Annotated in this window: 49 protein-coding genes, 2 pseudogenes and 1 riboswitch (1 of these 52 only partly in view); of the genes and pseudogenes, 21 read left to right on the top strand and 30 right to left on the bottom strand. The window is 73.0% G+C overall.

What is annotated here, in order from left to right; all coding sequences use genetic code 11:
• From whiA to BUB17_RS12400, 10 genes are all read right to left on the bottom strand, one after another.
• Window positions 1-854, bottom strand: the 5' portion of a protein-coding gene (gene whiA, locus BUB17_RS12445; RefSeq protein ID WP_072918527.1) for a DNA-binding protein WhiA. The gene continues 127 nt to the left of window position 1, outside the view; the window shows 854 of its 981 coding nt (coding positions 1-854); the start codon lies at window positions 852-854; its stop codon lies beyond the left edge, outside the window.
• Window positions 855-881: 27 nt separating this feature from the next.
• Entirely contained in the window at window positions 882-1919 is a 1038-nt protein-coding gene (locus BUB17_RS12440; protein ID WP_244277181.1) for a gluconeogenesis factor YvcK family protein, read from the bottom strand.
• Between the two features lie 62 nt (window positions 1920-1981).
• The gene (gene rapZ / locus BUB17_RS12435) at window positions 1982-2944 is read right to left on the bottom strand and encodes an RNase adapter RapZ (protein ID WP_083606304.1); all 963 of its coding nucleotides are present in this window, start codon (window positions 2942-2944) and stop codon (window positions 1982-1984) included.
• 100 nt (window positions 2945-3044) lie between these two features.
• Entirely contained in the window at window positions 3045-5330 is a 2286-nt protein-coding gene (gene uvrC, locus BUB17_RS12430) for an excinuclease ABC subunit UvrC (protein ID WP_244277180.1), read from the bottom strand.
• 69 nt (window positions 5331-5399) lie between these two features.
• Complete coding sequence (locus BUB17_RS12425; protein ID WP_072918389.1) at window positions 5400-6320, bottom strand: alpha/beta fold hydrolase; 921 nt, start codon at window positions 6318-6320, stop codon at window positions 5400-5402.
• 90 nt (window positions 6321-6410) lie between these two features.
• Window positions 6411-6710, bottom strand: coding sequence for a hypothetical protein (locus BUB17_RS12420; RefSeq protein ID WP_072918524.1), 300 nt, complete (start codon window positions 6708-6710; stop codon window positions 6411-6413).
• A gap of 110 nt (window positions 6711-6820) precedes the next feature.
• A complete protein-coding gene (locus BUB17_RS12415; RefSeq protein ID WP_072918387.1) occupies window positions 6821-8050 on the bottom strand; it encodes a saccharopine dehydrogenase family protein in 1230 nt (409 codons plus the stop codon).
• Window positions 8051-8103: 53 nt separating this feature from the next.
• A complete protein-coding gene (locus BUB17_RS12410) occupies window positions 8104-8940 on the bottom strand; it encodes a VOC family protein (RefSeq protein WP_072918385.1) in 837 nt (278 codons plus the stop codon).
• A 111-nt stretch (window positions 8941-9051) separates the two neighbouring features.
• The gene (gene uvrA / locus BUB17_RS12405) at window positions 9052-11943 is read right to left on the bottom strand and encodes an excinuclease ABC subunit UvrA (protein ID WP_072918383.1); all 2892 of its coding nucleotides are present in this window, start codon (window positions 11941-11943) and stop codon (window positions 9052-9054) included.
• 131 nt (window positions 11944-12074) lie between these two features.
• Complete coding sequence (locus BUB17_RS12400) at window positions 12075-13499, bottom strand: amidase (RefSeq protein WP_072918382.1); 1425 nt, start codon at window positions 13497-13499, stop codon at window positions 12075-12077.
• 49 nt (window positions 13500-13548) lie between these two features.
• On the opposite strand from BUB17_RS12400, the gene BUB17_RS12395 reads away from it, so the two are divergent.
• Window positions 13549-14214, top strand: a complete 666-nt coding sequence (locus BUB17_RS12395; RefSeq protein ID WP_072918380.1) for an MBL fold metallo-hydrolase — start codon at window positions 13549-13551, stop codon at window positions 14212-14214.
• A gap of 6 nt (window positions 14215-14220) precedes the next feature.
• On the opposite strand, the gene BUB17_RS12390 is transcribed toward BUB17_RS12395, so the two are convergent.
• Complete coding sequence (locus BUB17_RS12390; protein ID WP_141243007.1) at window positions 14221-14721, bottom strand: hypothetical protein; 501 nt, start codon at window positions 14719-14721, stop codon at window positions 14221-14223.
• A gap of 690 nt (window positions 14722-15411) precedes the next feature.
• On the opposite strand from BUB17_RS12390, the gene BUB17_RS12380 reads away from it, so the two are divergent.
• On the top strand, window positions 15412-15660 hold the full coding sequence (locus tag BUB17_RS12380) for a hypothetical protein (protein WP_072918375.1): 249 nt from the start codon (window positions 15412-15414) through the stop codon (window positions 15658-15660).
• Window positions 15657-16115 (top strand): hypothetical protein, encoded by a 459-nt coding sequence (locus BUB17_RS12375; RefSeq protein WP_072918373.1) that lies wholly within the window; start codon window positions 15657-15659, stop codon window positions 16113-16115. The genes BUB17_RS12380 and BUB17_RS12375 overlap by 4 nt, the downstream gene beginning before the upstream one ends.
• Window positions 16116-16129: 14 nt before the next feature.
• Here the strand turns inward: BUB17_RS12375 and BUB17_RS12370 are convergent, their stop codons facing one another.
• Window positions 16130-16888, bottom strand: coding sequence for a CPBP family intramembrane glutamic endopeptidase (locus BUB17_RS12370; RefSeq protein ID WP_141243006.1), 759 nt, complete (start codon window positions 16886-16888; stop codon window positions 16130-16132).
• On the bottom strand, window positions 16885-17826 hold the full coding sequence (locus BUB17_RS12365) for an NAD(P)H-binding protein (protein WP_072918371.1): 942 nt from the start codon (window positions 17824-17826) through the stop codon (window positions 16885-16887). The genes BUB17_RS12370 and BUB17_RS12365 overlap by 4 nt, the downstream gene beginning before the upstream one ends.
• Before the next feature lie 272 nt (window positions 17827-18098).
• Here BUB17_RS12365 and BUB17_RS12360 point away from each other — a divergent pair, with 272 nt between their 5' ends.
• Complete coding sequence (locus BUB17_RS12360; RefSeq protein WP_175561351.1) at window positions 18099-19346, top strand: YncE family protein; 1248 nt, start codon at window positions 18099-18101, stop codon at window positions 19344-19346.
• A 1-nt stretch (window position 19347) separates the two neighbouring features.
• Here the strand turns inward: BUB17_RS12360 and BUB17_RS12355 are convergent, their stop codons facing one another.
• From BUB17_RS12355 to uvrB, 8 genes are all read right to left on the bottom strand, one after another.
• On the bottom strand, window positions 19348-19626 hold the full coding sequence (locus BUB17_RS12355; RefSeq protein WP_072918367.1) for a hypothetical protein: 279 nt from the start codon (window positions 19624-19626) through the stop codon (window positions 19348-19350).
• Window positions 19627-19637: 11 nt separating this feature from the next.
• Window positions 19638-20213 carry an SDR family NAD(P)-dependent oxidoreductase gene (locus BUB17_RS12350; RefSeq protein WP_083606302.1) on the bottom strand — a complete coding sequence of 192 codons (576 nt, stop codon included), beginning with the start codon at window positions 20211-20213 and terminating at the stop codon, window positions 19638-19640.
• A 22-nt stretch (window positions 20214-20235) separates the two neighbouring features.
• The gene (locus BUB17_RS12345; protein ID WP_072918365.1) at window positions 20236-21249 is read right to left on the bottom strand and encodes an acetamidase/formamidase family protein; all 1014 of its coding nucleotides are present in this window, start codon (window positions 21247-21249) and stop codon (window positions 20236-20238) included.
• A gap of 8 nt (window positions 21250-21257) precedes the next feature.
• Window positions 21258-22508 (bottom strand): alpha-hydroxy acid oxidase, encoded by a 1251-nt coding sequence (locus tag BUB17_RS12340; protein WP_072918363.1) that lies wholly within the window; start codon window positions 22506-22508, stop codon window positions 21258-21260.
• 81 nt (window positions 22509-22589) lie between these two features.
• Window positions 22590-24599: a S9 family peptidase gene (locus BUB17_RS12335; RefSeq protein WP_072918361.1), complete on the bottom strand. Its 2010-nt coding sequence runs from the start codon at window positions 24597-24599 to the stop codon at window positions 22590-22592.
• 26 nt (window positions 24600-24625) lie between these two features.
• Window positions 24626-25738: a TerC family protein gene (locus BUB17_RS12330; protein WP_072918359.1), complete on the bottom strand. Its 1113-nt coding sequence runs from the start codon at window positions 25736-25738 to the stop codon at window positions 24626-24628.
• A gap of 418 nt (window positions 25739-26156) precedes the next feature.
• Window positions 26157-27320, bottom strand: coding sequence for a TerC family protein (locus BUB17_RS12325; protein WP_072918357.1), 1164 nt, complete (start codon window positions 27318-27320; stop codon window positions 26157-26159).
• A gap of 349 nt (window positions 27321-27669) precedes the next feature.
• A complete protein-coding gene (uvrB, locus tag BUB17_RS12320) occupies window positions 27670-29784 on the bottom strand; it encodes an excinuclease ABC subunit UvrB (RefSeq protein ID WP_141243005.1) in 2115 nt (704 codons plus the stop codon).
• A 450-nt stretch (window positions 29785-30234) separates the two neighbouring features.
• On the opposite strand from uvrB, the gene glgX reads away from it, so the two are divergent.
• The 5 genes from glgX (at window position 30235) to BUB17_RS12295 (ending at window position 38489) form a co-directional block, all read left to right on the top strand.
• Window positions 30235-32349, top strand: coding sequence for a glycogen debranching protein GlgX (glgX, locus tag BUB17_RS12315; protein WP_072918356.1), 2115 nt, complete (start codon window positions 30235-30237; stop codon window positions 32347-32349).
• A gap of 11 nt (window positions 32350-32360) precedes the next feature.
• Window positions 32361-34709 (top strand): malto-oligosyltrehalose synthase, encoded by a 2349-nt coding sequence (gene treY, locus BUB17_RS12310; protein WP_083606310.1) that lies wholly within the window; start codon window positions 32361-32363, stop codon window positions 34707-34709.
• Between the two features lie 263 nt (window positions 34710-34972).
• Window positions 34973-35140, top strand: a riboswitch (cyclic di-AMP (ydaO/yuaA leader).
• Between the two features lie 3 nt (window positions 35141-35143).
• Window positions 35144-35719, top strand: coding sequence for a transglycosylase family protein (locus BUB17_RS28235; protein WP_072918354.1), 576 nt, complete (start codon window positions 35144-35146; stop codon window positions 35717-35719).
• Between the two features lie 279 nt (window positions 35720-35998).
• Window positions 35999-37753, top strand: coding sequence for a malto-oligosyltrehalose trehalohydrolase (gene treZ / locus BUB17_RS12300; RefSeq protein WP_072918353.1), 1755 nt, complete (start codon window positions 35999-36001; stop codon window positions 37751-37753).
• Window position 37754: 1 nt separating this feature from the next.
• Window positions 37755-38489, top strand: a complete 735-nt coding sequence (locus tag BUB17_RS12295; protein ID WP_072918351.1) for a dihydrofolate reductase family protein — start codon at window positions 37755-37757, stop codon at window positions 38487-38489.
• Here BUB17_RS12295 and BUB17_RS12290 read toward each other — a convergent pair.
• The 3 genes from BUB17_RS12290 to BUB17_RS12280 are packed head-to-tail and all read right to left on the bottom strand — an operon-like array spanning window position 38464 to window position 39484.
• Entirely contained in the window at window positions 38464-38865 is a 402-nt protein-coding gene (locus tag BUB17_RS12290; RefSeq protein ID WP_141243004.1) for a DoxX family protein, read from the bottom strand. The genes BUB17_RS12295 and BUB17_RS12290 overlap by 26 nt on opposite strands.
• Before the next feature lie 2 nt (window positions 38866-38867).
• Window positions 38868-39254: a type II toxin-antitoxin system VapC family toxin gene (locus BUB17_RS12285; protein WP_072918348.1), complete on the bottom strand. Its 387-nt coding sequence runs from the start codon at window positions 39252-39254 to the stop codon at window positions 38868-38870.
• Entirely contained in the window at window positions 39251-39484 is a 234-nt protein-coding gene (locus BUB17_RS12280) for a type II toxin-antitoxin system Phd/YefM family antitoxin (protein WP_072918346.1), read from the bottom strand. Before BUB17_RS12280 ends, BUB17_RS12285 begins: the two co-directional genes overlap by 4 nt.
• A 112-nt stretch (window positions 39485-39596) precedes the next feature.
• On the opposite strand from BUB17_RS12280, the gene BUB17_RS12275 reads away from it, so the two are divergent.
• The 3 genes from BUB17_RS12275 (at window position 39597) to BUB17_RS12265 (ending at window position 43508) form a co-directional block, all read left to right on the top strand.
• Window positions 39597-40676 carry an ATP-dependent DNA ligase gene (locus tag BUB17_RS12275; protein ID WP_072918344.1) on the top strand — a complete coding sequence of 360 codons (1080 nt, stop codon included), beginning with the start codon at window positions 39597-39599 and terminating at the stop codon, window positions 40674-40676.
• Between the two features lie 118 nt (window positions 40677-40794).
• On the top strand, window positions 40795-42354 hold the full coding sequence (locus BUB17_RS12270) for an alpha/beta hydrolase (protein ID WP_072918343.1): 1560 nt from the start codon (window positions 40795-40797) through the stop codon (window positions 42352-42354).
• An 86-nt stretch (window positions 42355-42440) separates the two neighbouring features.
• Window positions 42441-43508, top strand: a complete 1068-nt coding sequence (locus tag BUB17_RS12265) for a DNA polymerase domain-containing protein (protein WP_072918517.1) — start codon at window positions 42441-42443, stop codon at window positions 43506-43508.
• Window positions 43509-44086: 578 nt separating this feature from the next.
• On the opposite strand, the gene BUB17_RS12260 is transcribed toward BUB17_RS12265, so the two are convergent.
• The gene (locus BUB17_RS12260; protein WP_244277179.1) at window positions 44087-44854 is read right to left on the bottom strand and encodes a TetR/AcrR family transcriptional regulator; all 768 of its coding nucleotides are present in this window, start codon (window positions 44852-44854) and stop codon (window positions 44087-44089) included.
• 106 nt (window positions 44855-44960) lie between these two features.
• On the opposite strand from BUB17_RS12260, the gene BUB17_RS12255 reads away from it, so the two are divergent.
• From BUB17_RS12255 to BUB17_RS12220, 8 genes and pseudogenes are all read left to right on the top strand, one after another.
• Window positions 44961-45764 carry a DUF4386 domain-containing protein gene (locus tag BUB17_RS12255; RefSeq protein WP_083606300.1) on the top strand — a complete coding sequence of 268 codons (804 nt, stop codon included), beginning with the start codon at window positions 44961-44963 and terminating at the stop codon, window positions 45762-45764.
• Window positions 45765-45769: 5 nt separating this feature from the next.
• Complete coding sequence (locus BUB17_RS12250) at window positions 45770-46366, top strand: hypothetical protein (protein ID WP_072918341.1); 597 nt, start codon at window positions 45770-45772, stop codon at window positions 46364-46366.
• A gap of 140 nt (window positions 46367-46506) precedes the next feature.
• Window positions 46507-47523 carry an NAD(P)-dependent alcohol dehydrogenase gene (locus BUB17_RS12245; RefSeq protein ID WP_072918340.1) on the top strand — a complete coding sequence of 339 codons (1017 nt, stop codon included), beginning with the start codon at window positions 46507-46509 and terminating at the stop codon, window positions 47521-47523.
• Window positions 47520-48281, top strand: coding sequence for a DUF4389 domain-containing protein (locus tag BUB17_RS12240; protein ID WP_072918338.1), 762 nt, complete (start codon window positions 47520-47522; stop codon window positions 48279-48281). The genes BUB17_RS12245 and BUB17_RS12240 overlap by 4 nt, the downstream gene beginning before the upstream one ends.
• Before the next feature lie 126 nt (window positions 48282-48407).
• The gene (locus BUB17_RS12235; RefSeq protein ID WP_072918336.1) at window positions 48408-49247 is read left to right on the top strand and encodes an SDR family oxidoreductase; all 840 of its coding nucleotides are present in this window, start codon (window positions 48408-48410) and stop codon (window positions 49245-49247) included.
• Window positions 49248-49352: 105 nt separating this feature from the next.
• Window positions 49353-49805, top strand: coding sequence for a hypothetical protein (locus BUB17_RS12230; protein ID WP_208983386.1), 453 nt, complete (start codon window positions 49353-49355; stop codon window positions 49803-49805).
• A 29-nt stretch (window positions 49806-49834) separates the two neighbouring features.
• On the top strand, window positions 49835-50992 hold the full coding sequence (locus BUB17_RS12225) for an AI-2E family transporter (RefSeq protein WP_244277178.1): 1158 nt from the start codon (window positions 49835-49837) through the stop codon (window positions 50990-50992).
• A gap of 174 nt (window positions 50993-51166) precedes the next feature.
• A pseudogene (locus BUB17_RS12220) lies at window positions 51167-51504 on the top strand (IS30 family transposase); the annotation flags it as partial.
• 57 nt (window positions 51505-51561) lie between these two features.
• Here the strand turns inward: BUB17_RS12220 and BUB17_RS12215 are convergent.
• A complete protein-coding gene (locus BUB17_RS12215) occupies window positions 51562-52197 on the bottom strand; it encodes a dihydrofolate reductase family protein (protein WP_244277190.1) in 636 nt (211 codons plus the stop codon).
• 633 nt (window positions 52198-52830) lie between these two features.
• On the opposite strand from BUB17_RS12215, the pseudogene BUB17_RS27425 reads away from it, so the two are divergent.
• A pseudogene (locus tag BUB17_RS27425) lies at window positions 52831-52992 on the top strand (type II toxin-antitoxin system RelE family toxin); the annotation flags it as partial.
• 402 nt (window positions 52993-53394) lie between these two features.
• On the opposite strand, the gene BUB17_RS12200 reads toward BUB17_RS27425, so the two are convergent.
• The 4 genes from BUB17_RS12200 to BUB17_RS26845 form a co-directional block, all read right to left on the bottom strand.
• Window positions 53395-54636: an IS701 family transposase gene (locus BUB17_RS12200; protein ID WP_072918333.1), complete on the bottom strand. Its 1242-nt coding sequence runs from the start codon at window positions 54634-54636 to the stop codon at window positions 53395-53397.
• 84 nt (window positions 54637-54720) lie between these two features.
• A complete protein-coding gene (locus tag BUB17_RS12195; RefSeq protein WP_141243002.1) occupies window positions 54721-56055 on the bottom strand; it encodes a hypothetical protein in 1335 nt (444 codons plus the stop codon).
• Window positions 56056-56567: 512 nt separating this feature from the next.
• The gene (locus BUB17_RS12190; protein WP_072918324.1) at window positions 56568-56921 is read right to left on the bottom strand and encodes a hypothetical protein; all 354 of its coding nucleotides are present in this window, start codon (window positions 56919-56921) and stop codon (window positions 56568-56570) included.
• Window positions 56918-57333 (bottom strand): hypothetical protein (locus BUB17_RS26845; protein WP_208983385.1); only part of this gene is annotated, 416 nt, incomplete at its 5' end. The genes BUB17_RS12190 and BUB17_RS26845, both read right to left, overlap by 4 nt.

Genomic DNA, 57333 nt, shown 5'->3' with positions numbered 1-57333 from the left:
GGATCGGCGCGCTGACCGAGCTCCTCCAGCGACGCCTGGCCGTGCTCCAGCCGCAGCCGACCGGCGACCAGCAGGTGCTCGGGAGCGTCGCCGTCGAGGATCTCCAGCGCCCGCTCCACGCGGGCGCTGGCGGCGACCGCCGCCCGGGCGGAGCGGCGCAGGTTGGCGTCGTCGAAGTTGGCCAGCCGGTTGGCGGTGGCCCGGACCTCGCGGCGCATCCGCCGCTCCTCCCAGGCCAGCACCGCGTCGTGGGCGCCCATGCGGGTCAGCAGCGCGCTGATCGCATCGCCGTCGCGGACGACGACCCGGTCGGCGCCGCGCACCTCGCGGGCCTTGGCGGCGATCCCGAGCCGGCGGGCCGCGCCCACCAGCGCCATCGCGGCCTCCGGGCCCGGGCAGGTGACCTCCAGGGAGGAGGAGCGCCCGGGCTCGGTCAGCGAGCCGTGCGCGAGGAAGGCCCCCCGCCAGGCGGCCTCGGCGTCGTTGAGGCCGCCGCTGACCACCGACGGCGGCAGCCCGCGGACCGGCCGGCCGCGCTGGTCGACCAGCCCGGTCTGCCGCGCCAGGCCCTCGCCGTGCTTGGCGATCCGGACCAGGTAGCGCACCCCACGGCGGATGTTGCCGCCCGCCAGCACGCTGACGCCGCTCGTGTAGCCGTAGACCTCGCTGATGTCACGGCGCAGCCGGCGTGCCACCGAGCCGGTGTCGAGCTCGGCCTCGATGACCACCCGGCCACCGACGATGTGCAGGCCGCCGCTGAAGCGCAGCAGTGCCGTGACCTCCGCCTTGCGCTCGGAGGTCTTCGTGCACTCCACACGCGACAGCTCGTCCTTGACCATGGCCGTCATCGCCATGCCGTCCACCCCCATGTTCCCCCGGGCTCACCAAGCCCCATGTGCGGCGTTCCCTTCGTCTCCCTCTCGTACCGGTCCCGGTACGAGAGGTTGCGGTACCCGCTCGCTTATTTCCATGCCCTGTCGCGCCGCGACCACGGACCGGAGCGCCTCGCGGAGAGCTCCGGCCAGGCGCACCGGGTCGTGTCGCGGCACGCCGCGGTCCTCGGCGACCGGGGCCAGCACGAGCTCGGCACCGCACTCACGTACCGCAGACAGGAGACCACAGCGGTCAACCACCGTTCCCTCATCGGCGATCACCGTGTGCAATGCCACTCCGCCGAGATGGCTCTGCAGCACGGTCAGGTGCTCCTCCGGTGAGAAGTCGTCGGTCTCCCCCGGCTGGGGTTCGAGGTTGAGGACGACGACCACCCGGGCGTGGCTCGCGGCGAGCGCGGCGCGCAGCCGCGGCACCAGCAGGTGCGGCAGCACCGACGTGTACCAGGACCCCGGGCCCAGCGAGACGACGTCGGCGGTGGCGATGGCGTCGAGCACGTCGGGGTGCACCGGCGGGTCGGCCGGCGACAGCCGGATCTCGCGCACCCGGCCCGGCGTCGTGGCGATCGCCACCTGACCGCGGATGGTGCGGGCCCGCGCCGGGTCGTCGGGGTCGGTGGTCTCCACCCGCGCGACCAGGTCCAGGGGGACGTCGGCCATCGGCAGCACCCGCCCGCAGGCGCCCAGCAGCCGGCACACGTCGTCCAGCGCCCGGACGGTGTCCCCGCCGTGCATCTCGACGAGCCCGGTCAGCACCAGGTTGCCCACGGGGTGGCCGGCGAGGACGCCGCTGCCGCCGAGCCGGTGCTGCAGGAGCGCCGCCATCTGCCGGGTGTCGGCGTCGTCGCCGGCCAGCGCGGTGAGCGCCATCCGCAGGTCGCCCGGCGGCAGGACCGGCATCTCCCGCCGGATCCGCCCGGAGGAGCCGCCGTCGTCGGCGACGGTGACGACCGCGGTCAGGTCCGGCGTGATCCGCCGCCAGGCGGCGAGCGCCGCCGCCAGCCCGTGACCGCCGCCGAAGGCGACCACGCGCGGCGGCCGGACCGCGGCCCCGTCCGGTCCGGCGGACGGGGTCTGCTCCGCGGCCCCCACTACTCGCGGCCCAGGTCGCGGTGCTGGACGGTGGCGTCGATGCCGTCGGCGCGCAGCCGGCGGGCGAACTCCTCGGCGATGGCGACGCTGCGGTGCTTCCCGCCGGTGCAGCCCACGGCGAGGGTCAGGTAGCGCTTGCCCTCGCGGCGGTAGCCGGGGATGAGCAGCCGCAGCACGTCGGTGTAACGGTCGAGGAAGGGCCGGGCGGCGTCCTGGCCGAGGACGTAGTCGCGGACGTCCGGGTCCTGACCGGTGTGCGGGCGCAGGTCGGGCAGCCAGTGCGGGTTGGGCAGGAAGCGGGCGTCGACGACCAGGTCGGCGTCCAGGGGCAGGCCGTACTTGAACCCGAAGCTGAGCACCGTCGCGGTCAGCGGCGGCGTCTTGCCCTCGCGGGCGAAGGCGTTCTCCAGCGTGGCGCGCAGCTGGTGGATGTTGAGGTCGCTGGTGTCGACCCAGAGGTCGGCCTCGCCTGCGATGCCGGTCAGCAGCGCCCGCTCCTCGGTGATGCCGTCGATGAGCGTGCCGGTGCCCTGCAGCGGGTGCTCCCGCCGGTTGGACTCGTAGCGGCGGACCAGCACCTCGTCCCGCGCGTGCACGTAGACCACCCGCGGGCGGTGGCCGGCCTCGGCGAGCACCCGGATCGCCTCCTGCAGGTCGCTGGAGAACGCCCGGCTGCGCACGTCCACGACGGCGGCGAAGCGGCGGACGTCGCCGCGGGCGCCGAGCTCGACCATGGGCAGCAGCAGCGCCGGCGGCAGGTTGTCGACGACGAACCAGCCGAGGTCCTCCAGCACCCGCCCGGCGCTGTTCTTGCCGGCGCCGGAGAGGCCGGTGACGACGACGACGTCCAGCGGCGGCGTCTCGGTGGAGGTGGGGTCCAGCGGTACGGGGACCTCGCTGTGCGGGTGCCCGGGGGCGCCGGGCGGCACCTCGAGGTGGGCGGTCCCGGCCTGCTCCGTCACGATGCTCCCCGTTCGATTCCGGCTCCCCGTTCGATCCCGGCTCCCCGTTCGATCCCGCCCGGCGGCGCCGGTTCGACCACCGGCGCGATCGCAGAGCCGCTCACGACGCCACCAGCCCGACCTCGGCGGTGGCGCCGGAGCCGCTGCGGGGGGTGCCGCGCTCGGCCGGGCCGGCCGGGGCGGTCGTCGTCTCGACGGTCTCCTCGGTGGGCGCGGCGTCGTCCGCCGGCCCGCTCTCCCCCGGCTCCGGTTGTGCTCCCGTCGCCTCCTCCACCTCCGGCTGTGCTCCCGTCGCCTCCTCCACCTCCGGCTGTGCTCCCGTCGCCTCCTCCACCTCCGGCTGTGCTCCCGTCGCCTCCTCCGCCTCCGGCTGTGCTCCCGTCGCCTCCTCCACCTCCGGCTGTGCTCCCGTCGCCTCCTCCACCTCCGGCTGTGCTCCCGTCGCCTCCTCCACCTCCGGCTGTGCTCCCGTCGCCTCCGGCTGCGCCACCGCCGCGAGCACGGCCTCCGCCGTCCGCCGGCCGATGCCGGGCACGGCCACCAGCTCCTCGACGGTGGCGGCCCGCAACCGCTTGAGTGATCCGAACTGCTTCATCAGCGCCTTCCGCCGCGTCTCCCCGAGGCCGGGGACGTCGTCCAGCAGGGAGACCAGCATGCTGGTGGACCGCTTCTGCCGGTGGTAGGTGATCGCGAAGCGGTGCGCCTCGTCGCGGACCCGCTGCAGCAGGTACAGCGCCTCGGAGGTGCGCGGCAGGATGACCGGGTCCGACTCCCCGGGCAGCCACACCTCCTCCATGCGCTTGGCCAGCCCGCAGACGGCGACGTCGACGATGCCCAGCTCGTCGAGGGACCGGGCGGCCGCGGCGACCTGCGGGGCGCCGCCGTCCACCACGAGCAGGTTCGGCGGATAGGCGAACCGGCGCGGCCGGCCCTCCTCCGCCGCGACCCCCTGCTCGTCGCGGCGATCCTGCTCCTCCTTGAGGTGGCGGGCGAACCGGCGGCGGACGACCTCGGCCATCGCCGCGGTGTCGTCGGTTCCGTGGGTGACGGAGAACCGCCGGTAGTCGGACTTCTTCGGCAGACCGTCCTCGAAGACGACCATGCTGGCCACCACGTTGGTCTGCTGGACGTGCGAGACGTCGATGCACTCGATGCGCAGCGGCGCGTCGGGCAGCTCCAGCGCCTCCTGCAGCTCCGACAGCGCCAGCGAGCGGGCGGTGAGGTCGCTGGACCGCTTGACCCGGTGCCGTGCGAAGGCTTCCTTGGCGTTGCGCTCCACCGTCTCCAGCAGGGCCCGCTTGTCGCCCCGCTGCGGCACCCGCAGGCTCACGCGGCTGCCGCGGAGCTCGCTGAGCAGCTCCTCGTAGACGTCGGCGTCGTCGGGCAGCTCGGGGACGAGCACCTCCCGGGGCACCGCCTCGCCCGCCTCCCCCACGCCGGTCGCCTCGTCGACGCCGCCGTAGACCTGCAGCACGAACTGCTCGACCAGCTCGCCGGTGGTGACCTCCTCGACCTTGTCGACGATCCACCCGCGCTGGCCGCGGACCCGCCCGCCGCGGACGTGGAAGACCTGCACGGAAGCCTCCAGCTCGTCCTGGGCGAAGGCGACCACGTCGGCGTCGGTGCCGTCCCCGAGGACGACGGCCTGCTTCTCCATCGCCCGCTTGAGGGCACCGAGGTCGTCGCGCAGCCGGGCGGCCTTCTCGTACTCCATCGCCTCGGCAGCCTCGGCCATCTCGCGCTCGAGGCGGCGGACCATCTGGTCGGTGCGGCCGGCCATGAAGTCGCAGAAGCCGTCGACGATCTCCCGGTGCTCCTCGGCGGAGACCCGCCCGACGCAGGGCGCGGCGCACTTGCCGATGTAGCCGAGCAGGCAGGGCCGGCCGATCTGGCCGGCGCGCTTGAAGACGCCGGTGGAGCAGGTGCGCGCCGGGAAGACCCGGGTCAGCGTGTCGAGCGTCTCGCGGATGGCCCAGGCGTGCGCGTACGGCCCGAAGTAGCGGACGCCCTTCTTCTTCGGGCCGCGCATCACCTGCAGCCGCGGGTACTCCTCGTTCAGCGTGACCGCCAGCGAGGGGTAGCTCTTGTCGTCGCGGTAGCGGACGTTGAACCGCGGGTCGAACTCCTTGATCCAGTTGTACTCGAGCTGGAGGGCCTCGACCTCGGTGCCGACGACGGTCCACTCGACGCTGGCCGCCGTGGTCACCATCTGCCGGGTGCGCGGGTGCAGGCCCGCCACGTCGGCGAAGTAGCTGTTCAGCCGCTGCCGGAGGCTCTTGGCCTTGCCGACGTAGACCACCCGGCCGTTGGGGTCGCGGAACTTGTAGACACCGGGCGACTCCGGGATGCTGCCGACCGCCGGTCGGTACGTGGACGGGTCGGGCATGCACCCCAGGTTAGGTGGGCCGGACGACGCTTCGCCGACCAGATGACACCGGTGTGGTTCGGACGCCGGTCAGCCGCCGAGCCGGGCCCCCAGCCAGGCCAGCAGGTCGGCGGTCACCTCGTCGCGGTTGGTCTCGTTGAAGACCTCGTGCCGGGCGTCGGGGTAGATCCGCAGCTCGACCGGCAGGCCGCGGTCGCGCAGCAGGTCGGCCAGGGCGGTGACCTGGGCGGCGTCCACCCCGCCGACCGGGTCGCGCTGACCGGCCAGCAGCAGCACCGGCAGCCCGTCGGGCAGGCCGGCCACGCCCCCGGGGGTCGCCGCCCGCGTCACGAGCTCGAACATCCCGGCGCCGTAGCGGTACGTCGGCGGGACGTCGTCGCCGCACAGCGGGTCGGCCACGTAGGCGTCGACCTCGCCGGCGTCGCGGGTCAGCCAGTCGAAGGGGGTGCGGGCCGGCTCGAAGGGGGCGTTGAAGGCGCCCAGGGCGTCCATCGGCTGGTCGCCCATCCCGCCGGCGACGGCCGCCTCCAGCTGCGGCACCGCCGCGGCCAGCTGCGGCGCGACGCCTATCGGCCCGGACAGCACCAGACCGGCCAGGTGCACGCCGTCCCGCTCGGCGGAGGCGAGCGCGACCGCGGAGCCCAGGGAGTGGCCCAGCAGGAAGGCCGGGACGCCGGGGTGGTCGGCAGCCAGCCGCTGCGCCAGGTCGCGGACGTCGTCGAGGACGGCGTCGCTGCTCGCGCCCTCCCCGAAGCCGCCCGGTCCGGTCGACTCCGCCGTGCGCCCGTGCCCCCGCTGGTCGAGCGCAGTGACGGCGAGGCCCCGCGCGGTGAGCGCGCGGGCCAGCCGCCCGTAGCGGCCGGCGTGCTCGGAGAGCCCGTGCACGAGCTGCACGGTGCCCCGCACCGCGCCGTCGGGCGTCCAGCGGCGCTCGGCCAACCGGATGCCGTCGGCGGCCTCGGCCCAGGTGGCGGGGGCAGGGTCGGTCATCGCGGCAGGCCTCCTCGGACGGCGTCGTCGCCGGTCAGCCTGCCTTCTCCCCACCGGCCGCGCAGGGCGGCCCGGTGCCGCCCGCCGGCGTCAGCCCACCGGACGCGACCGGTGCACAGCTCCCGCCCGGGGCGCCTGCGCCACGACCGCTGCGCCGGCCCGCCGGGCCAGGCGGACCGCTCGCCCGCCCAGCACGAGCGCGGACACCAGTCCCACCCCACCGGCCAGGAAGGCCACCGCGCCCGGCACCGCCTCGCCGGTGACGGCGAGCACCGCAACGGTCACCAGGGCGAGCAGGACGACCGTGGACCGCACGCCGCCCCCGGGTGGGGACGTCGGCGAGCCGCAGGTGGACAGGTCCGGATCACAGTCGGGCGTGAGCGCACCCACCGGCGCCTCCTCGGTCGGGGACCCGTCACGCCGACACGGCAGCGTGACGTCGGTCACACGGAGCGTAGGGCGCAGGTCGCCCTGCGCTCAAGTCCGCCGGTATCGCCCGTTCAGGTCTCCCTGACCTCGTAGGTGTGGCCGGCGGCACGCACCCGCTCCACCAGCACGGACCCGAGCGCGGTGGCCGGGGTGAGCGAGCCGGCGCGGCCGGGCAGCCGGTCGCCGTCCAGGGTCAGCCCGAGCGCCGTCTCGCCCAGCATGACGGCGGTGGCGGCGTAGCCGGGGTCGCCCTTACCGGCGGCGGTGGCGCGGTAGCGGCGTCCGCTCCCGGTGGTCGCGTCGACCTCCATGCGGAACCAGCCGCGGGCCCGGGTCTGCTCGCCGGGGCCGGTGCCGGGTTCGGGCAGCACCCGGTCGAGCAGGGCGCGGGTCGGCGGCAGGCTCATCGCGGCGGCGACGCCGACCAGCCCGGCCGTGACCGCAGTGGCCGTCGCGGCGCCGGGGACCCCCCGCCCGCAGCCCAGCACCTCGCCGTAGCGCAGCCCGCGGCCGTACGCCCAGTCCTGGAGGGCGTTGCTGCGCCGGACGACGCGGGTGTTGAACGGGGCCATGAGGAAGGTCGCCGTCCACCGGCCGTCCGGGGTGCGCGACGGCGGAGCGGCGTCGCGGGGCTGGCGGGTGTCGGGCTCGGCGCCGCGGTCGGGGCTGAGCGCGAACGGGTCGCCGGCCAGCCGGCGCGCCGTGGGGTCGCGGCGCATCTCCTCGACCTGGGCGCGGACGGAGTCGACGGTGCCGCCGCTGAAACCGCCGCGCGCGGTGGCGACCAGCTGGACGTCGCGCAGGCCGCCGGCGCCGTCGGCTCGCGCCCGCTCGGCGAGCAGGAGAGCCGAGAGGTCGGAGGGGATGGAGTCGTAGCCGCAGGCGTGCACGATCCGGGCACCGGTGTCGCGGGCGACCGCGTCGGTGCTGTCGATGGCGCGGCGGACGAACAGCACCTCGCCGGTGAGGTCGGCGTAGTGGGTGCCGGCCCGGGCGCAGGCCTCGACGACGGGCAGCCCGTGGCGGACGTACGGGCCCACCGTGGTGGCGAGCACCCGGGTCGAGGCCGCCAGCGCGGCCAGCGAGGCGGCGTCGGTGGAGTCGGCCTCGACCAGCGGCCAGTCGCGGGCGGCCGCCGGCAGCTCGGCGCGCACCTGCTCGAGCCGGCTCCGGGACCGGCCGGCCAGCGCGATGCGCAGGCCGGCCGGGGCGGCGCCGGCGAGGTACGCGGCGAGCAGCCGGCCGACGAAGCCGGTGGCGCCGTAGACGACCAGGTCGTAGGTGCGGGCGGCGTCGGGCACCCGGCCATCCTCGCCCGGGTGCCCGACCGCCGCTCAGCGGGCGCCGGGCGGGCTCACCACTCGCCGTCGGGCGGGGTGAACTGGGCGATCGTGAACTCCGCCCCCTGGGGGTCGCGCAGGAGGGCGTTCCTCGTCCACAGGTCGTCGGAGGAGGTCACCACGGTCGCGCCGAGCCGCTCGGCGGTGGCGGCGCTGTCGTCGCGGTCGGCCGCGGTGAAGGTGACCTGCCAGCGGGCCGGTTCTCCCGCCGGGACCACCACGAGGGCCCCGATGACGTCGGCGAACCCCCGCGGCGCCGACGCCTGCCGCTCGTGGATGCCCGGGTCCACGGTGGCCGCCAGGTGGTCGCCGTATCCCGGGACCTGGATCATCGTGCCGGCCCCCTGCTCCATGTCCACGGCGAGCCAGCCGAACAGCGGGCCGTAGAAGGCCGTCGCGGCGTCGCGGTCGGGGGTGTGGAGGTCGCTGAAGTTCCAGGTGCCCGGCGTGTTGGTCAGCTGGGCCCCGAGGCGGCGGCGAGGCTGCCAGAGCCGGAACTCCGCCCCGGCGGGGTCGGTGCACGTGGCCGCACGGCCGCCGGGTCCGGCGTCCTCGGGTCCGGCGCGGACCGTGCCGCCGAGCCGGGTCACCGCGGCTGCCGTGGCGTCCGCGTCGTCGACCGCGACGTAGGTGTGCCACGCCGCGGTGTCCGACGTGCCGGGGCCGATCGCGGCGACGTCCTGCCCGTCGATGGTGGCGATGAGGTAGGTCCCCGGCGCACCGGGCGGCACCGCGTCGGTGAGCGTCCAGCCGAAGAGCCCGGCGTAGAAGCGGGCCGCCTCGGCCGGATCGGGCTGCTCCGTGTCGATCCAGCAGGTCACACCGTGCGGGTAGGTCCGCGGCTGGACCATCTCGGCACCTCCGTTCCCGTCGCCTCCGACGCTAGCGACGGGGGATGACGGCAACGAGGGCTCCGGCCGGGCCGGCCGGGCCGGACGCCCGGCGTCCGGCCCGGCCTCGGCTCAGCTGGCCTTCTTGCGAGCCCGCTTCTTCGGTGCCGCCGCGGCGGCCACCGCGGCCGGGTCGAGCATCGGCACCAGGTACCGGCCGGTGTGGCTCTCCGGGACCGTGGCGAGGAACTCCGGCGGCCCCTCGGCGACGACGGTGCCGCCGCGGAAGCCGCCCTCGGGGCCCATGTCGATCAGCCAGTCGGCGCTCTTGATGACGTCGAGGTTGTGCTCGATGACGATGACCGAGTTGCCCTTGTCGACCAGGCCCTGCAGCACGATCAGCAGCTTGCGGATGTCCTCGAAGTGCAGCCCGGTGGTGGGCTCGTCGAGCACGTAGACGCTGCGGCCGTTGGACCGCTTCTGCAGCTCGCTGGCCAGCTTGACGCGCTGCGCCTCGCCGCCGGAGAGGGTGGTCGCCGGCTGGCCGAGTCGGACGTAGCCCAGCCCGACCTCGGTGAGCGTGCGCAGGTACCGCGAGATCGCCGGGATGGCGGCGAAGAAGTCCGCCGCCTCCTCGATGGGCATGTCGAGGACCTCGGCCACGGTCTTGCCCTTGTAGTGCACCTCGAGGGTCTCCCGGTTGAACCGGGCGCCCTTGCACACCTCGCACGGCACGTAGACGTCCGGCAGGAAGTTCATCTCGATCTTCAGCGTGCCGTCGCCGGAGCAGGCCTCGCAGCGGCCGCCCTTGACGTTGAAGGAGAAGCGGCCGGGCTGGTAGCCGCGCATCTTCGCCTCCGACGTGCTGGCGAACAGCTTGCGCACGTGGTCCCAGACGCCGGTGTAGGTCGCCGGGTTGGACCGCGGGGTGCGGCCGATGGGCGACTGGTCGACGTGCACGACCTTGTCGAGCTGGTCCAGGCCGGTGATGGTGCGGTGCCGGCCGGGCACCATCCGCGCGCGGTTCAGCTCGTTGGCCAGGGTCGTGTAGAGGATGTCGTTGACCAGGCTGGACTTCCCGGAGCCCGACACGCCGGTGACCGCGACGAGCAGGCCCAGCGGAAAGGTGACGTCGACGCCCTTGAGGTTGTGCTCGCGGGCGCCCTTGACGACCAGCTCCCGGCCGGGCGTCGGCTGGCGGCGCACCTGCGGAACGGCGATCTCCTTGCGCCCGGAGAGGTACGCACCCGTCAGCGACCGCTCGCTGGCCAGCAGGTCCGCCACGGTGCCGCTGACGACGACCTCGCCGCCGTGCTCACCGGCGCCGGGGCCGATGTCGACGACCCAGTCGGCGGTCTTGATGGTCTCCTCGTCGTGCTCGACGACGATGAGCGTGTTGCCCATGTCGCGCAGCCGCACGAGGGTCTCGATCAGCCGGGAGTTGTCCCGCTGGTGCAGCCCGATCGAGGGCTCGTCCAGCACGTAGAGGACGCCGACCAGCCCGGAGCCGATCTGGGTGGCCAGCCGGATCCGCTGCGCCTCACCACCGGCCAGCGTCGCCGCCGGCCGGTCCAGCGACAGGTAGTCCAGGCCGACGTCGACCAGGAAGGACAGCCGGGCCTGGATCTCCCGGAGCACGCGGTCGGCGATGGCCCGCTCGCGCTCGCCGAGCTCCAGGCTGTTCAGCCACGTGGAGGCGTCGCCGATGGACAGGCCGGTGACCTCGGCGATCGAGCGGTCGTTGAGCTTGACGGCGAGGATCTCGGGCTTGAGCCGGGTGCCGTGGCAGACGGGGCAGGGCACGTCGCGCATGTAGCCCTCGTACTTGTCCCGCATGTACTCGCTGTCGGTGTCGTCGTGCCGCCGCTCGAGGAAGGGCAGCACGCCCTCGAACGCGGCGTAGTAGCTGCGCTCGCGGCCGTAGCGGTTCTTGTAGCGGACGTGCACCTGGTCCGGCGAGCCGTGCAGGACCGCCTTCTGCACCTTGGCCGGCAGCCGCTCCCACGGGTCGTCCATGGAGAAGCCGAGCTGCTGGGAGAGACCGGTGAGCAGCCGGGTGAAGTACTCGTTGCTCATCGACGTGGCCCACGGTGCGATCGCGCCCTGCGCCAGGCTCTTCCCGGGGTCGGGTACGACGAGGTCGGGGTCGACCTCCTTGCGGGTGCCGATGCCGGTGCACTCGGGGCAGGCGCCGAACGGCGAGTTGAAGGAGAACGACCGCGGCTCCAGCGCCTCGAACGACAGCCCGTCGTCCACGCAGGCCAGATGCTCGGAGAAGGTGCGCTCGCGCTGCGCGTCGTCCTCGGGCAGGTCGACGAAGTCGAGGACGACGAGACCGCCGGCCAGGCCCAGCGCCGTCTCGACCGAGTCGGTGAGCCGCCGCTTCGCGCTCTCCTTGACGGTGAGCCGGTCGACGATCACCTCGATCGTGTGCTTCTCCTGCTTCTTCAGCTTCGGCGGGTCGGTCAGCTGGTGGACGACGCCGTCGACGCGGACGCGGGAGAAGCCCTGGGTCTGCAGCGAGCTGAAGAGGTCGACGTACTCGCCCTTGCGGGCCCGGACGACGGGGGCGAGCACCTGGAAGCGGGTGCCCTCCTCCATCGCCAGCACCTGGTCGACGATCTGCTGCGGGGTCTGCCGGGAGATCGGCTTGCCGCAGTTGGGGCAGTGCGGCTGCCCGGCACGGGCGTAGAGCAGCCGGAGGTAGTCGTAGACCTCGGTGATCGTGCCGACGGTCGACCGCGGGTTGCGGTTGGTCGACTTCTGGTCGATCGAGACGGCCGGTGAGAGCCCCTCGATGAAGTCGACGTCGGGCTTGTCCATCTGGCCCAGGAACTGGCGGGCGTAGGCCGACAGCGACTCGACGTAGCGGCGCTGGCCCTCGGCGAAGATCGTGTCGAAGGCGAGGCTGGACTTCCCCGAGCCGGACAGCCCCGTGAACACGATCAGCGCGTCGCGGGGCAGGTCGAGGTGGACGTCCTTGAGGTTGTGCTCGCGGGCGCCGCGGACGACGAGGCGGTCCATGTGATCCCTGTCGGTCGTGCTCGGTGGGTTCCGGGCCGGGTGGCGTGGTGCGGAGGAGTACTGCGGAGCGGGTGGTGCGGGGTGGGCGGCGCGTGGGAGCGCGCCCGGCGGCGGCGGTGCCGCGTCGGGACTCAGGCGGGTGCGGGGACCGGCGGGGCGGTCGGGTCGAAGACCGGTGCGTACCGGCGCCACGGCAGCCGACGCTCCAGCTCCCCGGCGATCCAGAGTAGTCGCCTCTCGGCACCCGGGGGGCCGACGAACTGGACGGCCAGCGGCTGCCCCGTGGGTCGGGTGCCGGCGGGCAGCACGAGGGCCGGGAGGCCGGCCAGGTTCCAGGCCGCCGTCCACGGCGCCCAGCGCGCCTGCGCCGTCACGTTGACCAGGAACGAGCGCTCGTGCCAGGGCCGGGCGGACAGCGGCGGGCCGGTCACGACCGGGGTGAGCAGCAGATCGAGGGCCTCTCCGCCCCCGGCGAAGAACTCCCCCATCCGCTCGCGGAACCGCTCGGCGGTGCCCGGCCGGACCAGCCCGGCGGCTCGCACGGCGCGCCCGAGCCGGGCGTGGGTGCGGCTGCGCGGCTGGAGGTCGGCGAGCTTGATGCCGAGGTGCTCGGCGTCGTCGGCGGCGGCAGCCGCCCAGCGGGCCAGCACGCCGACCGCGGCCCCGGCGGGAACCGGCGGGTCCCGCCGGACGACGGTGTGCCCGGCCGCGACGAGGGCCGCGACCACGGCGTCCACAGCCGCCCGGGCGGGCCCGTCGGCGCGCGTGCCGGGCACCGGGGAGCGGGTGGAGACGGCGATGCGCAGCGGCCGGCCGGGCGCCTCGAGCGGAGCGGGCTCCTCCCCCGCCAGCACCGCGTGCGCGACCGCGAGGTCGGCCACGGTGGTCGCCAGCGCGCCGTTGACGGTCATGCCGGACCAGTCGTCCGCCCCGATGCCACCGGGCACCGCCCCGGCGCCCGGCTTGAGGGTGACCAGCCCGCAGGCGGCCGCGGGCAGGCGCAGGGAACCCATGCCGTCGTTGCCGTGGGCGAGCGGCACCGCGCCGGAGGCGACCGCCGCCGCGCTCCCGCCGGAGCTGCCGGCCGGCGAGCGGGCGGTGTCCCAGGGGTTGCGGCAGACCGAGCCCGGCGCGTCGGTGGCGCCGTAGAGGCCCAGCTCGGGCATGCGGGTGATGCCGACGACGACCGCTCCCGCCCGGCGCAGCCGGGTGACGACCTCGTGGTCCCGGGTCTCCGGCTGCCCGGCGCCTGCCGCCGCGCCGTCGGTGCGGACCTCACCCGCGACGGCGACGTTGTCCTTGACCGCCACCGGCACCCCGGCCAGCGGCATCGCGAACCGGGTGAGCGCGGTGTCGACGGCGTGCGCCTCGGCCAGCGCGGCCTCGCGGCGGACGACGCGGAAGGCACCGACGCGCGGCTCGACCGCGTCGAGGTGGGCCAGGTGCGCGCGGACGACCTCGACCGCGGTCAGCTCTCCCGACCGGACACGGGTGGCCAGCTCGGTGGCCGGGAGGCCGACGATCTGACCGGCCGGGAGACCTCCGCTAGCGTCCATGCCTGGACCGTAACCGCGGTCGCCGACAGTCCACGAACGGGAGGCCGGGATGGGCTCGGGGAGCTACACCGGGGACGTCGAGGTGGGAGGTCCGGCCGACGTCCGGGAGCTGCCGGGGCTGACGATCAGCAAGCTGGCGGTCAGCGAGATGGCCAACAACGCCTACCTGCTGCGCGACCCCGCCTCCGGCGAGGCGCTGCTCATCGACGCGGCGGCCGAGCCCGAGGCGCTGCGCGCGTTCATCGGCGACGCCGACGTCCGCACCGTCGTCACCACCCACGGGCACTGGGACCACCACCGCGCGCTGCCCGAGGTGGTCGAGGCGACCGGCGCGGTCACCGTCGCGCACCCGGCCGACGCCGACGAGCTGCCCGTCCCGGTCCAGCGGCCGGTCGTGCACGGCGAGACCGTCCGCGTCGGTGCGCAGACCCTCGAGGTGGTCCACCTGCGCGGACACACGCCGGGCAGCATCGCGCTGGTCTGGCGCGGGCCGGAGGGCGCGGGCACCCACGCCTTCACGGGCGACAGCCTCTTCCCCGGAGGCGTGGGGAAGACCTGGTCGCCGGAGGACTTCACCAGCCTGGTCGACGACGTCGAGGAGCGGCTGTTCGGCACGCTGCCCGACGACACCTGGGTCTACCCCGGGCACGGCAGGGACACGACGCTGGGCGCCGAGCGCCCGCACCTCGCCGAGTGGCGCGCCCGCGGCTGGTGACCCGGTTCAGTGGTGGGTCGACCACCGTCCCGGCTCGACCACGATCGTCGTCACGTTGGTGAAGTCGCCGAGAACGGTTCCCGTGCCGGTGCTCACGATCTCGTGCGTCCCCGGCGGAAGCGGCTGCACGAGGGCGACCGATCCGGACGCGACGGAGAGCGCCTGCTGGGGTGGGACCCCGAGGAGGTTGTCCTCCGGGAGGTCGAGCCGCAGCAGGGGCGACTCCACCAGGGTCAGCGGGATGGGCTCCCCGTCGACGGTGACGGTGAGGTCGCCCTGCAGCACGTCCAGATCCCGCACACACTGGCGCAGCTCGGCCTCGTCACCGCCATAGAACGGTGGCTCCTCCACGGTGCTGCACTCCACGCTCAGGGCCGCGACGAAGATCTCGGTACCGACATCCACGGTGCACGTCGGTACGGCCGCGGGGTCCAGGGTGAACGGTGCGACCACTCCGTCCAGGTCGACGCACCAGGCTTCGCCCGCGGCCAGCGGGTTCTCGGGCACGGGGGTTTCGAGGACCGTCTTCCAGAGCTCCCCGAGGAGGATCGCCAGCTCACGGTCCGGTGCAGGCCGCGACTCGTGGTCCGGTGCAGCGGATGCCACTGGAGCTGTGACCACCACGCCGACCACGACAGCCAGCAGCACACGCGCAAGACGCCACATCGGGCCATCCCCTCTCGGTCACGGCACGCAGGCGAAATCCGTACGACTGTGGGTACCGAGCATCTGCACTGCGGACACGGCAGCTGTTGGGTCGGGCGATCATCCGCGCCTCCGGCCGTCCGAGGTCAAGGTGGTGACCGACGAATACCCGGGACGTTCTCCTCATGCCGCAGGGATCGCTGAGGCCTGACGGATCCCCCGCAATTCCTCGCAGGACGGCAAGTTCCGAGGACCTCCATTCCCTGATGGACGGCCTGGAGGAGCGGATCCCCGAACGGTTCGACGACCCGCCGTGGATCCATCCCGGCCATGGCCAGGACAGCACGACGGCGCGTGGAACGACGAGGGAGCGCGGCCGGGTACACGACCGCGCAGGCCTCGAGACCCGGCTGGAGCGCACCCGGCGGCTGGCTCCGGTTCGCCTGCGCCCAACCGGGTAGTGCCCAACAGAGGACCGGCGTCGAGTGCGTCGCCGTCGGGTGCGGCCACCCGGTCGACACCGCCCTCACCACCACCCACCAGGAGAGCGCCATGACGATGACGAGCAACGACGCCGCGACCGCCGGCCGGGACATCAAGTCGCACGAGACCACCAGCTTCGCCGACCTCGGCAAGGAGATGTGGACCTACCTGACGGGCAAGGGGGCGGCGATCGACTACCAGTTCGTGGACATGATCGTCGAGGTGCCACGGGAGACCGGCGCCGACGCTCCTCGGGCGACCTGGCGGCTCCACGGCACGCTGCGCATCACCACGACGGAGAACGCCGACCGGGGATGAGCTCGGACGGTGCCCGCTTCGACGTGACCGCCGACCTGTCGATCGAGGTCGACGGCGCGCCCGTGCGGGTCACCGCCGAGGGCGGCGACCTGCGCGTGGTGGCGACCGACGTCCGCGGCTTCGTGCGGGGCCTGCGCGCGGCGGCGACCGCCCGGAACGGCACGCGGCCCGGCCGGGCGGACGTCGGCGATCTGGCCGGGGCCCTGGCCGGCGCGGGGCTCACCGCCCGGTTGGCCTCGCCGTCGCGTTCCGTCGTCACTCTCGGCGCGGGTGTCGACTCGACCCTCGGCAGCCTGCTGCTCGGCACCCGGAAGGCCCGGCCCGACACGCTCGGCATCCTGCGGGCCAGCGGCCGGGCGCGCTCGGTGGGGGCCGCGGCGACCGGCGCCCTGCTGCTCGGCATCGCGGTGGTCCGCCGACGAGGACGAGCCATCGGGGGTACGGCGACGAGCTGAGCGGTCCGGCAGCCTCAGGCGGCCGCGGAGCACGGGTCGCGCACGTCGGCCCTGCCGGCGAACAGCGGCGGCAGGAAACGCAGCATCAGCGCCGACCAGGTGACGTGCGTGAGCACCGAGGCCTGGATGCCGCCGGTGACCCGCCGCTGCACCCCGAAGAGCACCCCCATGACCAGTGCGGCGACCAGCAGAGCAGGGTTGCGGGTGGCCGCGGTGGCCAGACCGTAGACCGCGGTCGAGACGACCACCGGACGATCCACGCCGATGGCGGCGTACAGCGCGCCGCGGAAGAAGACCTCCTCGGCCACGGCGTTGGCCAGCGCCGTCGTCGCCACCAGGGGGACCGAGCCCTGGTACGCGTAGCGCAGCACCCGGGTGACCGCCCGGTCGAGGACGGGGACGCGGCGGGCCACCAGGGCCGCGCCGTAGAAGGCACCGAAGGCGCCGACGCCGGTGATCACCGGCGTCACCACGGGACGGCGCAGCTGGTGGCCGGGGGTGAGCATCCAGCCCAGGTGCAGCGGACCCGAGGCCAGGCCACCGGCGACCCAGGTGCCGGCAACAGCCATCGTGAGGCCGTAGAAGGCCGGGGAACCCGGCCTCGTCGAGAGCGAGACCCCCAGCAGCCCCGCACCCCCCACCGCCACCCCCGCGGTCACCCGCCGGCGACGGCGGAAGGCCGCATCGGTCTCGCGGTGGTCGCGCGGGACCGGCTCGACCAGCCAGTCCGGCAGCCGGTCGGCCGCCAGCAGGCCGCCCCGCCGTCGGTTCACGAGCGGGCGCCGCCGGCGAGCAGGCCGGCGCGGCGAGCGCGGGCCGCGCGCCGGCGGTCGGCCGCCCGCTCGCCCAGCGCCACCAGCACCATCTCGTCGTAACCCATCGGCTCGAAGGGCACCACCGTGCGGATCGTGTCGTCGGTGACGACCACCTCGTTGATCATCGAGTCCACCAGCGAGCGGCCGGTGGTCACGTCGACATCGGTGACCAGCGCCAGCCAGCGCGAGGACAGGCTCGGCGTCAGCAGCGGCACGGGGACGACGAACAGGTGCCTGCCCTGGATGTCGGCGACCCGGCTGAGCATCTGGAGGTAGGTGAGCACCTCGGGGCCACCGACCTCGAACACCCGGCCCGCGGCGTCGGGCGCCTCGAGGACGCCGACCAGGTAGCGGACGACGTCGGCGACGGCGATCGGCTGCGTGCGGGTGTGCACCCACCTCGGGGTGACCATCGCCGGCAGGTGCGCCACGAGCTGACGGGTCATCTCCCACGAGACGCCGCCGTGCCCGACGACGATGCCCGCGCGCAAGGTCGTGACGGGGACGCCGGTCGAGGCGAGAAGCCGCTCCACCTCACGGCGGCTGCGCAGGTGAGGCGAGAGTTCGTCGCCGTCACGGCCCAGGCCACCGAGGTACACGACCCGCTCGACCCCGGCGTCGGCGGCGGCGCGGGCGAAGGTCCGCGCGGCCTCGGCGTCCTTGCGCTGGAACTCGGCGTCGCCGAGGGAGTGCACCAGGTAGTAGGCGGCCTCGCAGCCACGCAGCGCCCGCCGCAGCGACGCCTCGTCGGTGACGTCGCCGGCCACCGGCGTGCCGGCGCCGTCGTAGTCGTCCGGACGGCGGGTCATGGCGCGCACGTCGTGGCCCGCCTTCACCAGGGCCGGCGCGAGCCGGCCGCCCACGAACCCGGACGCGCCGGTGAGGAGGAGTTGCACAGAGCATGGGGTACCCGGGCCCACTCATCGGAACCCCGATGGCCTGCGCGGCCCCCGAACCGGCCGCCGGTCCGCGGCCGCAGCGCCCACGGTCACGCCCAGGGGCGTCGCCGGCGGGTGACGTCCCGGCGTCCTCGATCCGTGCACCGGATCGGACGGCCACGCGGCCCCGGGGTGGCGCGCCCGCGGCTGGTGCGGACCGCGCCTCGGGACCCGGACGCCGCGAGCGGATCGGTCCACCGGCGGGCGCCGGCGGAGCATCATCCGTGCGCATGGCAGAGCCCCCCGCAGGCCCAGCTGCGACCCGGCCTCCGCACGAGACCGGCCCCGGCCGTGGCCACTGGGGCACGGACCTCCCCGGTGCCCGGCAGCTCGACGCCACGGGGCGCGAGCGGAGGCTGGTGCACCCGCACCGGGCGCGGCACCGGAGGAGGCGGCACCGCTGGCCGGCCCTCGCCCTCGTCGTCGGTCTGGCGCTCGCCGTCCTGGCCGTCGTCCTGTGGCCGGACGGGGAAGGCACCGGTCGGGGAGGGACTCCCCCGGCCGCCGCCGCCCCGCAGGAGCCGGTCCGCGCCGGGACCGTGCCCGCCGCTCCCCTCCCGCCGGCGCCGGGCCCCGCCACGCCGGTAGCGGGCGCGTCCGTCCCCGTCGGAGGGGAACCGAGCCATGTCGCGGTCACCCCCGACGGGCGCACCGCCTACGTCGCCGACCCCGCCGGCCGCGCCGTGGTCGTCGTCGACACCGCCTCCAACGCGGTGGTCGGCACCGTCCCGATCGCCGAGGGCCCCCCGCAGCAGGTCGCCGTCACGCCGGACGGGCAGCGCGCCTTCGTGTCGGTCCACGACGCCGGGGCCGGCGTGAACGCCGTCGTGGTCCTCGACGTCGCCTCCGGCACCGTCGTCGACTCGGTCCGGACCGGCCGCGGTCCCCACGCGGCTGCCGTGAGCGCCGACGGGCGGCGCCTGTACGTGCCGATGTCGCTCGGCGCCCACCTCGACGTCCTCGACGCGCGGACCGGCGCCCAGCTGGGGCACCTGGACACGACGCCCAACCCGCGCGCCGTGCTGCTCGGCGCCGACGGCCGCCTGGCCTACGTCGCCGACCCCGTCGCCTCCGTCGTCTCGGTCCTCGACGTGGCGACCGGCGACGTCGAGGCCACGATCCCGGTCGGCGGCGGCTCCGGGGCGCTCGCGGCGTCCCCCGACGGCACCCGGGTCGCGGTGGTCGGCCAGGCCGGCGCGGACGTCGCCCTGATCGACACCGCCACGCAGACCGTCGTCGCCACGGTGCCGGGCGTCGGTGCGAGCCCGCAGGACGTCGCCTACGCGCCGGACGGGCGGCACCTGTACACGGCCAACGCCGGCGACGGCACGGTCTCGGTCGTCGACACCGCGACCGGCTCCGTGACCGCCCGGGTCCCCACCGGTCCGACACCGACCAGCGTCGCGGTGCTCCCTGACGGGAGCCGCGCCCTGGTCACCCACGGCGACGGCACGCTGCGGGTGCTGACGACCGGGTAGGTCACTCCTCGAAGAGCGCGACCAGCTCGTCGGGGGTGCCGGCCACGTGCAGGGGGACGACGGAGACGGTCCACCCGGGACGGCGCTCGTCGATGCCGATGGCGAGGTCCCAGGCGGCGCGGGCCGACAGCGGGCCGAAACAGGCGTCGTCCCCGTCGTCGCTGAGGGCGATCTCGACCAGCCAGGTGTCGGAGAGGTCGGCGGCCAGCTCGGCGAACTCGGGGTCGGTGCCGTCCTCGGGTTCCGGGGAGTCGGCCTGGACGGGGTAGATCAGCGCCATGCCGCACCCTCTCAGAGTTGGATGCCGCGGGTGAGGGCGCCGTCCACCACGAGGTTGGCGCGCACACCCCGTCCCGCCAGCTGCATCGCCAGGCCGGAGACGTAGCCGACGATCGCGGTCTTCATCGTCCCGTACGGCCCCGAGACGGCGTCGGACTCGCGACCCGAGACGCTGGAGACGGCCACGATCGAGCCCTGCCCACTGCCCTCCAGGTGCGGGATGGCCGCCTTCGCCAGCCGGACCGTGTGCATCAGGTCGACCTCGAAGCTCGTGTACCAGTTCTCCTCGGTGTCCGGGATGGCGAGCGCGCTCACGTTGGCCACGACGGCGTCCACCCCGCCGAGCCGGCCGGCGGCGACCTCGACCCAGCCGGTGAGCGCCGGGCCGTCCCGGACGTCGAGCTGCGCGCCGGCGGCCCGGCCACCCCGCTCGGCGATCGCCTTCTCCGTCGCCTCGATCTCGGCGGCGTCGCGGGCGCAGAACTCCACGACGGCGCCCTCGTCGACGAAGGCCTCGACGATGGCGCGGCCGATGCCGCGGGTGCCGCCGGTGACGAGCACGCGGGAGCCGGTGAGCTGCAGGTCCATGGGGTTCCTCTCCGGGAGGGCGTCAGAGCAGGGTGGCCGCGCGGCGGCGGAGGTCGTCGTGCAGCCCGCCATAGGCCGCGGCCCGCGGGAGGAGTGCCTTCCGCGCCTTGACGACGGTGCTGTAGTTCGCGTCGACGACGTTGGCGATCGGCACCTCGCTGATCTGCGAGAGCAGCTGGTAGGCGTCCATCGGGTGCAGGCCGTGGAGCTCGCCGAACCAGCGCACCAGCTCCACCTGCCCGATCCGCCAGGCGTCCTCCAGCGGGCGGCTGGAGCCGACGGTCATCCAGTGGGTGTCGTCCTCGAGGCGCGGCCATGTCGGGAAGGCTGCGGGCGCACCGCCCTTGACCAGCTCGACCACGACCGTGGTGGTCATCGCCCCCTCGACGGCGGTGCCGCAGGCCTCCCCCTCGCCCTGGCGGTAGTGGCCGTCACCGATCGAGAACAGCGCGCCCTCGACGTTGACCCCGAGGAAGCAGGTGGTCCCCGGCCGCATCTGCGGGGTGTCCATGTTCCCGCCGAACCGCTCGGGGACCAGTGAGCTGCGCACCTCGCCGCCGGGCGGCGCGACACCGACCGTGCCCAGCATCGGCTCGACCGGCAGGGCGATCTCCAGGTCGGTGTGCTGCGCGGCGAAGGTCACCGTGTTGGCGGCCCGGTCCAGCTCGTAGATCCAGGTGGTGTCCGGCAGCGGGTCCTGCAGGGTGGCGACGCGGTCGGTGCTGGTCAGCCCACCGAAGAACGGGATGGCGGCCGACGCGCCCCAGTCCCGCGCCGGTTCCATCGCGACGAAGTGCAGGGCCAGCGTGTCGCCGGGCTCGGCGCCCTCCACCCAGAACGGGCCGGTCTGCGGGTTGACGAAGCGGAGGTCGACCTTCTCGCTGGAGAGGTCGGAGGTCTTCTGCAGCGCGCCGCAGAACGCGTCGTCCGACCACACCCGCAGCGCCGTCCCCGGCCTGATCCGCATCAACGGGGCGACCCCGCCGAAGGTGAAGGCGTACTGCTCGAACGTGGGCGTGACCTCGACGACGTCCATGGCGCACCCTAGGGACGCGCGGCGACCAGCGGCAACGGCAGCCCGGCGTCCCGCAGCCGGACGCGGTCCGGCGTCAGCTCCGCGACCGACGGGACGCCGAGCAGCTGCAGCGTGCTGGCCACCTCGCCGGCCAGGATGTCGGCGGCCCGCTGCACGCCGCGCTCCCCACCGGCCATGAGCCCGTACAGGTAGGCCCGCCCCACCAGGCAGGCCCGGGCGCCGCAGGCCACCGCGGCGACGACGTCGGCTCCGTCGAGGATGCCGCCATCCAGGTACACCTCGGCCCGGTCGCCCACCGCCGCGACCACCGCGGGCAGCTCCTCCAACGGGGTGGGTGCCCGGTCGAGCTGGCGGCCGCCGTGGTTGGAGACGACGACCGCGTCCGCGCCGGCGTCCACGACCGCGCGGGCGTCGTCCGCCGTCTGGACGCCCTTGACGACGAGCGCGCCACGCCACGCCTCCCGCAGCGCCCGGAGGTCGGCGAGCGTGGCGGCCGGCTCGAAGACGCGGTCGGCGAGCTCGGCGACCGTCCCGCCCCAGGAGCGCAGGGAGGCGAACTCCAGCGGCTCGGTGGTGAGCAGGTCCACCCACCAGCGCGGGTGGACGGCGGCATTGGCCACGGTCCGCAGGGTCAGCGTCGGCGGGATCGTGAAGCCGTTGCGGACGTCGCGCAGCCGGGGACCGGCCACCGGGGTGTCCACGGTCAGGACCAGCGCCTCGTAGCCCGCCCGGGCGGCCCGCTCGACCAGCGCGGCGCTGGCCTCCCTGTCCCGCCACAGGTAGAGCTGGAACCACCTGCGGGCGCCCGGCGCCGCGGCCGCGAGCGCCTCGACCGTCGTGGTCCCCATGGTGGACAGGGCGTAGGGGATGCCGACCCGCTCGGCCACCCGCCCGACCGCGACCTCGCCCTCGGTGTGCATGAGCCGCGTGAAGCCGGTGGGCGCGAACACCAGCGGCAGGGCCGACGGCCGGCCCAGGACCGTGGTGGACGGGTCGACCACCGAGACGTCGCGCAGCACGCTGGGACGGAACTCCACGCGGCCGAACGCCTCGCGCGCCCGCTGCAGGCTGACCTCCGCGCCGGCGGCCCCGTCGGTGTAGTCGAAGACCGCGCGCGGCACCCGCCGGCGGGCGGTCTCGCGGAGATCGCCGATGGTGGCGGCCGCGGCCAGCCGGCGATCGGTGGCGTGCCCGGGGAGGCGGCGGAGCCGGACCAGCTCGCGCAGCTCGGACCAGCGGGGCACGCGGCGCTCGACCACGGCGGACCTCCTCTCGTCGGGGTCCGCCCACCCTCGCAGGCCGGGCCTCGTCCCGCAGGCGGCGCAGCCGGACGGAGCGCCTCAGTCCAGCCGGGTCGCCCGTACCGTCAGCGGCTCCCGGCCGTTCCCGTCGGCCGGCGCTGCTGGGGCCGGCCCGACCTCCCCCGGCAGGTCCTCGTCAGGGGGAACCGGGAGCCAGCGCGCCCACCAGCGCAGCAGGTGCTCCAGCCGGGCCCGCCGGTGCCGGGGCCGGCCGGTGCGACCCAGGTCGGAGCCCGCACCGGGGAACAACAGCAGCTCCGCCGGCACGCCGCGGCGCTTGAGCTCGGCGTACAGCCGCAGGCCCTGGTCCGCCGGGAACCGCCGGTCGTCCTCGCCGTGCACCACCAGGGTCGGCGTGGTGAGGTCCGCGGCCCGGGCCGGCGGGTCCGCGCCGAGGTACTGGTCGGCGAACCACCAGCCGACGTCGGAGGAGCCGACCAGACCGGGCGGGTCGGTGAGCGCTCCGTCGACGACGGCCGCGGCGAACCGCGTCGTCCGCCCGGTCAGCACGGTCGCCAGCCAGCCGCCGTAGCCGACGCCCATCACCCCGAGCCGTTCCGGGTCGAGCGCCGGATCGGCCAGGACGGCGTCGAGGAAGGCGAGGACGTCGTCGGCGTCCACGGTGCCGCCGGCGCCGCGAACCGCCCGGGCGTGGGCCTGCCCGTGGCCCGCCGAGCCCCGTGGAGCGCAGCGGACGACGGCGTAGCCGGCGGACACCAGCGTCTGGGTGTCCACCGACAGCGACCAGCCGTCCTGGCGGTGCGGCCCGTCGTGCAGCGACAGCAGCACCGGGTGCGGTCCGGGGCCGTCCGGGAGGGTGACCCACCCGTGCACCTCGGCGCCGTCCGGGGCGGAGGCGGTGCGCTCCTCGGACCGGCGCAACCGCCCGGTGCCGGCCAGACCGCGACCGAAGGCGGTGAGCAGCCGCCGCCGGCCCGGCGTGACGGCGATCAGCTCGCCGGCCGAGCGGTCGTGCCCGACGGCGGCCACGACGACCCCGCCGGCCGCCGCCAGCTCGTGCACGGTGAACGGCCCGTCGACCAGCGCCTCCGGCGGCCCGCCGGCCAGCGGCACGCGCAGCAGCTCGACGGCGCCGCGCCGCTGCACGCCGATGTGCGCCGCTCCCCCGGCCAGCACGGTCGCCGGCGTTCCGTCACCGCGGTCGGTGGACGCGGGGTCGAGCACCGGCTCGGGCGCGCCGCCGGCCACCGGCACGCGGCACAGCGTGGCGCCGCGACCCACGACGTCCAGGCCGTCGGGGCCCAGGTCCAGGCGGGCGGTCACCCAGATCCAGCCGCCGGAGGGGTCGTAGGCGGGGAGCGAGCAGTCCGCCCGGCCGTCGGTGACCCGGCGCGGCGGCCCGCCCGCGGCCGGGACGGCGTAGACGTCGCGCACCAGGTCGCGGTCGGCACGCGCGTGCCGGGCGGAGACGAAGGCCAGCTCCGCGCCGTCCGGGCTCCAGGCGACGTCGGCGTCGTCGGCGGCACCGTCGGTGACCTGCCGGGGCCGCGGCAGCGGGCTGGCCTCGTCCTCCGTGTCGGGGAGCACGTCGAGGACGAAGACGTGGCTGTGCCGGTCGGTGAGGATCCCGACGCCGTCGGCCTGCCAGCGCAGCGTGGTGACCAGCCAGGGCGGCTGCCCGGCGCGGTCGGCACCGGAGCGGTCCACCTCGGGCACGCGGGCGGTGTAGGCGAGCCGCCGGGCGTCCGGCGACCAGACCGGCCGACCCGCGCCCAGGGGGTGGTCGGACAGCCGCCGGGGGGCGCCGCCGGCCGTGGGCAGCAGGTGCAGCTGCGGCGGCCCGCCCGGCTCGGCGCCCCGGTAGGCCAGCCAGCGGCCGTCCGGGGAGAAGATCGGGTCGGTGTCGCACCACCCGGAGGTCAGCGGGCGGGCCGGCGCCGAACCGTCGGTGGGCACGGCCCACAGCCGGCTGCGGACGGCGTCGTCCCCGAGATCGGGGCGGCCGACCGCGACGACGGCCACGCGCCCGTCCGGGGAGACCGTGGGGACGCCGGGGGTGCGCAGCAGTGCGAGGTCGTCGGGACGCACGGTCGTCGCGTCGGCGGGCCCGCCGCTCAGGAGCGGCGGGTGTCCTCCTCGTCGGCGTCCGCGGCGAGCCGCGACTCGGCCTTGGCGGCGGCCGCGGGGCCGCCCGTGGCGACGGACTCGGCGGTCTCCGGCGCGACGTCGGGGGCGCCCAGGCCCGACTCCTCCTCCGGCAGCTGACCCCGGGTCTTCAGCAGGCTGGCGACCGTGGCGACCAGCAGGACGCCGAGGATGATCGACAGCGACAGCCAGATCGGGATCGTCGGGACGGCTTCCACGTGCTCACCGCCGTTGATGAACGGCAGGTTGTTCTCGTGCAGCGCCTCGAGGATCAGCTTCACGCCGATGAAGGCGAGGATGACCGCCAGGCCCAGCGACAGGTACACCAGCCGCTTCAGCAGGCCGCCGAGCAGGAAGTACAGCTGCCGGAGCCCCATGAGCGCGAAGACGTTCGCGGTGAAGACGATGAACGGCTCGCGGGTGAGGCCGAAGATCGCCGGGATGCTGTCCAGCGCGAATAGCAGGTCCGTCGTCCCCAGGGCGAGGAAGACGATGACCATCGGGGTCCAGAGCTTCTTGCCGTTCTCCGTCGTGACGCGGACCTTCGCGCCCTGGAAGTCGTCGGTCATCGGCAGGACCCGGCGCATCCGGCGGATGAACGCGTTCTCCTCGTAGTCCTCGTCCTCACCGCGGTGCTTGACCAGGTTGATCGCGGTGTACACGAGGAAGGCGCCGAAGATGTAGAAGACCCAGATGAACCGCTCGATCACCGCGGCGCCGAGCAGGATGAAGATCCCGCGCAGCACCAGCGCGATGATGATGCCGACCATCAGGGCCTCCTGCTGCAGGTGCCGCGGCACCCGGAAGCGGGCCATGATGATCACGAAGACGAACAGGTTGTCCACCGAGAGCGAGTACTCGGTGAGCCACCCGGCGTAGAACTCCGTGGCGTACGTGCCGTTCGTGAAGCTCAGCAGCAGGAGGCCGAACAGCAGCGCCAGCGTCACGTAGAAGCTGACCCAGATGCTCGCCTCCTTCACGGAGGGCTCGTGCGGGCGACGCGCCACGATGGCCAGGTCGGCGAGCAGCAGGACGGTGAGCCCCACGAACGTCGCGACCTCGAACCAGACGGGGAGTTCCATGCGGCCAGTTCCTCCGGGGACATGCAGGTGTCAACACCGGAGGTCTCTCCCACCGCCGGCCCGAGGGCCGGCGATCAGCAGCACCGGAGGCCATGGGACCTCGTGATGACGACACTGCCGCGGGGGGATACTCCCCTCCTTCGACGACCCCGGACCGGCGCAGCCTCAGCGGCTGCGCCTGCTGAAGCCGCGGCGCCCACCGTACCGCCCTCCCGGCCATCCCTCGACGCGACGTCCGGGACGGCGTCCGGGCCCGCCCGCCCCGGACCTCGGAGCCCCTCGGCCGGACCTCTGCACGAGGCGGCCGGGCCGACGGGAACCCCGGTCCGGCGTGCCCGGGCGGCCGCTCGTCACGGTCGGACGACGGCACCGGGCCCGCCCTCGGGAGAGGACGGGCCCGGTGTGGTGGGTCGAGCGGTCAGCCGCGGTGGCGCGTGGAGCCGCTGGCCGCGGGCTCGTCGGCGTCGGTCACCGGCGCGTCGTGCGGCGAGGCGGGCGCCTCGTCGGGACGACGGGCGTGCGGGTCGCGGTCGCCGGGCCCCTGCGCCACCAGACCCTCGCGGCCGGCGGCGGCGTCGCCTGCGCCGGTGGGCGACTCGAGGCCGCGGGCCGCGTCGCGACGGTTCTTCGCCAGGCTCGCCACCGTGGTCACGACGAGGGTGGCCAGGATCACCGTCAGCGACAGCCAGGTCGGGACCTCCGGGATCACCGTGACGTGCTCACCGCCGTTGATGAACGGCAGCTCGTTCTCGTGCAGCGCGTGGATGAGCAGCTTCACGCCGATGAAGCCGAGGATCACGGCCAGGCCGTAGGACAGGTAGACCAAGCGGTCCAGCAGGCCGTCGATGAGGAAGAACAGCTGCCGCAGGCCCAGCAACGCGAAGGCGTTGGCGGTGAAGACGAGGTACGTCTCCTGGGTCAGCCCGAAGATCGCCGGGATCGAGTCGACGGCGAAGAGGATGTCCGCGCTGGCGATGGCGACCAGGGCGATGGCCAGCGGGGTGATGTACCGCCGACCGTTGACCTTGGTGATCATCTTGTCGGAGTGGTACTCGTCGGTGGTCGGGAAGACCTTGCGGGCCAGCCGCAGCGCGGCGTTCTCCTTGAACTCCTCGTCGTGCGAGTGGCCGCCGCTGCGTGCCTGCGCCCACGCGGTCCAGATGAGGAACCCGCCGAAGACGTAGAAGATCCAGCTGAACTGCTCGATGGCGGCGGCGCCGACGAAGATGAACAGCGTCCGCAGCACCAGGGCGAAGGCGATGCCGAACAGCAGCACCTTCTGCTGCAGCTCCCGCGGGACGGCGAAGCTGGCCATGATCAGCACGAAGACGAAGAGGTTGTCCACCGAGAGGCTCTTCTCGGTGATGTAGCCGGCGAAGTACTCACCGGCGAACTGGCCGCCGGAGAACCACAGGACCAGCAGGCCGAAGACCACGGCGATGCCGACGTACACCGCCGACCAGACGGCCGATTCACGCAGTGTCGGTGCGTGCGGCGTCCGCACGTGACCGACGAAGTCGAACACGAGCATGCCGACGATCGCGGCGATCGTCAGCGCCCACACCCAGAAGGGGACGTCCAAGGGGAAACCTCCGGTGACTCGGCGGCACGCACGGTGCCGCGATGTCGGACCTGAGGTCTCTCCCGCCCCCTCGTCGCTGAGGTGACCGACGGCGCCGAGGGTCCTCGGGGACCCCGTACTGACGACACCGCCGCGCGGGGATACTCCCCTCCACGGAACCGCCGACGCCGACCCGTGCAGTAGGGCCGCCGTCGAGCGGGTTACTTCCCGAATGACACTACCGGGATGCCCGGTGTTCCCCGAATGAGAAACAATTCATCTGGGTGTGACGCCGGCCACCGGCCGCCGGGCTGGTGATAGCGGTCCCGTCCCGAGTCCCACCCTGAGCCTGCGAGGGCAGGGTCCTCTCTCAGGCGTGCGCGGCGTCGAGCTGGCGGAGCTCCTTCTTCAGCTCGGTGAGCTCGTCGCGCAGCCGGGCGGCCACCTCGAACTGAAGCTCGCGGGCGGCGGCCAGCATCTGGTCGTTCATCTGCGTGATCAGGTCGGCCAGCTCCGCACGCGGCAGCCCCTGGACGTCGATCCCGCCCGCCTTGCCGGCCTTCTTCGACGACAGCCCGGGCACCGGCGCCTTGCCGCGGGACTGCTGCCGGCCCGAGCCGCCGACGAGCTCGACGCTCTCGGCGTCCTCCGCGGCGCGGTAGATGCCGTCGAGGATGTCGACGATCTTCTTGCGCAGCGGCTGCGGGTCGATGCCGCGCTCGCGGTTGTAGGCGATCTGCTTCTCCCGCCGCCGGTTGGTCTCCTCGATCGCCTGCGCCATCGACGGGGTGATCGTGTCGGCGTACATGTGCACCTGGCCGGAGACGTTGCGCGCCGCCCGGCCGATCGTCTGGATCAACGACTTGCCGGAGCGGAGGAACCCCTCCTTGTCGGCGTCGAGGATGGCCACCAGCGAGACCTCGGGCAGGTCGAGGCCCTCGCGCAGCAGGTTGATGCCGACCAGCACGTCGTACTCGCCCTGACGGAGCTCCCGCAGCAGCTCCACCCGGCGCAGGGTGTCGACCTCGGAGTGCAGGTACCGCACCTTGATGCCGAGCTCGAGCAGGTAGTCGGTGAGGTCCTCGGCCATCTTCTTGGTCAGCGTGGTGACCAGGACCCGCTCGTCCTGCTCCGTGCGCAGCCTGATCTCGTGCACCAGGTCGTCGATCTGCCCCTTGGTCGGCTTGACCAGGACCTCCGGGTCGACCAGTCCGGTGGGCCGGATGACCTGCTCGACGACCTCGCCGCCGGTGCGGCCGAGCTCGTAGTCGCCCGGGGTGGCGGAGAGGTAGACGGTCTGGCCGATCCGGTCGGTGAACTCTTCCCACTTCAGCGGGCGGTTGTCCATCGCCGAGGGCAGCCGGAAGCCGTGCTCGACCAGGGTCCGCTTGCGGCTCATGTCGCCCTCGTACATGCCGCCGATCTGCGGCACGGTCACGTGCGACTCGTCGATGACGAGCAGGAAGTCGTCGGGGAAGTAGTCGATGAGGCAGGCACCGGCGGTGCCGGGGGCGCGGCCGTCGATGTGCCGCGAGTAGTTCTCGATGCCCGAGCAGAAGCCGACCTGGCGCATCATCTCGATGTCGTAGGTGGTGCGCATGCGCAGCCGCTGGGCCTCCAGCAGCTTGCCCTGCCGCTCCAGTTCGGCCAGCCGGACCTCGAGCTCGGCCTCGATCGTGCTGATCGCCCGCTCCATGCGCTCGGGGCCGGCGACGTAGTGGGTGGCCGGGAAGACGAACAGCTCGTCGACCTCGCGCACGACCTCACCGGTGAGCGGGTGCAGGTAGTACAGCCGCTCGACCTCGTCACCGAACATCTCGATCCGGCAGGCCAGCTCCTCGTACACCGGGAAGACCTCGATCGTGTCGCCGCGCACCCGGAAGGTGCCGCGGGTGAACGACAGGTCGTTGCGGGTGTACTGCTCGGTGACCAGCGTGCGCAGCAGCTCGTCGCGGTCGCGCTCCTCCCCCACCTTGATCTTCAGCGCCCGGTCGACGTACTCCTCCGGCGTCCCCAGGCCGTAGATGCAGGAGACGGTGGAGACGACGACGACGTCGCGCCGGGTGAGCAGGCTGTTGGTGGCGGAGTGCCGCAGGCGCTCGACCTCCTCGTTGACCGAGGAGTCCTTCTCGATGTAGGTGTCGGTCTGCGGGACGTAGGCCTCGGGCTGGTAGTAGTCGTAGTACGAGACGAAGTACTCGACCGCCGCGTCGGGCAGCAGCTCGCGGAACTCGTTGGCCAGCTGCGCGGCCAGCGTCTTGTTCGGCGCCATCACCAGGGTGGGCCGCTGCACCTGCTCGATGAGCCAGGCCGTGGTGGCCGACTTGCCGGTGCCGGTGGCGCCCAGCAGCACGGTGTCCTTCTCGCCGGAGGTCACCTTGTCGGCGAGCGCCTTGATGGCCGCCGGCTGGTCACCCGAGGGCTGGAACTCGCTGACGACGCGGAAGCGCCCCTGGGTGGGCCGGATGTCGGTGGTCGCGCGCACGGGATCGACGGTACGACCAGCCAGTGACAGGACGACGTCCGTGAGCCCTGAGCGAACGGGCGGGACGGGCGGGGCGACGGCACTGGCGCGCGGTGCTTGCACGTGCTGGGGTCGCCGCCTAGCGTCCCCGGTCGCAGGAGCGGTCACCGCCGAGGACCAGTGCCACCCGGGGTCCTGCCCCGGACGAGGTCGGACCCGGCGTCGCTGCCCCGGCCGGACCTGCGCACGACGCCCCCCACGGAGACCTCCGCGGGGGGCGTCGTCGTCCCCGGGACGGCGGCGTGAGCGAGGTCTCCGCACCGGCCGCCCTCCGGAGGGTTGGACGGCCACGAGCGCGGGCAACGGCAACCCCGGAGCACCACGTGCGCCGACCTCCCCGCGCACGCCCCGCGGCGGGGAGGCCACCGGCCCCCGGCGTCCCGGGGGCGCCAGCACAGGAGGACCTCGTCCATGACCCAGGTGTGGCCTGGAACCGCCTACCCCCTCGGCGCGACCTACGACGGCACCGGCACCAACTTCGCGATCTTCAGCGAGGTGGCCGAGAAGGTCGAGCTGTGCCTGTTCGACGACGACGGGACCGAGCAGCGCATCCGGCTCCCCGAGATGGACGGCTACGTGTGGCACGCCTTCCTGCCCGGCGTCCAGCCCGGGCAGCGCTACGGCTACCGCGTGCACGGCCCCTACGACCCGTCCCAGGGGCTGCGCTGCAACCCCACCAAGCTGCTGCTGGACCCGTACGCGAAGGCGATCGACGGCCAGATCGACTGGGACCCGTCGGTGTTCGGCTACGACTTCGACACCGGCGAGCGCAACGACGAGGACTCGGCGGTGCACATGCCGAAGTCCGTCGTCGTCAACCCCTACTTCGACTGGGGCGTCGACCGCCCGCCGAAGACGCCGTACCACAAGACGGTCATCTACGAGGCCCACGTCAAGGGCCTGACGATGACCCACCCCGACGTCCCGGAGGAGCTGCGCGGCACCTACGCCGCCATCGCGCACCCGGCCGTCATCTCCTACCTGCAGGACCTCGGCGTCACCGCCATCGAGCTCATGCCGGTGCACCAGTTCGTGCAGGACGACACCCTCCAGCAGAAGGGCCTGCGCAACTACTGGGGCTACAACACCATCGGGTTCTTCGCGCCGCACGACGAGTACGCGAGCAACACCGACAACGGCATGCAGGTGCAGGAGTTCAAGGGGATGGTCCGCACCCTGCACGAAGCGGGCATCGAGGTCATCCTCGACGTGGTCTACAACCACACCGCCGAGGGCAACCACCTGGGCCCCACGCTGTCGTTCAAGGGCATCGACAACCGGGCCTACTACCGGCTGGTCGAGGACGACCCGCAGTACTACATGGACTACACCGGCACCGGGAACTCGCTCAACGCCCGGACCCCGCAGGCGCTGCAGCTGATCATGGACTCGCTGCGCTACTGGGTCACCGAGATGCACGTCGACGGCTTCCGGTTCGACCTGGCCTCCACGCTGGCCCGCGAGCTGCACGCCGTCGACCGGCTGTCGGCCTTCTTCGACCTGGTGCACCAGGACCCGGTGGTCAGCCAGGTCAAGCTCATCGCCGAGCCGTGGGACGTCGGCGAGGGCGGCTACCAGGTCGGCAACTTCCCGGCGCTGTGGACCGAGTGGAACGGCAAGTACCGCGACACCGTCCGGGACTACTGGCGCGGCGAGGACGCCACGGTGGGCGAGTTCGCCAGCCGGCTCACCGGGTCCTCCGACCTCTACCAGCACTCCGGCCGCCGACCGGTGGCCAGCATCAACTTCGTCACCGCCCACGACGGGTTCACCCTCAACGACCTGGTCTCCTACAACGAGAAGCACAACGAGGCCAACGGCGAGGGCAACAACGACGGCGAGAGCCACAACCGCAGCTGGAACTGCGGGGTCGAGGGCCCGACCACCGACAAGAAGGTGGTCACCCTCCGGGCCCGCCAGCGGCGGAACTTCCTGGCGACGCTGATGCTGAGCCAGGGGGTGCCGATGCTGCTGCACGGCGACGAGCTCGGCCGCACCCAGCAGGGCAACAACAACGGCTACTGCCAGGACTCGCCGCTGACCTGGATCCACTGGGACGAGGTCGACGAGGGCCTGCTGCAGTTCACCAAGGCGGTGACCCGGCTGCGCCACGACCACCCGACGTTCCGCCGCCGCCGCTTCTTCCACGGCCGGCCGGTGCGCCGCGAGGCGGGTCAGCCGGTGCCCGACATCGCCTGGTTCACCCACGCCGGCGAGCTGATGACCGAGGAGGACTGGGACGCCGCCTACGCCAAGTCCATCGGCGTCTACCTCAACGGGCACGGGATCCGCTCGACCGACGAGCGCGGCGACACCGTCGTCGACGACCACTTCTACCTGGCGTTCAACGCCTGGCACGAGCCGATCGAGTTCACCCTGCCGCCGGAGGAGTACGCCCAGTCGTGGACCGTCGTCCTCGACACCGCGGACATGGGCGAGGTGGAGCCGCGGGAGCTCAAGCCCGGCGAGACGCTGACGCTGCAGGACCGCTCCATGGTCGTGCTCAGCGCGCCCCGTCGTTCGTGAGCGGGCCGGTCGTGAGCGAGCCCCTGAGCGAGGACCGCCGCCGGGAGGTCCCGACCGGGACCTACCGGCTGCAGGTCACCGCCGACTTCACCCTGGACGACGCCGCGTCCCTGGCCGGCTACCTCGCCGACCTCGGGGTCAGCCACGCCTACGCCTCGCCGCTGCTGCGGTCGGCGTCGGGCAGCACGCACGGCTACGACACCGTCGACCACGCGCACATCGACGAGTCGCGCGGCGGCCGGGCCGGCTTCGACCGGCTGGTCGCCGCGCTGCACGAGCACGGCCTCGGGCTGGTGCTCGACCTGGTGCCCAACCACATGGGCGTCGCCGACCCGGCCGAGGCGCCCTGGTGGTGGGACGTGCTCCGGCACGGCCGGGACAGCGCCCACGCCGGCGCGTTCGACATCGACTGGGACTTCGGCGGCGGCCGGGTGCGCATCCCGGTGCTGGGGTCGGCGGACGACGTCGAGAAGCTCGAGGTCGTCGACGGGCCGGGCGGGGACCGATCTACGCCCGAGCTCCGGTACTACGACAACCGCTTCCCGATCGCCCCCGGCACCGGCGAGGGCACCCCGCAGGAGGTGCACGACCGGCAGCACTACGAGCTGGTCGACTGGCGGCGGGCCGACCGCGACCTCAACTACCGCCGGTTCTTCGCGATCAACACGCTCGCCGGGCTGCGCGCGGAGGACCCGGCGGTCTTCGAGGCGACGCACCGGCTCGTGCTGGACCTGGTCGCGGCCGGCGCGGTCGACGGGCTGCGGATCGACCACCCCGACGGCCTGGCCGACCCCAAGGGCTACCTCGACCGGCTGGCCGAGGCCTCCGGTGGCCGTTGGACGGTGGTGGAGAAGATCCTCGAGCCCGGGGAGGACCTGCCGGAGTCGTGGCGGACCGCCGGGACGACGGGCTACGACGCGCTCGCCGAGGTCGACGACGTGCTGGTCGACGCGGCCGGCGCGGCGGTGCTCAGCGCGCTGGACACCGAGCTCGTCGGCGCCCCGGTCGACTACGCCGAGCTGGTGCACGGCTGCAAGCGCGAGGTGACCGACGGGATCCTCGGCTCGGAGGTGGCCCGGCTGGTGCGGGTCATCGGTGAGCTGCCCGGCATCCCCCGTGAGCAGCAGACCGAGGCGCTGGCCGAGCTGCTGGCGAGTTTCCCGGTCTACCGGAGCTACCTGCCCGACGGGCGCGAGCACCTGGACGCCACCGTGGCCGCCGTGCGGGAGCGCCGTCCCGACCTCTCCGCCGCGGTGGACGCGCTGCACCCGGTGCTCTCCCAGGCCGGGACCGAGGCGGCGACCCGCTTCGAGCAGACCAGCGGCCCGGTCATGGCCAAGGGCGTGGAGGACAGCGCCTACTACCGGTGGGCGCGGTTCGTGGTGCTCAACGAGGTCGGCGGCCACCCGGCGCGGTTCGGCAGCACGGTGCAGGAGTTCCACGAGGCCCAGCAGCGCCGCGTGGAGCGCAGACCTGCGTCGATGACCACGCTGTCGACCCACGACACCAAGCGCAGCGAGGACACCCGCGCCCGGCTGGCCGTGCTCGCCGAGCTGGGCGCCGAGTGGGCCGACCTGGTCCGCGGGCTGCTGATCCGGCACCCGCTGCCCGACCGGCCGCTGGCGCACCTGGTGTGGCAGAACCTGGTCGGCGCCTGGCCGCTGTCCCGCGAGCGGGCGCACGGCTACGCGGAGAAGGCCGCCCGCGAGGCGGGCACGTCGACGACGTGGACCGACGTCGACGAGGAGTTCGAGACCGCGCTGCACGCGATGGTCGACGCGGCCTACGACGACGAGCGCACCAACGCCGAGATCGAGCGGTTCGCCGCCCGCATCGCGCCGTTCGGCCGGTCCAACTCGCTGGCCCAGAAGCTGCTGCAGCTGACGATGCCCGGCGTCCCGGACGTCTACCAGGGCACCGAGCTGTGGGACCTCTCCCTGGTCGACCCGGACAACCGTCGTCCGGTCGACTACGACCTGCGTCGCCGGCTGCTCGCGCAGCTGGACGACGGTGAGGTCCCCGAGGTCGACGGGACCGGCGCGGCCAAGCTGCTCGTGGTGTCGCGCGTGCTGCGGGCGCGGCGGGAGCACCCGGAGTGGTTCGCCGGGTACGAGCCGGTGGCGGCGACCGGGGTCGCCGCCGACCACCTGGTCGCCTTCGACCGGGGCGGTGTGGTGCCCGTGGCGACCCGGCTGCCCGTGGGCCTGTCGCTCGCCGGTTGGGGCGACACCGCGCTGCGGCTGCCGACCGGGGCCTGGCGGGACCTGCTCACCGGCGGACGGTTCGTCTCCGACGCCGAGGGCCTGCCGGTGGCCGGGCTGCTCGAGCGGCTACCGGTCGCCCTGCTCGTCCGCGGCTGAAAGAGGACCCCCTGCCCCTCACCGCTCGCAGGCTCGCGGCGGGACCCTGCAGGGGGCCGAAGTGAGGCGCAAGTCACGTCCCCGCGGGCGCACGCGTGCCCGCGGGGACGTGAGCAGGTGATCTGCCCGGTCCCGGACCCGACGGCCGGTCGTGTCACCCCCGTTGCCCCTGCGGCACGAGGTGAACCACCGTGACCTGACCGTTACCTTGTCCCGGCACCCCCCGTCCGGGAGCGGGTGCCGGAGCCGATCCGCCGAACCCCGTCCGTCGGCCGCCGTACCTCCTGCACAGCCAGGACGGGGGTGGGGGACCCATCTCGGTGCCCGGCTGCTACGGCCGGGCACCTCGGGGTGAAGCCGTGTGCGCACGGCCGGGGCACCGATCGCTCCGAACCCGACAGCTCACCTCGCAGGCGGCGGATCGGGAGTCCCCCATGCGTTCGTCCTCGTCTTCCCGCACGTCCGCACGCGCCCTGCGCCGTGGTGCCGTGGTGCTCGGCGGCGCCGCTGCCGTGTCCCTCGGCGTCCTCGCCGCCCCGGCGTCGGCGGCCGCCCCGAACAACTGGGACGCCGTCGCCCAGTGCGAGTCCAGCGGCAACTGGGCCATCAACACCGGCAACGGCTACTACGGCGGCCTGCAGTTCAGCCAGAGCACCTGGGCGGCCTTCGGCGGCACGGAGTACGCGCCGCGCGCCGACCTGGCCACCAAGGCCCAGCAGATCGCCGTCGCCGAGCGCACTCTCGACACGCAGGGTCCGGGCGCCTGGCCGACCTGCGGCAAGGGGCTGAACCCCTCGGCCCCCGCGGCCGGCGCGGCTCCGGTGGCCGCAGCCGTGGCGGCCGCGCCGGCCGCCGGTGGGTCGGCGTACACCGTCAAGGCCGGTGACACGCTGGGGAAGATCGCCCAGCAGCAGGGCGTCGCGGGTGGCTGGCAGGCGCTGTTCGCCGCGAACGGTCAGCTGAGCAGCCCGCACCAGATCGCGGTCGGTCAGGTCCTGCAGCTGCCGTGAGGCGCACCGGCGGCCGGGGGACGCGCTCCCCCGGCCGCCGGACCCCCTCGGCCCCGTCCCAGGCGGTCGGCGGGGTCGGGTGGCGTGCGAGATCGGCGATCTCGCATGTCCGGGGGCCCCGCTGGCGTGCGGGATCGCAGATCTCGCCGGGGTCTCGGTCGCCGATCGACGGCACGCTCCGGATGCTCAGTGGCGCACGGCACGCCGAGGACGCGTGGTTGGCGACCGCTCGTGCGGGCACAACCCCCCGGACCACCCGCGATCCCTGGAGGCCCCTGCATGTCCGCTGCCGTCGAGTTCGCCGTCTGGGCGCCGGTCCCGGAACGGGTCCGGCTGCAGGTCGACGGGTCGGTCCACGAGATGCGCCGGGAGGAGGACGGCTGGTGGCGCGCCGAGGTCGAGGCCGGCCCGGAGGCCGACTACGGCTTCCTGCTCGGCGACGACGACACGGCCCGTCCCGATCCGCGCTCGCGCCGCCAGCCCGAGGGTGTGCACGGGCTGTCCCGCCGCCACGACCCGGCGTCGTACGAGTGGGGTGACCGGGCCTGGACCGGCCGACCGCTGGCCGGGGGCGTGGTCTACGAGATGCACGTCGGCACCTTCACGCCCGAGGGCACGCTGGACGCCGCGGTCGCCCGGCTGGACCACCTGGCCGACCTCGGCGTGGACTTCGTCGAGCTGCTGCCGGTGAACGGCTTCGACGGCACGCACAACTGGGGGTACGACGGCGTCCTCTGGTACACGGTGCAGGAGAGCTACGGCGGCCCCGCGGCCTACCAGCGCTTCGTCGACGCCTGCCACCAGCGCGGCCTCGGCGTGATCCAGGACGTCGTCTACAACCACCTCGGCCCGTCGGGGAACTACCTGCCGCTGTTCATGCCGATCTTCAGCGAGGGCGGCGCCAACAGCTGGGGCAGCTCGGTCAACCTCTCCGGCCCGGACTCAGACGAGGTGCGCCGCTACATCATCGACAACGCGCTGATGTGGCTGCACGACATGCACGTCGACGGGCTGCGGCTGGACGCCGTCCACGCGCTGGTCGACGAGCGGGCCACCCACGTGCTCGAGGAGATGGCCCAGGAGGTGGACCGGCTGTCGGTCGCCGAGGGCCGGCCGCTGACGCTCATCGCCGAGAGCGACCTCAACGACCCGCGGATGGTCACCCCGCGGGTGGCCGGCGGCACCGGCATCTCGGCCCAGTGGAGCGACGACTTCCACCACGCGCTGCACGCCGTGCTCACCGGTGAGGGCCAGGGCTACTACGGCGACTTCGCCGCGGCCGGCCTCGCCGGGCTGGCCAAGACGCTGACCGGCGGGTTCTTCCACGACGGCGCGTACTCCAGCTTCCGTCGCCGGCACCACGGCCGGCCGGTCGACACCGCCCTGCTGCCGGGCTGGAAGTTCGTCGGCTACCTGCAGGACCACGACCAGATCGGCAACCGCGCGGTCGGCGACCGCGTCTCGGCGTCCCTCTCCCCCGGCCTGCTCGCCGTCGGCGCGACGCTGGTGCTCACCAGCCCGTTCACCCCGATGCTCTTCATGGGCGAGGAGTGGGGCGCCTCGACGCCGTGGCAGTTCTTCACCAGCCACACCGACCCGGAGATCGGCCGGGCGACGGCGGAGGGGCGCAAGGGCGAGTTCGCCGAGCACGGGTGGGACGCCGACGAGGTGCCCGACCCGCAGGACCCGGAGACCTTCGCCCGCTCCAAGCTGGACTGGAGCGAGCCCGAGCGCGACCCGCACCGGAGGCTGCTCGCCGTCCACCGGGTGCTGCTGCGACTGCGGCACGAACACCCCGACCTGGTCGACCCGGACCTGTCGCGGGTGCACGTCTCCTGGGACGACGCCGATCGCTGGCTGGTCCTGCACCGCGGCTCCCTGCGGGTGGTGGTGAACCTCGCCGACGCCCCTCACAGGATCGACCTGGACGTCCCCGTGACGGAGGCGCTGTTCGCCACCGGGGAGCTGCCGCACCTCGACGGGCGGACGGTGACCGTGCCGGCCGAGAGCGCGGCCGTGCTGACCACCGCCTGACGTGCGGCGGCTGCTGCCCGCACCGGGCGCGGAGGACACCGCCGACCTCGACGACGACGCGCTCGTCGCGGCCTACCGGCTGCCGGCCGGCCGGTCGCTGCGGGTGGACTTCGTGGCCTCCCTCGACGGCTCGGTGACGGTCGAGGGCCGCAGCGGCGGCCTCGGCTCGCCCGGCGACAGGCGGGTGTTCCGCACGCTGCGGGCACTGGCCGACGCGGTGCTGGTCGGGCACGGGACCGCGGCGGCCGAGGGCTACCGGCCGGTGGCCGCGGACTCCGCGGTCGGGCGGCTGCGGGCCGGTCTCGGCCGGCCGGTGTCGGCGCCGGTCGTGGTCGTCTCGCGGCGGGCCTCGCTCGCCCCCGGGGACCGGCTGGCGGTCGCGCCGACGGTGCTGGTGACGTGCGCGGCGGCCGACCCGGACCGGCGGGCGGCCCTGCAGGACGCCGGCGTGGCGGTGCTGGTGTGCGGGGACGACGACGTCGACCTGCCGGTGGCGCTGGACGCGCTGGCCGAGCGGGGGCTGGCGCAGCTGGTGTGCGAGGGCGGGCCGGCCCTGCTGACGGCGGCGCTGGCGGCCGGGGTGGTCGACGAGCTGGACCTGTCGATCGCGCCGGCGCTGGTCGGCGGCCCGGACCGGCTGCTGGCCGGCCTGCTGCCGGACGTCGTCCGCCCCCGGCTGCTGCAGGTGCTCGAGGAGGACGGCGTGCTGTTCACCCGGTACGCGGTCGACCGGTAGCGCGCCGGGCGACCGCCGCGGCCCAGGTGACGTAGCCGAGGTTGACGGCCACGCGCGCGGCGACGCCGGCCGGCCGGTCGAACGCCCGCTGTGCCGTGCTCAGGTGGCGCAGCGGCTCCAGGTGCGCGGGCAGGTAGCAGGTGATGAGCGCGGCGGTCGCCCGCGCGCCGGTCCGGCGAGTGGCCGGCACCGCGACGAGGACTCCCACGGCGACGTCGGCCAGCCCGCTGACCGCGACCAGCGCCGAGCGCGCCGGCAGCCACGACGGCACCAGGCCCCCGTAGTAGCCGGGGTTCGTGAAGTGGGTGACCCCGCTGACCACCATGAGCGCGGCCAGCGGCCTCGCCGCCAGGTCGTCCCTCCTCGGTCGTGACACGGTCAGCCGACCAGCCGGACGACGTCGCCGTATGCCGCGAGCCGCGCGTCCGCGGTGAGCAGCACGGCCCCTTCGGCGACGGCCTGGGCGACGAGCAGCCGGTCGAACGGGTCGCGGTGCACGTCGGGCAGGTGCTCGACCGCGGCGGCGTGGTCGGCGGTGACCGGGAGGTGATCGAGGACGAGCTCGCTGGTCACCCGTCGCGTCCAGGTCCGGACGTCGGGCCCGACGGAGAGCTTGCCCAGGCGCTGCTTGATCGCCAGCTCCCAGATGCTCACCGCCGACAGCAGACGCGCGTCGGCGTCAGCGAGCAACTGTTCTGCTGCGCCGAGCCGCTCCGGTGCGGTGGACGCCCAGATGAGCACGTGGGTGTCGAGGAGGACCCTCACTCCTCGCCCTCGAACGCCCGCTGCAGGTCCTCGGGCAGCTCGTCGAAGTCGTCGGCGATCCACACGTTGCCGCGGTCGAACCCGAAGTTCGGCGTCCGCCGCGCCGGCCCGACCAGCCGGGCGACCACCCTCCCGCGGTTGGTGATCTCGACCTCCTCACCGGCCGCGACCCTCTCCAGCAGCCGCGACAGGTGCGTCTTGGCCTCGTGCACGCCGACCGACGTAGTCATCTGACTTAGTCTACTCACGGCCGCACGTGCCGCCCTCCGCGGAGCTCTCGAACCGGTGACGCTGGTGGTCGGCGCGCTCCGGTGATCGTCGCGTGCTGCTTGACTGACCGGCATGGACCTGCCCCTGCTGCCGCCGGTGAAGCCGATGCTGGCCAAGGCCGTGACCGAGGTGCCCACGGCCGCGGGCACGTACTACGAGCCGAAGTGGGACGGCTTCCGGTGCATCGTCTTCCGGGACGGCGACGAGGTGGAGCTGGGCAGCCGCAACGAGCGCCCGCTGACCCGCTACTTCCCCGAGGTGGTCGAGGCGGTGAAGGCGGCGCTGCCCGAGCGGTGCGTGGTCGACGGCGAGATCGTCGTCCCCCGCGGGGACCGGCTGCACTTCGAGGCGCTGCTGCAGCGCATCCACCCGGCGAAGTCGCGGGTCGACCTGCTGGCCGAGCAGACGCCGGCGTCGTTCGTCGCCTTCGACCTGCTGGCCGTCGGGGACGAGTCGCTGCTGGAGGTGCCGTTCGCGCAGCGGCGGGCCCGGCTGCAGGAGGTCGTCACCGTCACGGAGTCGGTGCACCTCACGGTGATCACCCAGGACCCGGACACCGCGCAGCGCTGGTTCGAGGAGTTCGAGGGCGCCGGGCTGGACGGCGTGGTGGCCAAGGCCGCCGACCTCCCCTACGGCCCCGACCAGCGGCTGATGACCAAGGTGAAGCACGTGCGCACGGCGGACTGCGTGGTCGCCGGGTTCCGCTGGCACAAGAGCGGGCCGATCGTCGGGTCGCTGCTGCTGGGCCTCTACGACGACTCCGGCGACCTGCAGCACATCGGCGTCGCGGCGTCCTTCCCGATGGCCCGGCGGGCCGAGCTGGTCGAGGAGCTGGCGCCCTACCGGGCCGAGGCGCTCGACGGGCACCCGTGGCAGGACTGGGCGAACGCGGAGGTCGTGAACGGGGCGAACGGCGAGGAGCACCGGATGCCCGGCGCGCAGAGCCGCTGGAACGCCGGCAAGGACCTCTCCTGGGTGCCGCTGCGCCCCGAGCTGGTCGTGGAGGTCAAGTACGACCAGCTGGAGGGCCGGCGGCTGCGGCACACCGGCCAGTTCCTGCGCTGGCGCCCCGACCGGGAGACGCGCAGCTGCACCTACGACCAGCTGGAGGTGCCGGTGCGCTACGACCTGGCGGAGGTCTTCGACGGCTGAGAGAGCCCCCTCCTCCGCACCCTCTCGCGAGCCCGGGCGGTGCTCTGGAGGGGCCGGCCGCCACCGGGGCGGAGCCCGTGCCTGCACCGGCCGGGTCCGCCTCATACCCTCAGGACCCATGCGCCTGTCCCGCGGCCTGCTCGCCGCTGCCTCCGGACTGCTCGTGGCGGTCTCCGGCTGCACCTCCGCCTCCGACGACGGCGCGGCGGAGTCGTCGGCCCCGGCGTCCTCGGCACCGGCCGAGCCGGAGGCCGCGGAGATCGCCTGGACCGACTGCGACGCGCAGCTCTCGGAACAGCTGACCGGCCTCCCGGGCAGCGAGCGGGACCTGGCCTTCGAGTGCGGCCGCACGGAGGTGCCGATCAGCTACGACGAGCCGCAGGGTGCCACGCTGCCGCTCTTCCTCGTCCGGGCGCGGCTGGCCGGTCAGACCGACCGCATCGGGTCGTTGGTCATCAACCCCGGCGGACCTGGCGTCTCCGGTGCCGAGGCCGCGCTCGGCTCGGCGCTCACGCTGCCCGAGGACGTGCTCCGCCGCTTCGACGTCGTCGGCTTCGACCCGCGCGGGGTGGGGCTGTCGACGCCGGTGGAGTGCATCCCGCCCGACCTCAAGGACCGGGTGATCGCCGCGGAGCCGCGACCGACCACCCCGGAGCAGGTCGAGGAGGCGTTCGGGCTGCAGCAGGACCTCGCCGACGGCTGCGCCGAGGAGTACGGCGAGGCGCTGGACACCTTCAACACCGTGGACACCGCGCGGGACATGGACTTGCTGCGCCAGTCGCTGGGTGACGAGCAGCTGACCTACCTCGGTTACTCGTACGGCACCACCCTCGGCTCCACCTACGCCGAGCTGTTCCCCGACCGGGTGCGGGCGCTGGTGCTGGACGCCGCCGTCGACCCCGACGACGACCCGCGCGCCGAGGCCGAGCAGCAGGCCACCTCGCTCGAGGCGAGCTTCGACGCGTACGCGGCCAACTGCGTCGGCCTGGTCGCCGGCTGCCCGCTCGGCCCGGATCCGCGCCGCTTCCTGGAGGAGCTGCTGGACCAGGCGGAAACGGCACCGATCCCCAGCGCCCGGCCCGGGGAGACCCGCCAGGCGACGCCGGGCGTGATCGGGACCGCCGTCCTCTCGGCGCTCTACAGCACCGACTCCTGGCCGCAGCTGAGCCAGGGGCTGGCCGCCGCCCGGAACGGCGACGCGCAGCACCTGTTCTCCCTCGCCGACGCCTACACCGGCCGGTTGGAGGACGGCACCTACACCAACCGCCTCGACGCCGCCCTCGCGATCAGCTGCGCCGACACCGACCCGGGGACCGAGGTGCCCGAGGAGGAGGTCCGCACCCTCGCCACCGAGTGGGGCCAGCGCTTCCCGCTGTTCGGCGCGAGTTCGGCCGTGGCACTGCGCAGCTGCGCGGTGTGGGAGGCCGAGCGCACCCCGATCCCCGAGCGGGACGCCGAGGGCGCGGCCCCGATCCTGGTCGTCGGCACCGCCGGCGACCCGGTGACCCCGCTGCCCGGCGCGGTCGACATGGCCGAGGACCTCGCCTCCGGCGTCCTGCTGACCTGGCAGGGGCAGGGGCACACGGCCTACCCCCGCACCGACTGCGTCACCGGCGCGGTGAACGCCTACCTCATCGACCTGGTGGTGCCGCAGGACGGGCAGACCTGCCCCGCCTGAGTGGTCCGGCACGCCGGGCCGGCACACGCCCCGGTCCGCTCGCCTAGGGTGCGCCGGGTGATCACTTCCGTGGGGTCCGGTCGGTGATGGCGTCGTCGAAGGACGCCGTCCTGCTGCAGGTCGACGGGCGCGAGGTGCGGGTGTCCAGCCCGGAGAAGCCGTACTTCGCCGAGCGCGGCATCCGCAAGATCGACGTCGTCGAGTACTTCGTCGCGGTCGGCGGCGGGATCCTGCACGCGCTGCGGGACCGGCCGACGACGCTGGAGCGCTGGCCGGGCGGGGTGTTCGAGGGCGCACGGCTGTCCACGCGGGTGGACAACACCGGCGACGCCTTCTACCAGAAGCGGGTGCCCAAGAACGCCCCCGACTGGGTGCCGACCGCGCACATCACCTTCCCCAGCGGGCGGACGGCGGACGAGATCGCGCCGGACTCGGTGGCCGTCGTCGCCTGGTGCGCGAACCTCGGCACGCTGACGTTCCACCCGTGGCCGGTGTCGAAGTCCGACGTCGAGTCGCCGGACCAGATCCGCATCGACCTGGACCCGCAGCCGGGCACCGACTTCTCCGACGCCGTCTGGGTGGCGCCGCACGTGCGCGAGCTGCTGGCGGAGTTCGGCATGCAGGGGTGGCCGAAGACCTCCGGCGGCCGTGGGGTGCACGTCTACGTGCCGATCCAGCCGCGCTGGACCTTCCCCGACGTGCGACGAGCGGTCATCGCCTTCGGCCGGGAGCTGGAACGGCGCATCCCCGACCGCGTGACGATGTCGTGGTGGAAGGAGGAGCGCGGCGAGAAGATCTTCATCGACTACAACCAGATGGCCCGGGACCGCACGATCGCCTCGGCGTACTCCATCCGGCCCAAGCCGCACGCGCCGGTGTCCGCGCCGGTCGACTGGGACGAGCTGGCCGACGTCCACCCGACCGACTTCGACGTGCTGACGGTGCCGGCCCGCTTCCGCGAGGTCGGCGACAAGCACGCCGGGCTGTCCGACCACGCGTTCGGCATCGAGCCGCTGCTCGAGCTGGCCGAGCGCCAGGCGAAGGACCAGGGGCTCGGCGATCTGCCCTATCCCCCCGACTACCCGAAGATGCCGGGCGAGCCGATGCGGGTCCAGCCGAGCCGCGCCAAGCGTCCGACCAGCGAAGATGCCTGATCGCTTGACTGACGGCGGCACTCGCGAGGGCTGGGAGACGGGCGCACACCGCTCGTTCACCTGATATCCCACCCACGACCGAGCAACCGAGGCGACCGATCACCGCATTTCGTCACCCAGCGGCGGTCGCCAGTCCGTCCGGCGCCGCCCAACGCTGAGAGGTGCCCCGGAGTGCTGGCGGCAGAGTCAGGGAACGGTGCTGGTGCGCCAATGGGCGAGGACCCGCTCGATCGTCCTGGCCAACAGCACCGGATCAACGGGTCGACGCAGCTGGGTGACGGTGCCTTGGTCCTTCCAGCGAGGGAGGCCGCAGCCTCACAGGCAAGTCAACCGAACGGGGGGCAGTTCCGGCATCACGGTTGCAGTAGTGGGAGCGCACTCAGGCCAGCGCGGGCGAACTCGGGCGCCGAATGGGTCATGAGGCCATTTCTGGACGCCGTACATGATTTGTATGGTGTGCAATGCACGGTCCACCCAGGACGGGACTGCGTCAAGAGGCCGCCGACCGGTGCACCGACCGGCCTACCTCCCACCGGGTTGCACCGCCGCGCAGCCGGCGGTGCCGCCACCGGGACCGGTCAGGCGGAGTGGATCCCCCGTCGGCCGGCCGGGCCTGGCATCTCGGCCGGTTCAGGGTCGTCGGTGGTGGCCCCGCGTGCCGTGAGGTTGGCGAGGGGCGCCACGCGTGCGGTGACGCCGTCCAGGATGCGGCCAAGCCCCCACAGGTACTGCTCGGTGGAGACGTAGCCGGCCATGGCTGCGGCCGCTTCCGCACTGCCGGGGAAGCCCTCGGTCGGGGTCGCCGAGAAGGCAGCCTCTCGGGTGGTGATCCGTTCGGACTCCGGCGGCAGCGGGCCGGCCTGGTGCACGTCGGCGACTTCTAGGGCGATCGAGCCGAACACGTAGACGATGAGCAGGTAGGAGGCCCGCGCAGCGTCGGTCGGATTGAGTCCCGCGTCTGCCAGCAGCTGCAGGAGCCGTTCGTTGAGCGCGAGCGCCTGGGGCCCGTTCATGGGGCCGCCGATCATCAGGGGTACCGCGCCGGGGTGGGCCGACAGGTGAGCTCGAAGCTCCAGGGCCAAGGCCTCCACCCGTTGCCGCCAGGGCTGTTCCCGATCGGCGAACACGTCGTGGTCGACACCCCCGAGCAGCCGCTCGACGAGGCCCTTGATCACGGCGGCCTTGTCCGGGAAGTAGGTGTAGACCGCGTTCGGGGCCACGCCGACGCGCGCCGCGATGCCGCGGACGGACGCCGCGTGGGGACCGCCCTCGTCGAGCAGATCCAGTGCCGCCTCGAGGATCTCGTCCTCGGTCAGAGCCCGACATGGGCCTCGGCGTCGTCGCATGCCTGGGACGGACATCGGTTCGACCTACCCCCTTGACGTCGGTGTCAACAGGGTAGAACTCTTGCTGTACGCCGTCCAAATGTTGTACGCCGTTCAGGGGATAGCCATGACGACCGCATCCGTGAGCCACGGCCTGCGCCGCACGACGGGGACGCTGCTCGTCGCGGGCGCCCTGGCCTTCGGCGGGGCCGCCACCGCCCTGTCCTCGGCGTTCGACTGGCCCGACATACTGCGCGAACCGGCGGATGTGGTGCTACCGGCCGTCGTCGCCGGCGGAACGAGCCTGGTCTGGACGTGGTTCGCCACCGCCTGGACGTACGCGATCCTGCTCGTCCCGATTCTGCTGCTCCCCGCGGTGCTGGGGCGGCGCAGCGATCCGGTGCTGCGGGTGGCCAGCTACGTGGGGGCGACCTCGGTGGTGCTGTCGCTGATCGGATTCCTGCGGTGGGTGTTCGTCGTCCCCCCGTTGGCCGACTCCTACGTCGGCGGTGACGCCGTCACCCGCGCTGCGGTCGAGGCGGCCTGGACCGCGCAGCACCAATTCGGCGGCGCGCTGCTCGGCGAGCACCTGGGCCAGCTGCTCGCCGTCGCCTGGTCCGTCGCGGTCAGTGCGATCATCCTCCGCACGCGGGTCCTGCCCCGTTGGCTCGGCGCCGCCGGGCTCGTCGTGAGCGCGCTGTACCTGACCAACCAGGGCGACATCCTGGCCACCGCCGTCCCCGGCTTCCCCGTGTGGGACCTGGGCGGCTTCATCGGCAGCAGCGCGTGGGGACTGTGGGTCGCCGCCCTGGGCGTGATGGTCCTGCTGCGGCCCGCCCGCGCCAACCGCACCGCTTCCGGGAGCGGCGTGGACATCGGCTCCCTCGCCCCCTCCCCCCGCCTACCGGCCAGTGCCGGCGTGAAGAGCTGACCACCATGACCGCACCAACGACCCCCCGGACACCCTTTCTGCGTGCGTGGCTGATCTGGACCGCCGGGTTCCTGGCCTTCCCGCTGGCCGGCCTGGCCGGTACCGCCGTCGCCGGCCGCGTCGACTCACCCGTGGCCGCCCTGATCGGCGGCGCCGTCGCCGGCCTCTGCATCGGCCTGGGACAGACGCTGGCCAGCCGAGGACGACTCGACATCCGCACATGGGTGCCGGCCACCGGCATCGGCATGGGACTGGGCCTCCTCCTCGGCGCCGTCACCGTCGGCTACCGGACCTCGTTGCCCGACCTGGCCCTGATGGGCGCACTCACCGGCCTCGTCCTCGGGCCCGCGCAGGCCCTGGTGCTGCCCCGCGGCACGCGGCTGCGCTGGATGTGGGCCGCCGCGATGCCCGCGCTGTGGGCGCTGGGCTGGACCACGACCACCCTGGGCGGAATCGCCGTCGACGAGCAGTTCACCGTTTACGGCGCCTACGGAGCGATGACCTTCTCCGCCCTGTCCGGGCTGCTCCTGCTGCAGTTCCTGCCCGAGCGCCCCGCAGCCGGCTCTCCGCCGGCGCCGACACCGGTCGCGGCACGCGCATGACCACCACCAGAGCGACTCCGTCCTCCAGCGCCCCACTCCCCGAACATCCCGGTCAACGACGAGAAAAGAAGGTTCCGATGGCAACCACCCAGTTCCACGCGCTCAGAGGCCCGCCCAAAGGGGCCGGAGGCCCGACGACCATGACCGCGGTCGTGCAGGACCGCTACAGCCCCGCGCCCGAGGGCCTCTTCCGGGTCGCACAGATCGACCGGCCCACCATCGGCGACGGCGAGGTCCTCGTCCGGGTGCATGCGGCCAGCGTGGACCGGGGCACCTGGCACATCATGGCCGGACTGCCCTACCCCCTCCGGCTCGCCGGCTTCGGCGTCCGCCGCCCCAAGTACGCCAACCCCGGCCGAAGCCTCGCCGGAACGGTCGAAGCCGTCGGCCCCGGCGCGACGGGCTTCGCGCCGGGCGACGACGTGTACGGCACGTGCAACGCCTCGTTCGCCGAGTACGCGACCGTCCGGACCGACCATCTGGCCCCCAAGCCGGCCAACCTCACCTACGAGCAGGCGGCCGCCGCCCCCATCTCCGCCGTCACCGCCCTGCAGGGTCTCCGTGACCGCGGCCGGGTGCGGCCGGGGCACAAGGTGCTGATCATCGGCGCCTCCGGCGGCGTCGGCACGTTCGCCGTGCAGATCGCCAAGGCGTTCGGCGCGGAAGTCACCGGGGTGTGCAGCACCAGCAAGGTGGACCTGGTCCGCGGCCTCGGCGCCGACCACGTCATCGACTACACAGCCGAGGACGCCGATGACGGCCAGCGCTACGACGTCGTCCTCGACACCGGCGGTCACCGCTCCCTGAGACGGCTGCGGCGCGCGGTCACCCCCCGCGGAACGCTGGTGATCGTCGGCTCGGAGACCGACGGGCGCTGGCTCGGCGGCTTCGACCGGACGATCCGCGCCATGCTGCTGTCCCCCTTCGTCGGCCAGACGCTGGCTCCGCTCGCCAGCTCGGAGAACGCCGCCGACCTGATCCTCCTCACCGGGCTCATCGAGTCCGGCCAAGTCGCACCCGTCGTTGACCGGACCTATCCGCTCGACGAAGCGGCCGCGGCCATCCGCCGCATCCTGAACGGGAAGGTCCGAGGCAAGCTCGTCGTCTCCGTCTCCCCCAGCGGCATGCAGACACCACCCCCAGGGAGCACGCCATGACCGATCCCCGAACGCCCTATCCGGTCCGCGTCGATGCGGCCCTCGACCCGTCGCTGTCCCGCGGGTTGTGGCTGGTCAAGTGGCTGCTCCTGGTTCCCCACATCGTCGTCCTGTTCTTCCTGTGGGTCGCGTTCGCCGTCGTCACGGTGATCGCCTTCTTCGCGATCCTGTTCACCGGCCGCTATCCGCGATCCCTGTTCGAGTTCAACGTCGGGGTCATGCGCTGGTCCTGGCGGGTGCACTACTACGGCTACTGGGCGCTGGGCACCGACCGGTATCCGCCGTTCACCCTCGCCGAGGTGCCGGACTACCCGGCGCACCTCTCGGTGCCGTATCCCGAACGACTGTCCCGGGGCCTGATCTTCGTGAAGTGGCTGCTGGCCATTCCGCACTACCTCGTGCTGGCCGTGTTCGTCGGCGGCGGGCTGTGGCTGGGCACCCGCGGGGGAACGGACGACGCCTGGGACGACGCCGCGAACGCCGGCGTCTCGCTGGTCGGCCTGCTCGTCCTGATCGCCGCCATCGTGCTGCTGTTCACCGGCCGCTACCCGAAGCCGCTCTACGACTTCGTCCTCGGCATGGACCGGTGGGCGCTGCGGGTCGGGGCCTACGCGGCGCTGATGACCGACCGCTACCCACCGTTCCGGCTCGACCAGGGCGGCACCGACCCCGGCTGGGTGCCCACAAGCCCCATCCCTCCCTCGCCTTCCGGGGCGCCGACCGCGGGCCCGCCAACGCCGGTTTCCACCGGGCGGTGAATCCACTGGCGGCCCCGGGATCTCGCACGCCCCGGGGTCGCCGGAACCACCCGACGCCATCCATGGCGGCCAGGAGGCCTGATCGGTCGAAGGGGTAGCACGATGACGCGCATACACCGCGGACTAATGACCGGCAGAACAGTGCTGGTCACCGGCGCCGCCGGGGGCATCGGCAGGGCGACCGCCGTGTGCCTGTCCGCGATGGGCGCGCACCTGGTCATCACCGGCCGGGATCGCGGCCGCACCGAGGCCGCGGCCCGTGACATGCGCGCCGCCTGCGGCGGGCCGGTCGACGTGTTCATCGCCGACCTGTCCGAGGTGCGCCAGCTGGCCGACGAGGTGCTCCAACGCCTTCCCCGCCTCCACGTACTGGTCAACAACGTCGGCGGCTACTGGAACACCCGGCACGTCACCGCCGACGGGCTCGAGCACCCCTTCGCCCTCAACCACCTCGCGCCGTTCCTCCTCACCAATCTGCTGCTAGACCGGCTGAAGGACAGCGCACCGGCCCGCGTGGTCACCGTCTCGTCCCACGCGCACACCGGAGGACGGATCGACTTCGACGACCTGCAGGGCCAACGGTCCTACTCCGGCGCACGCGCCTACAACCAGTCCAAGCTGGCAAACGTCCTGTTCAGCTACGAGCTGGCCCGGCGGCTGGCCGGCACGTCGGTCACCGCCAACGCAGTGCACCCCGGCGTGGTGCGCACATCGTTCGGCGCCGAGGACCCCGCCGCCATGCAACGAAGGCTCGTCCCGCTCATCCGGCCGTTCAGGAAGTTCCCTGCCCGGGGCGCCGCCACCTCCATCCACGTCGCCTCCGCTCCTGATCTGGAGGAAGTGACCGGCCGCTACTTCGCCAACAGCAAGCCCAGGAGATCCTCCGAGCCCAGCTACGACCAGGCGGCCGCCGCGCGGCTTTGGCAGGTGCCTACCGACACGGTCGGCCTGACCGTGGCCCGCTGACCCGCGTGCGCGGCTGGCTCCGTGGGGAGTCGTCGTGCGCTGGATGTCGTTCCGTACCGCGTCGGCACGGTGTACTGATCGCGACCAACAGTCCGAGGAGCTCTGTTGACGTCGAGACGTACCGAGCCATCCGTTCCCCGGCAGGTCCATGCCCGTCGGCTCGTGCTGATCCGCGGCGTGCACACGGCGGCGTGGTTCTCCATCGAGTCCTGCGTCGGCTACCTCCTGTGGGCCGGCGCGACCGGCCGCAGCGACCGGCGGGCCGGCGTGGCCGCGGCGGTCGTCGCCGGCGAGTGCCTGGTCTTCGCCGCGGACGGGTTCCGCTGCCCGCTCACCGGGCTGGCCGAACGGGCGGGCGCCACCAGCGGATCGGTCACCGACATTTACCTGCCGGCGTGGTTCGCCCGGAACCTGCCGGCCATTCATGTGCCGCTGCTCGTGCTCATCGGCTGGTTCCACAGGCGGACCCTCCACCGCCGCCGTGTCCAGAGACGCGAGGCGAGCGGGCCCGCGATCCAGCGAGGACGCCGCGGAGCACCGGCACTGGCCGCGCCGTGACGCCCCACCCCGGTCAGAGCCGGCCGCCGGTGCCGGTACGCACCATCCTCGCCACCATCGGCCTGGCCCTCGCCGCGGCCCTGGCGCTGTACCTCGTCGTCGAGACCCGACGGGTGCTGACCTGGATGGTGATCGCCACCTTCTTCGCCGTGGCCCTCTACCCGCTGGCCGCCTGGGTCCAGCGGCGAATGCTCGGCAACCGGTGGCGGGCACTGGCGACGTTCCTGGTCTTCCTGGTGGTCTTCCTCGGCCTCGGCGGGCTCGTCACCGCCTTCGCCATCCCCCTGGTCCGGGAGGGGACGAAGTTCGCCGGGCAACTCCCCGAGCTCATCGACCAGGCGCGCGCGGGGCGCGGGGCGGTGGGGCGACTGCTAGAGCGCACCAACGTGCTGGAGTGGGTGGAGAACAACCAGGACCGGATCGACTCCTTCGTCAACGGCCTCACCGCTCCCGCGGCGGGCGTGCTGGGCAGCGTCGCGACCGGAATCGCCGGCGCGGTCACCGTCTTCGTACTCGCCTATCTGATGGTGCTCGAGGGCCCCAAGGTCGTGGACGGAGCGATGCGCGTCTTTCCGCCCGCCACCGGTGAGCGGATCCTGCGGGTCGGTGCCGACTGCGCCCGCTCGGTGACCGGCTACCTCACCGGCAACCTGCTGATCAGTGTGATCTGCGGAGCCCTGACCTACGTCGTGCTGCTGGTCCTCGGAATCCCCTTCGCCGGGCTGATCGCGCTCTTCGTGGGACTCGCCGACCTGGTACCGCTGGTGGGCGCGACCATCGGCGGCGCCGTGGCCGTGCTCGCCGGCTTTCTGCACTCGACGACTGCGGGCATCGTCGTCCTGGTGTTCGTCGTGCTCTACCAGCAGCTGGAGAACCACCTGCTGCAGCCGCTGATCTTCGCCCGCACCGTCAAGCTCAACCCGCTGACCGTCATCGTCGCGATCCTCCTCGGGGTCGAGCTCCTCGGCGTGCTCGGCGCGCTGCTCGCGATCCCCGCCGCCGGCATGATCCAGGTGATCCTCCGGGACGTCTGGGACCACCGCCGCGGCCGGCTGAAGGACGAGCCCACTGTGGGGCAGGAACGTCGCCCGGCGATCGTGCCGGAAGGGGACGGCCATGCGGAGCCGGGTCCGACGACCACGCCCGCTCCGCCCGGCTCGGGCGGAACGTCCACGTCGCCGCCGTGACGGCGGCGCTGGCAAGACGCCGTCGCTTGCCCAGAACCAGCGAACGGACCTCCACGTCGTCGGTGGACTGCAACAGGCGCACCTCCCAGGCCGGCGACACCCTCCGGCCGTCGGCTGCTGCAACCCCGCGGCTCCGGCGAGGAAGCCTCCCGCTCGGACTGACAGCAGCGGCACACCACCCAGCGCCGCACCGAGCTGGCCCAGCATCAGGCGATCACGTTCGCCACCGACATGGCGATCTACTTCTGCGATCCGCATTCGCCCTGGCAGCGCGGCAGCAACGAGAACACCAACGGCCTGCTGCGCCAGTACGCACCCCTTGTGGCACCGACCTGTCGGTCCACGACGCTGAGCACCTCGACGCCGTCCCTGCCGAACTCAACGGCAGACCCCGCAAGACCCTCGGGTTCATCACCCCCGGCCGAAGCCATGCAGCGGCTACTGTCCGACCCCGAAAAGCCAGTCGTTGCGACGACCGCTTGAAACCGCCGATCCCCGGCGGGACACGGTGACTCCGGCCACCGACGGGGCTCGGATGCGGTCGTAGCGGATCGATCGAGCGGCCGCTGTCAGCGCCGCCAGAACAGGTGGTGCACCACGCCGGTGGGACTGGGCACGACGTCACAGTGGTAGCGCTCCAGGAGCTCTTCGGGGGAGTTCCACAGCCGGGATCCGGCGCCGAGCTCCACCGGGGCGACGGCGACGTGCAGGGTGTCGATGAGGTCGGCATCGAGGAACTGCCGGATGGTGTTGGCGCCGCCGCCCAACCGGACGTCCTTGCCGTCAGCCGCCTCGAACGCGCGCTGCAGCACTGTGGCCGGATCACCGCCGACGAAGTGGAAGGTGGTGTCGGACAGCCGGAAGGAGGGCCGCTCGTGGTGGGTCATGACGAAGACCGGGGTGTGAAACGGGGGCTGCTGGCCCCACCATCCCTGCCAGTCGTGGTCGGCCCAGGGCCCACGCTGCGGGCCGAACTTGTTGCGGCCCATGATCTCGGCGCCGATGTTGCGGTGGAAGTCCCGGACCATGTAGTCGTCCAGACCGCGGCTCCCTCCCGGGTCGGTCCGGTTGGGCCAGCTCGCCGTCGCGAAGGCCCAGGCGCCGAGCTGAGCAGGGTCGGCGTGGCCGAACGGCCGTTCCAAGCTTTGTCCTTCACCGGCGCCGTAGCCGTCGCTGGAGACCATGAAATTGTGCACTCGGACCATCTGCGTCACTGCTGACCCCTCATCGGTTGCGTTCGTGTGATGAATTCGACCGCGCCGCGAGGGCAGACTCATCGCGCTACGGCAGAACTCCCGTGTCGAGACGTCCGGTGGCGGATCCCTCTTCGGGTCGCCGCCGCCAGCACATGACCTCAACCCGAGTCGAGGTTCTACGGTCGTGATCGACTGGCGGGAAGTCGTCCACGGTGCTGAAGGGGCAGGTCTTGATCGTCACCATCGCCAGGGTCACCGACCCGCTCGGTTCTTGGAGGTCTTCGAGACCGTCGGCGCGGAGAAGCGGCGGGAGCACGGCTGCCTGGGCGTCCGGGTCTATTTCGATCCTGACGACGCGCACCGGGTGTGGTCGGTGTTCGACTGGGACGCGAAGAATTATGGCGAGTTCCTCGCGGACCTGAGATCCCGGCCATCGCACGAGAACTCGGGATCCAGGCGCCGCCCGTGCACGCCGTCGCCGCAATCGAGCTCGACGCCTGACCACTACGCAGGGAGGGGGTTTCGGCATCGCCGTCACGCCCTCGCGGGTCCGCCGGTCTAGCCAGTGACGGCACCTGCCCCCATCCCCGCAGGAGCCTCTCCGACTGCACCACCCGTCGGAAGGGCCTTCCTCGTCCACGCCGCCCAGGCAGAGGAACGACGGCTGGCCGGCTCGGCATGGCGGCAGACCGGAGGGACTGCCGCGGCACCTACCGGGTCGTCTACCGCATCGACGAGGACACCCGAACCGTCACCATCCTCGACGTCGCCCACCGGCACGACGCCTATCGAACGAGCGGCTGACTCGAGGTGGGCGTCGAGCCAGCACCCCTAGCGTCGCAGCGCTCCCCCGTGAGCTGAAGCCGTCACTGGCGACCGCAGACCGCGCCTGTTGGGCCCCCGTCTTGGCACCTCGAGCGGACGCCCCCAATCACATTCGAGGGGTTCCCACGGTTCAGGAAAGCTCTATTTGCCCAGGTCAGAGAGGGCTGCAGTGTCCGTCACTGTTATGCCCGAGCCGCCGCCGTTCCGAGCGCGTTGCTGTACTTTCCCTCCGCGCTCGGGCGTGTCCAGCAGTCGAGCTACTAGTAGTACTTTGTTAGGTGGGTGCCCGAGCGTGGGCGTCGACGGATTGTCCGCAGACAATGCAGGTGCCGGTCCAGGTGGCCAGGAGGGCCTGCAGTTCGTGCTGGACCGCATACAGGCTCAGGCCGGCACAGGGGCTTTTGGGCTGGTCCGCAGCAGGGTGAGGAACAGCTGAGCGGCGGTGACCAGGGTGACGTGGCGGTGCCAGCCGGTGAAGGTGCGGCCCTCGAAGTGGTCCAGGCCCAGGGCGGTCTTGAGCTCGCGGTAGTCGTGCTCGATCCGCCAGCGGATCTTGGCCAGCCGCACCAGTTCGGCCAGCGGGGTGTCCTCGGCCAGGGACGAGAGCCAGTAATCGGTGGGCTCGGGCTCCTCTGGGGGCCACTCGGCCAGCAGCCACACCGCCGGCAGCGAGCCGTCGGCGGCCCGCCGGGCGGCCTGGTGGTGCCCGGCGGGGCGGACCCGCAGCGCCACGAACCACGACGACAGCGGCCCGCGGGAGCCGTCTCGCCAGGTGACCGGCACGGCGACGGCGTGGCCGGCGGTCAGCACGTGTTCGCGCAGAGCGACCGGCGGGGTGCGGTAGCGCGGCCAAGACGGCCGACCCCGGCCGGAGGTTGGCACCCGGGTGGGGACGGCGTCGGCGGCGTGGGCGCTGAGCACGCCCTGCACCTGCACCACCCAGGCCAGGCCGCGGGCAGACAGCGCGTCGCGGAACTCGGCGATGTCGCCGTAGCCGGCATCGGCCACCACCACCGGCGGCGCCAACCCCCACCCGGCCAGCTCATCGATCATGTCCAGCGCCAGCCGCCACTTCTGCCGGTGTCGGGCCTCGGCGGGAATGCCGGCCCGCTCCCGACGGTCGCGGATCGCCGCGGCCGCCTCCGGGCTGGCCGCGCAGGCGTCGTCCCAGCGTTCGGGCAGGAACAGCCGCCAGTCCAACGGACAAGAGGCGGCGTCGGTGACCGCGCAGATCGACACCCCGACCTGGCAGTTGCCGACCTTGCCCAGCGTGCCGGAGTACTGCCGGGCCACCCCCGGGGAGGCCGTGCCGTCCTTGGGAAAGCCGGTGTCATCGACCACCCACGCCTCGGGGGCGACCACCTCGATCGCCCGCCGGGCCAGCCGCTGGCGCACCGGCTCCACCGCCCAGGTCGAGGACGACACGAACTGCTGCAGCCCCTGGTGATCCACGCCGAGGCGCTCGGCCATCGGCTGCATCGACTTGCGCCGCCCGTCCAGCAGTAGCCCCCGCAGGTAGGTCTGACCCTTGTTCCGCTGATCGGACCGGACCAGCGGCGCGAACACCTCCGCGGCGAACTCCTCCAGCCGCCCGCGGACCGCAGCCAACTCCTCCGGAGTCATGCGCCCATCGCACCGCGCCGCACCAGCGCAGACAAGGACCTAACGAAGCACTACTAGTACTCATGTGGACATCTCAACGGCTGCTTAATCCCCAACCGTGTCGGCATGGCGATAGACGTGCCTGACCTCGCCCGACTCCCATGTGAAGGCGTCTTCGACAACAACGCTTGGACAGCAGTTCGAATCTGTTTCGGAGTACCCGACCGACCTCACGGTTGCCGCCGACCCGGTAAGCGAGACTTGAATCTGCCGCAGACCCCTACCGTCGGTACCACGTTCATCCGTCAGCAGCGTCGCTATGCGACGAGGGCCGCCAGGCCCCGCCAGGCCGTCGTAGACTGACAGATACTGCGGCCAAGACGAAGTACTCGATCCGCACTGGGAGACCAGGAAGACCTCCGCATACCCGTCCCCGGTCACGTCGCCCGTCGCCGCAATGTCCACCTGGGGCCCTGCAGCCGCTTCGCTGCAATCGAGCGTGACCACCTGTGGCCATGCGATCGAGGTTGGGTCATAGGGCTGTGGTGATTGATCTGCAGCGGTCGGACCAGCGGAGCCAGGCGTCGATTGGGCTGTCGCTGCGGGAGCGGGGATATCACCTACTCGTTGCAGACGCGCGCTGAAAGTCGTGCCTGGGATGGTCATACGAAGAGAGCCGCCTCCGCCATCGCTGAGCAGGATACGGGCCGTGCGCGTACAGCTCTCCAAACCGTAGTCGATTATCTCATCGAACTCGACCCCGTCGCGTCGAGATAGCTGCGACTCCCAGGTTCCCCCGCATTGCAACTCAGGGTAAGTCACCTGCGCCCGGTAGTGCCCGACGTCCCCCTGGATGATCTGAACATCGGGCGGTAAGAACGATATCTCCACTTCGACGGTGTAGCTGGAGGTTCCATCCGACGCTGCGCCTTTCCACGAGCCTGTGACGTCCAACGTCTGACCTTCGAACGTGACGAGTTCACCGCCGATTCGCTCCCTGACGCTCTCAAGTATCGAGATCTTGGTCTGCGTTGCCACGTCCTTGTCGACCGCTACTATCCACGTTGTCCCATCGAGGATAGGCTCGATTCGCCCCTCCGGCCCCTTCTCATAGAGCTGCCGCAGTCCACCCAGATCTCCAGCATGTCCATCCTCGGCTTTGTATGCCTTGACGAAGATGCGCGCTTCCGGCGCCTCCGGGTGGATCCCCCAGCCAACATCGGGGTCGGTCAACTCCTCACCGGAAGGGTGGAAGTCTTCGATGCCGGCTGCCGCCGCGATGGCTGCTGGGTCGGATTCGTACGGGAACTTCGGCGTTGCCGACCGGAGGACGCCTCCCCCCGCTGGCATGACGAGGAGAGCGGTGATGAGCGCCAACCCTGCAACTGCGGCGGATACGGCGATGATGACACGTCGGCGCCGATGTCTGGGCCGCTTCACCGCTCCTCTGGGCTCACTCGAGGTCGGGCCACCCGAGTCGGCTCTGGGCGCTACTCCTCCAGCCTGGGGCGCTCGGGGGTCGTGCCCCTCCGCTCGCTTCGTCGCTGCCTGATCGGGGGCTGAGATCGGTGTGCCACACCCACTGCAGAACTTGTCGGTCGGGTCGGTGCGCTCGCCGCAAACGGAGCAAGACCACATCTGGGACTCCATCGCAAGTAGGGCAGACACATGGACTAGGGCGGACACATGGACGCGGCCAGAACGAGTCGGCGAAGCACTGGACGCCTTGCTGGGACGCGAGCTCCCGGCAGTACACGGCGGTCCTCGTCGATCAACCTCACCTGATATGGGCGCTACATCGCCATTGCTGTTCGTCCTCGGTCATGTCGCCACCGGCGGCGCTGCGCCGACCGGCGGCGAGGATGAGGCGATGCAGACGAATAGCTCAGACTCCACGGAGAACTCCCTGCAGGACCTGTTGTTCAGCCGATGAGGGGATATCCGGTCGGCGATCACCGTCCGAACAACTCCGTGACCAGGTCGGTGATCCGTGCAATCTGCTCACTGGCAGTCGCGGCGTCCCCCAGCGCGCTGAGCACAGACTTCCAGCGGGTTTTCACTGCCGCGCCGTCCGGTTCCGGCGCAGCGAGCTCCTGGTCGATCTTCCGGATCTCGTGCCGGATCTCGGCCTCGTCCTCCTCGTTGCGGCCATGGCCGATGAGCTCCGGTGCCGAGGCGGCGAGGGCCGTGCGCAGATCGGCGACAGATCCCTGAGCCACGACCCCGTGGTGCTCGACGTGTCCGATGCCGATCGCGCTGCCCTGGAAGCTCCCGCCGCTGATTTCGATGGAGTTGCGGTCGTTCAACTTCGGCTCCCTGCTGTCGTCGCGCCGTTGTCACGACGCTCGTCGCCTTGTGGACGATCCGTGCCTCCGGTCTGACGTATCCGTCCTATCCCGATCGCAGTGTTGGAGAAGTTGCCACCGTTGATGGTGACACTGTTGATGGTGTCCTTGGCGACGTCCAGGACGTCGGCGATCGAGTAGCCACGGTCGCTGAGGAAGTCGCCTACCCCCCGGAAGATCGTCTGCTCGACCACCTGGATATAGCGGAGCACGTCTAGGTCCTGGAAGTAGTACTGGGTCGCCGGTTCAGATCCGAGTTCACGGATGCTGGCCCAGCATCCGTAGCGGTCCGGGATAAATTGACCGTCCCGTTCACGGATTCTGGGCAGGCGGTGCACAACGGAGCGCAGGCGGGCCAGAATTGACGTCGGGA

The organism is Geodermatophilus obscurus, assembly GCF_900143215.1.
Classification (GTDB): Bacteria; Actinomycetota; Actinomycetes; order Mycobacteriales; family Geodermatophilaceae; genus Geodermatophilus; species Geodermatophilus obscurus_A.
Note: the sequence above shows the minus strand (reverse complement) of the source record. Positions and strands in the feature narration are given on the sequence as shown.

What these genes read in the sequence shown, in the direction of transcription:
- uvrC (WP_244277180.1), bottom strand. Translation starts at nt 5,330, where the DNA reads ATGCCCGACCCGTCCACGTACCGACCGGCGGTCGGCAGCATCCCGGAG.
- BUB17_RS12425 (WP_072918389.1), bottom strand. Translation starts at nt 6,320, where the DNA reads ATGACCGACCCTGCCCCCGCCACCTGGGCCGAGGCCGCCGACGGCATC.
- BUB17_RS12410 (WP_072918385.1), bottom strand. Translation starts at nt 8,940, where the DNA reads ATGGTCCAGCCGCGGACCTACCCGCACGGTGTGACCTGCTGGATCGAC.
- uvrA (WP_072918383.1), bottom strand. Translation starts at nt 11,943, where the DNA reads ATGGACCGCCTCGTCGTCCGCGGCGCCCGCGAGCACAACCTCAAGGAC.
- BUB17_RS12400 (WP_072918382.1), bottom strand. Translation starts at nt 13,499, where the DNA reads ATGGACGCTAGCGGAGGTCTCCCGGCCGGTCAGATCGTCGGCCTCCCG.
- BUB17_RS12395 (WP_072918380.1), top strand. Translation starts at nt 13,549, where the DNA reads ATGGGCTCGGGGAGCTACACCGGGGACGTCGAGGTGGGAGGTCCGGCC.
- BUB17_RS12380 (WP_072918375.1), top strand. Translation starts at nt 15,412, where the DNA reads ATGACGATGACGAGCAACGACGCCGCGACCGCCGGCCGGGACATCAAG.
- BUB17_RS12375 (WP_072918373.1), top strand. Translation starts at nt 15,657, where the DNA reads ATGAGCTCGGACGGTGCCCGCTTCGACGTGACCGCCGACCTGTCGATC.
- BUB17_RS12360 (WP_175561351.1), top strand. Translation starts at nt 18,099, where the DNA reads ATGGCAGAGCCCCCCGCAGGCCCAGCTGCGACCCGGCCTCCGCACGAG.
- BUB17_RS12355 (WP_072918367.1), bottom strand. Translation starts at nt 19,626, where the DNA reads ATGGCGCTGATCTACCCCGTCCAGGCCGACTCCCCGGAACCCGAGGAC.
- BUB17_RS12350 (WP_083606302.1), bottom strand. Translation starts at nt 20,213, where the DNA reads ATGGACCTGCAGCTCACCGGCTCCCGCGTGCTCGTCACCGGCGGCACC.
- BUB17_RS12345 (WP_072918365.1), bottom strand. Translation starts at nt 21,249, where the DNA reads ATGGACGTCGTCGAGGTCACGCCCACGTTCGAGCAGTACGCCTTCACC.
- BUB17_RS12330 (WP_072918359.1), bottom strand. Translation starts at nt 25,738, where the DNA reads ATGGAACTCCCCGTCTGGTTCGAGGTCGCGACGTTCGTGGGGCTCACC.
- glgX (WP_072918356.1), top strand. Translation starts at nt 30,235, where the DNA reads ATGACCCAGGTGTGGCCTGGAACCGCCTACCCCCTCGGCGCGACCTAC.
- BUB17_RS28235 (WP_072918354.1), top strand. Translation starts at nt 35,144, where the DNA reads ATGCGTTCGTCCTCGTCTTCCCGCACGTCCGCACGCGCCCTGCGCCGT.
- treZ (WP_072918353.1), top strand. Translation starts at nt 35,999, where the DNA reads ATGTCCGCTGCCGTCGAGTTCGCCGTCTGGGCGCCGGTCCCGGAACGG.
- BUB17_RS12280 (WP_072918346.1), bottom strand. Translation starts at nt 39,484, where the DNA reads ATGACTACGTCGGTCGGCGTGCACGAGGCCAAGACGCACCTGTCGCGG.
- BUB17_RS12275 (WP_072918344.1), top strand. Translation starts at nt 39,597, where the DNA reads ATGGACCTGCCCCTGCTGCCGCCGGTGAAGCCGATGCTGGCCAAGGCC.
- BUB17_RS12270 (WP_072918343.1), top strand. Translation starts at nt 40,795, where the DNA reads ATGCGCCTGTCCCGCGGCCTGCTCGCCGCTGCCTCCGGACTGCTCGTG.
- BUB17_RS12265 (WP_072918517.1), top strand. Translation starts at nt 42,441, where the DNA reads ATGGCGTCGTCGAAGGACGCCGTCCTGCTGCAGGTCGACGGGCGCGAG.
- BUB17_RS12260 (WP_244277179.1), bottom strand. Translation starts at nt 44,854, where the DNA reads ATGCGACGACGCCGAGGCCCATGTCGGGCTCTGACCGAGGACGAGATC.
- BUB17_RS12255 (WP_083606300.1), top strand. Translation starts at nt 44,961, where the DNA reads ATGACGACCGCATCCGTGAGCCACGGCCTGCGCCGCACGACGGGGACG.
- BUB17_RS12250 (WP_072918341.1), top strand. Translation starts at nt 45,770, where the DNA reads ATGACCGCACCAACGACCCCCCGGACACCCTTTCTGCGTGCGTGGCTG.
- BUB17_RS12245 (WP_072918340.1), top strand. Translation starts at nt 46,507, where the DNA reads ATGACCGCGGTCGTGCAGGACCGCTACAGCCCCGCGCCCGAGGGCCTC.
- BUB17_RS12240 (WP_072918338.1), top strand. Translation starts at nt 47,520, where the DNA reads ATGACCGATCCCCGAACGCCCTATCCGGTCCGCGTCGATGCGGCCCTC.
- BUB17_RS12235 (WP_072918336.1), top strand. Translation starts at nt 48,408, where the DNA reads ATGACCGGCAGAACAGTGCTGGTCACCGGCGCCGCCGGGGGCATCGGC.
- BUB17_RS12215 (WP_244277190.1), bottom strand. Translation starts at nt 52,197, where the DNA reads ATGGTCCGAGTGCACAATTTCATGGTCTCCAGCGACGGCTACGGCGCC.
- BUB17_RS12200 (WP_072918333.1), bottom strand. Translation starts at nt 54,636, where the DNA reads ATGACTCCGGAGGAGTTGGCTGCGGTCCGCGGGCGGCTGGAGGAGTTC.